The sequence below is a fragment of the Psychrobacter sp. T6-6 genome (genome assembly GCF_052258185.1).
Taxonomy (GTDB): domain Bacteria; phylum Pseudomonadota; class Gammaproteobacteria; order Pseudomonadales; family Moraxellaceae; genus Psychrobacter.
On record NZ_JBQQEX010000002.1, the window covers coordinates 115,343 to 173,013 of the forward strand.

Genomic DNA, 57,671 nt, shown 5'->3' on the forward strand with positions numbered 1-57,671 from the left:
GCCTTTGCAAATGGCTTCGTCACCATACTCGCCCATATATTTCGCTAGTGCGTTACCACCAAGTGACACGCCAGCCGCATAGATATTGGCATACTGTGCACGTAAGTTCTGTAGCGCGTGATGCACCTCATTGGTATCACCGGCATTATAAAAAACTCGTCCATTAGCTGGAATACCGCCACAACTACGAAAGTGCACCACTACAAAATGCCAGCCTTGCGCGTGCATCTGGTAAGCCAATGCGCGAGCATAGTGACTGTCACTGCTGCCCTCCATGCCGTGGAATAGGACAATCAACGGTGTTTGCTCAAGTGATCCATCAGTCGATGAATTTATAGGATGCGCATCATAAAAGTCGTAAGCAATATCGGTTTCACTTAAGGAATCTTGCATCACCACACGGCGATACGTTGGTGCTTTGGGCGCAAAAAATTTAGGCAAGATGCTCTGCAAATGAGGGTTGGTCAGCCAAAATGGTGGCTTAAAGGGAGCTGGAGAAAAAGGTGTGGTCGAGGTGGACATATAAGGATCTTATTTAAGGAGGGTTAAAAAGTAATGTTTTTTATCATAACGCCAGTGCCTACGAAAACCAATGATTTTCAGTGAACGCATGCTTACTGAAAAACAGCTACTGAAAGTAGTTGTTCCAAAGCATTTTCTAAAAGCAGCTATGGAATACAGAGACTGAAAGCAGCAGTTGAAAAAAGCGACTAACAATAAAGCTGTCTAAACTAACGGACGAGAGCAGTTAATCCGATCTTTTAATTTTTTGGCTGATTCAACACGCGACCATCCATTGCCAGACGCTCTTTTAAATTCTCAATATCTGCCTCAGCAAGGGTTGCGCTCAAAATAACTTGTTTGCTGTATGCGACATCATCAACACGCCCACCAAGACTCTCTATGATATAGCGGCATTGTGCCTCAGTCGCAAACGTCGCCAGCACCTGCACTTGTGCCATCGGTACATAGGGGCTCAATATCATCTCATCAACAGCTGCTTGTGCCGCGCCTGCATAAGCACGAGTAAGACCGCCAGCACCTAATTTGATACCACCAAAATAACGCACCACGATGATAATCACGTTGCCGATGGACTTGTGTTGCAGAACATTTAATATCGGCCTGCCAGCCGTACCGCTTGGTTCACTATCATCATCGAACCCTGCACTAGTGGTGTTGTCAGGGTCACCAACGATATATGCCCAGCAAAAATGACGGGCATCAGGGTACTGCTCGCGTAGTTGTTCCACGTGAAACATAGCTTGCTCGCGGGCGGTCACAGGATAGGCATAAGCAATAAACTCGGACTTTTTGATTTCTAGGCGCGCGGTAACCGCACGTTTTAGCGTTTGATAGCTCATATTTCATCAGGCTTAGGTTGGATATGTTAAACTGGTCTGACTGTCACTGGCTTTTATATTGGGCGCAGTGTTCATTCAATTTTTCATTATAGTACCATTTCTAACCATCGAAGATAACGAGGCGCTCACGGCTGAGAGCTGGCATCGTTAATTTCTGATTTAGGGCTGGTATCATAAAACCGATGGTAGTCATAGTATGCGTTTAGATAAATTTATTAGTAAAGCCACCGAGCTGTCGCGCAAAGAATCAAAAAAGATCATGCACGCCGGCGAAATCACTGTGAACGATCAAGTGGTCAAAGACCCTGGTCTACATGTCGATATCGTCAATGACGATGTGATGTGGGCAGGCGAGCCGCTGTCAGTGGCTACTGGCAATCGCTATATCTTGTTGTATAAGCCTGAGGGCTTTGAATGTACATTAAAAGCTAAAGAGTATCCAATCGTCACCGAGCTGATTGCGGTACCAGAACTGGGTAGCTTGCGTATTGCGGGACGTCTCGACGTCGATACCACCGGCGCACTGCTCATGAGTGATGATGGTGGCTGGCTACACCGCGTCACTAGCCCCAAGCACGAGCATGCCAAGGTGTACGAGCTGACCTTGGCAGATGCGATGGATAGCGATTCACAAGAGAAAGCTGTGAAAAAAGTCGCCGAAGGGATTCTATTAGAGGGAGATTTTGAGCCAACCAAGCCTGCTGTTCTAGAATTCATTGATGAGACTCATGCACGCCTGACACTAGAGCAGGGTAAGTATCATCAGGTCAAACGCATGATGGGCTATTTTGGCAATAGAGTCACTGAATTGCACCGCGCTAGTATCGGTCATATCAATTTAGACGGTTTGGAAAAAGGTGATAGCCGCTTCTTAACACCAGAAGAAGTTGCCAAGTTCTAGTTATAGACTGGATTTACTCTTCGCACTATCATTTTTAGACCATTGTTGTACAACTCATGAGCAGCCGCGACACCGTGTGCTGCTTTTTGCTGTCCGCTGTTTTTGTTTACCGTTTTCATCCACGGTGCTTGTGTTGCCTATCTCTTAAGATTAGGTAGCAGTTTTGCGATTTGGGCCATTTATCACTTTGCAAAACCAACCTATGTGCTACAGTTATTTTTATTTGTAGCATGACTTGTCTATTATCACTTGCCGAGTCGGATTTGCTCAGTATGCCTGAGTCGTAAAAGCAATCATTATCGAAAAAATATCATTATCGAAAAACTATCGCTATCAAAAAACGGTCATTATCAAAAACCAGATAGGAACCCTTCAGTGACATTATCTGTATTAAAACCTGCCAGCCTAATCGGCGTTATATTGCTAGCAACCACTGCTTGCGCTCAGCCAAGCTCCGCAGATGCTAGCAGTGCTCAGTTAAGCAACAATAGCCAAAGCGCAAAAACAGCCAAAGCGGTAAGTACGGCTATCGATCAGCGCTTGCGCCAAGTATTGACCCAAGCAGGTATCAAAACGCAAATTACCTCTATCGTGCCTTCCAACTTACCTAATATGTATCAAGTAAACTTGGCAGGGCAGTTGCCGTTGCACATCACTGAAGATGGTAGATATGTCATCCAAGGTGAGCTGCAAAAGAATCCAAGCAAGCGGGTAGTGACCAAAACACCAGCACGTAGCACGAGTGCGCAGGTAGGCAAACCTGTCAGTGCTAGCGTCAAATCTGACATGCTAGCAAATATGGCAGCGCTGAAAAACATGAGTGCTAAAACGCCATTCTTTTATACTGCCGTACCGGGCGTGATTTGGGGAGCAACGCTAGAAGGTGTGCCGTTTTTACTATCAGATGATGCACAGTACATTACTGATGGTGAAATATCAGTGATCGAAAACGGTCAATTTATCGGGCTCGATGAGAATTTTGAAAAGCGCAAAAATCAGTCTGTATTTGCGACATTGGATAACAGCCAGTTGATTACTTATCCAGCGACTAGCCCTGAGAAAGCCGTTATCTATGTGGCAGATGATGTGAACTGCCCTTACTGCCGCCGATTGCATCAGCAAGTACCATCGCTCAATGCAAAAGGCGTGACGGTCAATATCATCGGCTATCCAATATATGAAGCATCACCTGAGCAAATGCGGGGTATCTGGTGTCAAGCTGATGAAGACAGTCGTCGTCAAGCATTTGATAAGGCGATGCTACAAGGTCAGATGACACCTGCATCCTCAAGTTGTACCGTCGATCATGTCACGCCCAATCGTGAAAAAGCCGCGGGACTCGCGGTAATGGCAACGCCAGCCATTTACCGTGAAGATGGTGTGCTATATCAAGCGAGTTTTGAAAGCCCTGAGTTCTTAGAGTTTCTGGGCATAGAGTAACGACGTCAGCGTCATACAACATTCATAATTCATGTAGCCCCGCACTTCAAGCAAACAAAAAACCGCCTTATGACGCTACGCATAAGGCGGTTTTTTTGTTTTATATACTAGTAGTTCGAATACCATGGTTTAAGGGCTATAGTTTGAACGCTATAGTTTTAAGATCGTTGGCTGTCAAAAATAGTTATGGCAGCACCACATCCACAATTTTCCATCCAATCAAACCTTCACGCTGCATCTCGATAGTAAGTGGATAGCCTTTCACTTGACCACTAACATCGAAGCAATTGATACCGCAATAGCTCAATGTTGGTTTTTCGCTATCATTGCCTTGGGCGGCCTGCTGCTCAAGCTCAGCCGCTTGTTTTTTCATGACTTGCTGCATTTGGATTTTGACCACAGCATCTACGTCGCCGCGTTGAATAATTAAGCTTTGAATAAGGTTTTTTAGATCAACCTGATCACTAGCGATGGCCCATGCAGCAGCCAGCTCTTTGGTGGCTGTGTTGGCCTGGCCTTGGGTATTGATGAGTTTCTCGATGTTTTGCGGGGTGATGGCACCGTCGACGGCTTGCGTAATAAAGCCATTTGCCGCTTGGGTAAGTGGCTCACCACCCAGCTCAGCGATCAGCGGGTACTTGGTCAGGGTCGTTGCAAATTGACCAGTCAGCTGGTTTTGAATACTTGGTCGTACCTGCTCATAATCAATAGCCGCTGCGATAGTGGCCCCATCTTTATCATCATAAGCGTTTTTGAGCTGATAGGCGCTGTAGTAAGGGGAGCCTGCATAGACGACTACCGCAATGATGATCAATAAGAAAATCAGCTTTTTCATAAGACTTGGCACCTTGTTGCATGTTGTCGCAAACGTTGTCGCTATAGATATAAATGACGGTAGATATGGCGGTAAATATTAGCACGACTGGACATTACTTCGGTACGAAAAGCTGTGTAGCAACCTTAATAAATCGTGTATATCGCGATTTAACAGCGCTAACTATGAATTTGATGGCTTAAGCGCTTGATAAATCAGCAGACCATCTCCATAAATAGCGCAAACTTTTTATAATTGATTTGGCTAAGCGGCCCCACCAAACTTGCTCGTCGCATCCACTTGTTATTAGCCCGTGATATCGTTGTTTGTTATGTTTCATATGAAACCTGATGATGTAATCACGTATGAATAAAGAGCTAATGAGCAACGTTAATCAGTCAACGAGCTGGCGGTACTGCGAAGACGATAGGAGAAACCATGAGTAAACGCGATTTTTATGAAGTATTAGGTGTCAGCAAAACCGCTGATAGCAAGGAAATTAAGCGAGCCTACCGCAAGCTTGCTATGAAATACCATCCAGATCGCAACTCTGATGACCCTGACTCTGATGACAAATTCAAAGAAGCGTCGATGGCTTATGAAGTGCTAAGTGACGAAGAAAAGCGCTCAGCCTATGACCGCATGGGTCACGCTGCTTTTGAGAATGGTATGGGCGGCGGCGGTTTTGGTGGTGCAGGCGGTGGCAACTTCCAAGACATCTTTGGCGATATCTTTGGCAACTTTGGCGATATTTTTGGTCAATCACGTGGTGGCGGCGGTGGACGTTCACGTCGAGGCTCAGACTTACGCTATGTCATTGAGCTGACATTAGAAGAAGCGGTACGTGGCTGCAAAAAAGAAATCAGCTTCACCGCACCAGCGCCCTGTGATACCTGTGATGGTAAAGGCGCAAAAAACGCCTCTGATGTCGTGACCTGTCAAATGTGTCATGGTCAAGGTCAAGTGCGTATGCAGCAAGGCTTCTTTGCAGTGCAGCAGGCTTGCCCGCAGTGTGGTGGCTCTGGTAAACAGATCAAAAACCCATGTCCTGACTGTCATGGTAATGGCGTCAAAGACAAATCACGCACACTAGAAGTGTCTATCCCAGCAGGCGTCGATGATGGTGACCGCGTTCGCCTAGCAGGAGAAGGTGAGGCGGGCGGTGCAGGTGTACAGAACGGTGATCTGTATGTCGAAGTACGTGTCAAACAACACAATGTCTTTACCCGCCAAGGCGCTGACCTATACATGGACGTACCTGTTAGCATCACCGATGCAGCATTAGGTAAAGAAGTTGAAATCCCAACCTTAGATGGCAAAGTAAAGATCAAAGTCGCAGAAGGTACACAAAGTGGTAAATTGCTGCGTGTACGCGGCAAAGGCGTGACGCCAGTACGCACCACAATGAAAGGTGATTTGATCTGCCGCGTTGTCATCGAGACACCTGTCAACTTGACACGTGAGCAAAAAGATCTGTTACGTCAATTCCAAGATACTTTGGATGATGACAGCAAACATCAGCAGTCACCACACAAAAAATCATTCTTTAAAAAAATCGGCGATTTATTCGATTAAAAAATAGTCTGACTAAGTAGCTAGTACTAAACTAAGCCCAAAGGTTTCACATGAAACCTTTGGGCTTTTTCTTGTGCTGATAAAAAACCACTCAGGTAATGATATTTGCTAAACTTACGATAAATGATATTCACAATAATCCCAGTAAATATAAAGTATTTAAGGTAGAGAGATGAATCAACAAACAAATGAGCAAGCCATCAAAGTTGGTGTGATCGGTGCAGGTGGTCGTATGGGCCGCATGCTTATCGAAGCCGTACAGAACAATTCAAAAACTATGCTTAATGCCGCGATTGAGCGCCAAGGATCTAGTCTCGTCGGTGCTGATGCAGGAGAGGTTGCTGCTATCGGATGTTTAGAGGTACAGATTGTTGATAACCTAGAGACTGTGATTAACGACATCGATGTGCTGATTGATTTTAGTCTGCCTGATGCGACCGAGCAAAATATGCAAGTCTGTGCTGAGCACAAGGTGGCAATGGTTATCGGTACGACTGGGTTCAATGAAGCCCAAGAGCAAGTACTAGCAAAAGCAAGCGAAGCAATCGCCATCGTGTATGCTGGCAACTATTCGACGGGCGTAAATTTATCATTAAAACTACTTGGCATGGCCGCAAAGGCATTTGGTGCTGATGCTGATGTAGAAATCATCGAAGCACATCATAAGCATAAGATTGATGCGCCATCTGGGACAGCCTATATGATGGCAGAGGCTGTCGCCGACGCCCGCGGACAAAATCTAAAAGATGTTGCTGTCTATGGCCGCGAAGGACAAACGGGCGAGCGTGAAACAGGAACCATCGGTATACATGCCGTACGCGGCGGCGAGATCGTGGGTGACCATACCGTAATGTTTATCGCAGATGGTGAGGTGGTTGAGATCACCCATCGCGCACGAGAGCGCATGACGTTTGCCGCAGGTGCTGTACGTGCCGCGACGTGGGTAACCGAGCAAGCAGTTGGACAGTACAATATGCAAGACGTGCTGGGTCTAAATGAGTAGACGTGATCACTGAGGATTTAAAGAAACAATGGCTTAAACAGACAGTGGTTTAAATAGACAGGGATTTAAACAAACAGAGACATACAGGTTTTAAGACTGAAAGAGACGAGGCCGCAAACAACAAGGAGAATGCCTGTGAGTAATATCAAACGCTATACAACGTATAAGCTGGTTGGTGCGATTTCTATAGCCAATATTGCTCGCAGTGCATGCCTTCCTGTATTTGCACTCAGTCTAGCTGTCCTACCTATTGCAGTACAAGCCAATAGCACTCAAACCTATGTGATTGATACTTACGGTGGCGAGGCACTATTGACCCCTGTTAGACAACAATTGAATAGCACCGCTGATGGTGGTACGGCAAGTGTGTATCAGGACAAGCTGATACTGAGAACCACACCTCGCAATTATCAAATGATACAGCAGCTACTCAGCCAGATTGATCGTCAGCCGCAAGCGCTCACCGTTGCGGTACGTGTTGGGAATATTCAGGACAGTCAGAGTAGCACTCAGCAGGGTCAGGTCATCATTACCAATCGCGGTATCCAAGGGTCAGGGATTATCAACCAGCGTCGCAGCCAGCAGCAAAGCAATAATCTATACCAAGTACAAACGCTATCTGGCAGCGCGGCCAGTATCAGTACAGGCACGCTCTACTCACTCTACAATACTAATATTTATTCAAGCCATACCCGACCCTCAAGACAAATCATTATCCAGAATCAAGTATTGCTACCGACTAGCAGAGGCATCGCTGTTTTACCAAGGCTACTGTCAAACGGACAGGTTGAGGTCACACTATCTCAAGTTGAAGAAACATTAGCTAAAAACGGAGTTGCACAATCCCATTCGCCTTATCGTCAAAATAGTTATGACAATAATATGGTCGATGCTCAAAGATTGAACAGTACGCTCATTGTGCCACGTGGACAATGGGTGACGATTGGTCAAATCTCACAAACCTCAATCAGTAGCGGCAGTCGAACGTCTAGTAGCAATAATAACGCACCGATTGCTTTATTGGTTCAATAGCTTCTAAATCAAACAGCCAACCACAAAAAAAGCGCGGTGCTGTGATTGATCTATAATCAATAGCGCCGCGCTTTTTTATGGACAACAGGTTTGAAGGCTAGTCAATATAAACCACTTCGAGCGGCGGAAAACCGTTGAACTCTACTGATGAGTAAGAGTTGGTATAAGCACCAGTGGTGAGCCAGTAGATTTTGTCACCAATCTCAAGCTCTTGAGGCAGCTGATAACCAGCTTCTTCGTACATAATGTCGGTTGAGTCACAGGTTGGGCCTGCCAGTACGACGGTACCTTCGCTGGTTGAAGTTTCCATCTTAGGCGTATAGACAGGATACTTGATGGCTTCGCCTAGCGTCTCGATCAAACCTTGGAATAGACCGACATCCGTGTATACCCAGCGGGTCAAATCGGTATCTGATTTGCGCGAGATAAGCACGACATCACTGACCAGCACACCTGAGCCACCAACCAATGAACGACCTGGCTCCAAGATGATTTCAGGCATCTCTTCAGCGTTGTAGTCATCGGTTAAGTAACTGGTAATCTCTTCGGCATAAACCTTGATCGGGTTGACTTCACTGATATAGTTGGTTGGGAAACCGCCGCCCAGATTGATCATCTGTAGCTTGATGTCTTCTTCGTTTTTCATCCAATCAAACATATATTTGACCTTGGCCAATGCATCATCCCATGCAGCCACGTCTTTTTGTTGACTGCCTACATGGAATGAGATGCCATACGGTACCAAACCCAGCTCGCGTGCTTGAACCAACAAATCAATGGCCATATTAGGGTGACAGCCAAACTTGCGCGATAGTGGCCACTCTGCGGTCTCTGAACCCTGAACCAAAATACGAACAAACACTCTAGAGCCTGGGGCATGTTTGGCAATATTTTTGAGATCAGCTTCTGAGTCGGTAGCGTATAGATCGATACCCTTTTCAAAAGCGTATTTGACGTGTTCGGCTTTTTTGATGGTATTACCATAAGAGATGCGAGAAGGCTCAACACCGCAGTCTAGCACTCGATCAAGCTCATAGATTGACGCGCAGTCAAAGTTTGAACCAAGCTTTGCTAATAAGTTGATGACTTCTACCGCAGGGCTGGCCTTCATTGCATAGTGCAATTTGGCAGTCGGAAATAGACTGACCATTTCGTGGTACTTTGTTTCTATGCGACTAAGGTCTACCACCAGAAATGGGGTCTCACGACCTTCGGCAGCTTTGGTAAATTTCTGCCAGCTGGCAGGTTCAAAATATTGGTCGATTTTGATCATTGTCATAGTAATAAACCTTTAGTAAAAACAATACCCAACAAAAAACGTCGCCACACCGTGAATGTTATAGAGTCACAGTTACGTTAGGCGAGACGATATTAAGGATAAGAAATTTAAGAGTTGAGGGTTTGTGCTTGCTTGTCAGCCGCCTGAGCTTCTTGTTTTTCACGTATTTTGACGACTTTACGAACTTTATCACGCGCACGAGTTTGCTTTAGACGAGAGAGGTAATCGACGAATATCACACCATTTAGATGATCCATTTCATGCTGGATACAGACAGCAAGTAAGCCTTCTACTTCTTCATCAATGACGTTACCCTCACCATCCAAAGCCTCGATGCGTACCTTGGTAGGACGTTCTACTTTGTCATAGACGTCGGGCACAGATAGGCAGCCTTCTTCATAGGGTTTTTTGTCATCTACCAAGGGCGTGACTTTTGGATTGATGAATACTCTAGGAGCAGTTTTGTCTTCAGACAAGTCCATGACGATAAGCTGAATGTGACGATCGACTTGGCTAGCAGCAAGGCCAATACCTTGAGCATCATACATCGTCTCGATCATGTCAGCGATTAAGGTTTTGATTTCAGCTGTCACTTCCTTGACAGGTTTGGCAATCGTGCGCAAACGCGGGTCTGGGTAACTTAAGATAGGGAGTAGTGCCATAACGCTCACCTCAATGATAGGGACAAAATAGGGTTGATATTATAAGATAAATGGGGACAAAAGTAATGCTTATCAATACTTTCCCGTTCATATTAGGTTCTATGAGTCTATAGAATAGAGAGGTTGATGTTTGGTGATACAAAAAAACCTCGCTTGTTGCGAGGCTTCTTTGAGTGTTTCGTGTGACTGCTAACTATGTGCAGCAATTATGCACGGCGTTTGTTTACAATCATTTCATACAAGAATAGCAAGATAATGGCACCGATTACTGAGAAGATAAGACCAGTGAAGCCACCATCCGCATTAATACCAATCAAGCCTGCAATGAAGCCACCTAGCATAGCACCGACGATACCTAATACAATCGTCATGATCCAACCCATAGGGTCACTACCTGGCTTGATAGCACGTGCCAATAAACCTGCGACTAGACCTACGATAATCATCCAAATAAAGCTCATGTTATTCTCCTAAATTATTAATATTTATAATATGTCGTTAATTTGATGACTCCATTGTAAACAGTCCTCAGACACAAAAGTAAGCACGAAATGTTACCTGTGTAGGGGCTATGTGAGAAAAAAGTCTGATTTGCTATTACGTACGGGTAATAAGTAAACGAAAGGTTACAAAGGTAGCCGTGGTGCTAACAGAAAGAAATAATGGCAAGTTACGAGAGAGAAGTGTGTTCAAAAAAGCTTACTTAGAGGCAATTTGTTTAGAATAGCTCATTTAGAAAGGCTCATATAAGTGAACCGGGATAAGTGAACCGGAATAAAAAAACGCAGCTCGTCTACTAAACGGCTGCGCTTTTTATAATAAATACGGGGTCTAATCTTTGGGTAATCGTCTAGTCATTACGCAGTGCAGTGAGCAGACGCTGATGAATGCCCTCAAAACCACCATTGGACATGACGACAATGGCATCGCCTGCCTGTGCATGGGTAGTGATATGTTCGATGATGGTATCGATGCTAGACATCACTTGCTGGTTACCAATAGAGTCACTTTCAGTGCAGGACTGTTCGATGACTTCTTTTAGACCCCATTCTAGTCCCGTAGGCTCGTACCATAACGTATAGTCAGCGAGAGCAGCTGACTCAGCCAAGCTGTCTTGGTGAATACCCATTTTCATCGTATTACTACGCGGTTCGATAATCGCCCAAAGTCGTCTGTCAGCCAGTTTCTTTTTGGCGCCGTCCAAGGTCATTGTAATAGCGGTTGGGTGATGGGCGAAGTCATCAAAAACGAGAATATCGTTTACATCACCGATTAGCTCCATCCGGCGTTTGATACCAGCAAAGGCGGATAATGCAGCGCAAGCAGTAGAAACGCTCACGCCAACGTTGTAGGCTGCTGCAATAGCAACCAAGGCATTGTTGACATTATGAATACCGCTCATCGACCAATTTACGATAGCAGTTGCTTCTTTGTCAGCTGCAAAGCTTACTTGGAACTGACTGCCATCCTCGCGAATAAGCTCAGCTTGCCATTCGCTATTGTCTTTTAGGGTGTCGTCTGTGCTTGAAATAGACGTAGTAGAGTCGATAACCGCCGTACGCCAGATAGGCGTCCAGACCCCTTTTGCTAAGGTGTCCTCTAAACTGATAGTCGCGGCAGGCATGATGATTTTACCTGTGCTTGGAATCATGCGCACCATGTGGTGAAACTGGGTCTGAATAGCATCAAGGTCTGCAAAAATATCAGCATGATCAAACTCTAGGTTGTTCAAGATAGCGGTACGCGGGCGGTAATGGACGAACTTTGAACGTTTATCAAAAAACGCAGAGTCGTACTCGTCGGCTTCAATAACAAAATAACCAGAAGGAACGGTAGTGTCATCGTTTGTTGTTTCTGCGCCCAGATAGCTACTATGCGCAAACACCTTCTGCAAGTGCTCATCAGTCGTATCGACCAATGGCACACCGCCGATCAAAAACCCTGCATCGATACCAGCATAATGCAGTATCCAAGCGAGCATAGTGGTCGTGGTGGTTTTGCCATGAGTACCTGCGACGGCTATCACATGACGGGACTGTAACACTTGCTCGGACAAAAACTGTGGACCTGAGGTATAGCGCAGACCACTATCTAGCATGTACTCGATCACATCCATACCACGTTTCATTGCATTACCAACAACGACTAAGTCTGGCGCTGGTTGCAGATGCTCTACGAGATAACCTTCTTCGATAGTGACGCCAGCATTTTCAAGTTGGGTAGACATAGGAGGGTATACATTGGCATCTGAACCAGTAACAGTATGCCCAAGTTCACGCGCTAACAACGCTAGCGAGCCCATAAAAGTACCACAAATACCAAGGATATGAATATGCATAGACGTTCCGTACGAGCTTGAATAAAGGAGATAGACAGCTAATGAATAATAAGGTTTGGAGTGCTTAGCCGCTATCAGTAAGGATTAGTGCTTTGATCAGGCGTTGCCACTATAGCAGTGTGGCAGAGCAGCAATCATTGTAAAGTAAACGTTGTTCGATGACCAATAAAAAACGCCCAACAAGTAGGCGTTATGTGGCTGAAAAAATATGACTCGTTCAAAAAGATGTTGAATAGGGCTTACCTATTTAAAAAGATAGGTTGTTGATATTGAGTCTATTGATGACTGCTTACGTCGCTTTATTAGTGACTATTTGCGTTGATGATTATTTACGTGACAACGTATAGTCGTTATTGAGATTCTTTTGCTCATCTATCAAAATCAAATGGTTGTCTTGGATGTGATAGGACTCGATGTTCTTATCTTCGTATACGATGGTGATTTTGTCATTGTCTTGACGATAAACGCCAGATTCAAGCAGAGGGGGTCGCGGTCGTTCTGGATTGTGATAGGTACTGGCTTTCAGTACAGAACCGTCAGCAAATAAGTTCAATGTGACATCAATACTGTCGCAGTCTGCGCAAGGCACCATACCGCCATAATCGCCCATTAATGTTGCTTGCAGTGTACTGCTGTTCGATTTTGAATACAGTGTCGATGGTTTTATCTTTGCATCATTATTTGATTGGGCAGCGGCAATAAGCGATTGCCCTTCGGTAGACTCGCTCAAGTTACTATTGGCATCTGATAGGGAGGTGCCGTCACTCTCTTCTGGCTCGTTTTGCGGTTCAGTCGTATCCGATGTATTGACAGAGCCAATTTTGGTCATCATGTCTTGGTCAGCATTAGATGAGGCGCTATCACAACTGGCCAACAACGCACACAGCGGTATCGCCAACAAAGGTAGACGCCAGCGTTTGATAATAGTAAGTGTAGTAGAGCGAATGGGTGCAAGAGATATCATTGTCATACCAAAAACAGTTTTTAAATAGTGTTTCTAAAAAATCACCCTTACTATCGAAACCCCAAACCATTGACAATATAATGCCGTTATCGAAACTAATCGACATTGGGGAATACAAGTTTAACGATAAAATAAACTTAGGAACTTGAGAACGTCATCTGCTCATCGAGATGCAGATAGCCTGTCGTTCTAAAGCAATTGAGCTATAAGGGCTAACGACTAATGGAATAAGCTGTATAAAGATATCAAAGGGTTAGGAATATCTCTGTAGACTTTTTGTTGTGCTTATTATATGTGCTAGATAAAAGAATATAGTTTTGCATCTGTCGATCGCTCTAATAGAGCTAATAAGAGATATTTAACAATGACATAAGTTAAAACAGACATTGCATAACAAAGTATGAATGTCTGTTTAGAAAAAACATTAGCTATAAAGTAGTAGAGTGCTTTGATGAATTACTAAGCGATACGAGCGTTATGGGTAGGTCGTACGATACGCCATAGGATCAACCCGTGTACCACTAGGAGTACACTAAACAAAATCAAGGACTGCTCAGGAATACTCAACCCCATAAATGTCCAATCGACAGAGGCGCATTCACCAGAGCCTGCAAACACCTCTTTGAATACTTGCAAGATAGGCAGGGTATCAAGCCAATAGTCCAAACCCGGACCACATGAAGGAACTTGGTCGGCAGGCAAATGTTGTAACCATACATGGCGCGCGGCAACAGCAGTCGCCCAGCCAATACCTGCCAAGCTACCAAGCCATAACAGCAGCCTGACAACTTTAGACTTAGGATTGAACAACGCTGATAGTAAGGCAAAACCGCCCATGACCATCAGACCAATACGTTGAAAAATACAGAGTGGACAAGGGGATAGTCCAAGATGCCGCTGCAAGTAAAACAGCGCAAAACTCATGCCTGTTATGGCCATTATCACCAAAAATACTTGCAAGTTACGGTAAGTGGTCAGGTGTCGCATAGTGCGTTACTCTTATATAGTCATCTACAATAGATGTTGGATAGCAGTCAGAACCTAGTAATCAGAGCTCAGTAATCAGAACCTATCAATCAGAACTCAGTCATAAAGACTCAGTAATCAAAACTTAGCGATACTGCTGCAAAAATTCCATAAAGTCTTCTGTTTCAGACTTTTCAATATCAGCTTGTTGTAGAACAGATTTTTCTGCCAATACTTCATACTTTGCTTGGGTATTCGGACTGAGTGTTTGTTGCAACAGAGAGTCACGATGCTGCTGAGCCAAAGTAAAGCCAAGCTGCCATAGGCTACCCAAACGTTTGCTATCTGAGTTTACTTGCGCAGATATGGTCGACTCAGAGTGTCCTGCCTTGCCTTGCATCAATGCTACTGCTGCGCGGTAGTCATTACCACCGTAGTGAGCATCTAACAATGCGGCAAGGGGCTGCATACGCTCCAAATGCGTGAGCATCCAACGCTCTAGTGACTGCTCTTGACCATTATTGATAATGTGTAAATCATCGCGGCGACCTTCATTGACCACACGCTCAAGATTGATAGCGAGTGTCTCTTCTTCTTCAGGAAGCAAGTCTGGCGACTCACTGAATAGACAGTAGAGCGCCATCACTTCTAAGAAGCAAGCACTGGATAGACGGATACCGACATCGCTATAAGGATCAAGGTCAATCGCACGAAACTCAACATAAGCGATACCGCGACGTTCAAGCGCTTCGGTCGGTGTCTCACCACTCAACGCAATCTGTTTAGGACGAATAGGGCTGTAATATTCGTTTTCTATCTGGAGGATATGATTGTTGATTTGGACAGGATTACCATCAGCGTCTTCTAAACCAAGTTTAGAAAAGCTGTCATGCGGCGTTTGAATCGCACGGCGTAGCCCAGCGACATATTCTGGCAGATAGTTATAACGAATATCTAGCTGTTCTTGCACGCTATTGGTGTAGCCAAGCTTACCCATGCGCAGGCTCGTCGCAGCAGGCTTGTAGTAGGTCGAGTCATTGAGCAACTCGAGATCATGCTCACGCCCTGCTACAAAACAAGGACACACGCTTGGGCTAGCGCCCAGTAAATATAGCACAAGGCTGGTTAGGCGCTTGAAGTTACGAATCAGTCCTAAGTACTTCTCGTTTTTGAACTCTGTCAGTGTCTGGTCTTGTGCCGTTGGGGTTTGCGCTTGCCACGTTTCAAAGAGCGTATCACCAAAAGACAAGTTGTAATGTAGACCTGCGATGGTCTGCATGCGGCGACCATAACGAATACCCAAACCACTACGATATAAGGTTTTTAGCTTGCCTGTGTTAGAGCTGCCATAATCAGCCAATGGAATGTCTTCATCTTTCGATGACAACATACAGGGCATAGATAGAGGCCACATTAGCTCACCTTCAGGCATCCCCTGATATACCAACACGTGCAGCTGGCGCAACATGTTTAGGGTCTCTTTTGGCGAGGTTTTTGGTTCGGTGATGAGCTCGAGTAGGCTCTCTGAATAGTCAGTGGTAATAAAAGGATGGGTCAGTTTTGATCCCAATTTGGCTGGATGCGGTGTCTGGGCCAAAAAACCATCGGGCTTTACGCGCAGACCTTCTTTTTCGATACCACGAAGCATACCTGTTAGGTGCTGGCTATCGAACCAGTTGGGAATGTCAAAGTTAACAAAGCTACTCGTAAAATTACTCATAATAGTCATCTATTGTTATTTATTATGGCGGATCAAAACACGATGGGCGTTTGTCCATAAAATAGGTAAATGTTAGGTCAATAATCCCGTCAGTTTAGCTCAAAGCCGTATTGAAAACCACGGACAATTACAAATACGATAAGCTTTAGGAGAGATGATTTATCGAAGTTTTTCTCAGTATTTAGAGCCAAATTCGCTCATACTCATACTAGCCAGTTTTATCAGATAGACTTGGGAGTGATAAAAAAAGCATCTACCGTGTAGATAGATGCTTTGACCGTTATGCTCTAAATCACCCCATACTGTTTTAGCGCGCCCACTAAGGATCTTAGGCCATAGTGCTAAAACGACAGGCAGTTTAAATAGAGAATGACGAGCCGCAGCCGCAAGTAGTGGTTGCGTTTGGGTTGGTCACCACAAAACGAGCACCCTCTAATCCTTCGGTATAGTCAACAGTAGACCCTTGCAAGTACTGATAGCTTAGTGAGTCGACAACCAAGGTCACATCACCATTATCAAAATTGGCATCGTCTTCGTTTAGATCATTGGCAAAGTTGAACCCATAGGAAAAACCAGAGCAACCGCCACCAGTCACATAGACGCGTAGCATCAGATCGCTATCACCTTCTTCTTCGCGCAGACGGCGTACTTTTTGGGCAGCACTATCAGTTAGACTCAATACGGTTGGGTCTACTGGCTGACTTGAGCTTGGGCTAAATTGGTTGGCTGATTCGTTCATATCTACCTCAGTTGCTAGGATCAAATGCGGTCGTCCTGTTTGGGTTTGCAATAAAATGATTGCAAAAAAAGATACGCACGGCGTTTGATTTGATTGGGTGCTGTCGTTATGTCAAAACTAGTAATGCATTATAAGCTGCTTTAAAAGGGTATTTGCGCTGCCACAATGCGTTATAGATACTGGGCGCTTATATCCTGCACTGGTGCTATATACCTATATTAAGCGCTTATTTTTTAGCAGTATATCATAATGGGGGTACGGATTCGTTTGTCAAGAGTGACACGATTCACTGTGTGCTAATCACATCATTGGTCACCATAAATAATGGATTAATATACTGATATTGTCTGTGCTATTTTCCTTGTTGGGCTTCTATCTATCGTGTCTTCATCGTTGTTTTTAGAGTGAGGACATGCTCTAGTATAAAGCACTATTAGACAGTACTAGAATGTATAACGCTTACTAGGCAGTATTGATGCTCGCTGTCTGTGTATAGGCGCATTGTGTTCATAACCTTTATAATAGCAATCTTTATAATGCTACTCGGTATTTGAGCGATCAATAGTTGGTTATCGAACCTCAAGCTATTAGCATAATAAATGCTTAGTTTTGAAATAGTTATTTAATTGTTTGCCTATGGGGCAAGCGTTTGAAATAATAGCCGCCAGTTGGCATACCCTATGTGTGTTTATTATTGCCCTATATTTATATTATTGCTGAGATGAAGAAATTATATGATCGAATTTAAAGACGTTGGTGTTCGCCGTGATGGTCGTGAATTGTTTGCAGGTGCAAGCTTTCAGCTCCATCCAGGTCACAAAGTTGGCTTAACGGGCAACAACGGCACCGGCAAGTCGACCTTGTTTGCACTATTACTGACGCAGATGGGCAAAGGTGATACCGAAGTCACGCTGGATAGAGGCGAAGTCAGTATTCCTGATAGCTGGCAAGTGGCGCATATGGCGCAGGAAGTGGGCGCGACGACGCAGTCTGCGGTTGATTATGTACTCAGCGGTGATGAGCAGTGGTATGAAATCAATGCGGCACTTAATGACTTAAGCAGCGTCAGTGATGAGCAAATTGGCGTATTGCATCAGCAGTTTGATGAAATTGATGGCTATCGTACGCCGACCAAAGCCGCTCAAATTATGGCAGGTCTTGGCTTTAATACCAGCCAGCATGAGCTGCCTGTAGAAGGGTTTTCTGGTGGTTGGCGTATGCGCTTGAATCTCGCCAAAACCTTGATGAGCCGCGCTGATCTGATGTTACTCGATGAGCCAACCAACCATTTGGACTTAGACGCTATCTTGTGGCTTGAGACATGGATCAATGCTTACATGGGTCTGGTTATTGTCATCTCGCATGACCAAGCTTTCTTGGATGCGACAGTTGGTCATATCCTGCATGTCGAGCAGCAAAAAATCACCCTTTATACCGGTAATTATCAGCAGTTCATTCGTACCCGTCATGAGCGTATGGCGCAGCAGCAGCAAGCGTTTGAGAAGCAAGAAGCGACCAAGGCGCATTTAGATGATTTCATTCGTCGTTTCCGTGCCAAAGCCAGTAAAGCGAAGCAGGCACAGAGCCGTATCAAACAGCTAGAGCGTATGTCAGAGCTGTCACCAATGATGGCGGACAATCCATTCTCATTTCAGTTTTATGAGCCAGCAAATATGAGCTCACCACTGATTGAGCTGACTCATGCAGACATTGGCTATAGCGAGACGCCACTGCTACACAATGCCAGCATGCAAGTGACGCCAGACACGCGTATTGGCTTGCTGGGTATGAATGGCGCGGGCAAATCAACATTGATTAAGGCGTTAGTCGGTGAGCTTGGCGTATTGACAGGGACTTACCGCGTTTCAGATACTCTAAAGCTCGGCTATTTCAACCAGCATCAAATGGATATCTTGGACGCCAAAGCCACGCCTATAGAGATGCTGCGTCGCCTAGCAGGTAAAACCTCCGATGCATTGTTACGCTCATTTTTGGGCAGTTTTGATTTTCGCGGTGAGCGTATTGATACCCCAAGTGAGCTGTTCTCTGGTGGTGAGCGTGCGCGTCTGACATTGGCGTTGATCGTTTGGCAGCGTCCCAACGTTCTCGTACTTGATGAGCCAACCAACCATTTGGACTTACAGATGCGCCAAGCATTGACCATTGCACTGCAAGGGTTCCAAGGTGCCGTGGTACTGGTATCGCATGATCGTGAGCTGATTGCCAATGTCTGTGACGAGCTGTATCTGGTACATGATGGCAAAATCGATGAGTTCGATGGTGATATCAGCGACTATGGTAAATGGCTGGCTGAAAAGCGTAAGCAAGAAAGCACACAAGAGAAGAGTAACCATAAAAAGAAAAGCAAAAAAGAGAGTAAGAAGTTTGTTTCACGTGAAACAGATAATAGCCAAGTCAGTAATAAAGCAGCTGACAACTCCTCAAAAAGCAAAACGATAGCGCCCGCACTTAGTAAAGAAGAACAGCGTAAGCTCGCTGCTGAACAACGCAAATTGACAGCGCCTATTCGCCGTGAGATAGAGGACACAGAGAAGTTGCTAGCTAAAATTGACGGGCAGCTCGTGACGCTTGAGGAAAAGCTGGCTGATACGACTCTATATGAAGAGAGCCGTAAGTCTGACTTGCTGGTTTTGTTAAATGAGCAAACGGCGCTACAACAGCAGCATAGTGATAATGAAGAAAAACTGTTGCTATCGATGACGACATTAGAAGAAATGGAAAGTAGGTTTGCATAAACCGCTTTGAATACTTAACAGTGAACAATAAAAAAGGGAGGGCGTTAGCCCTCCCTTTTTTTTAGACTATGACATCATTCTTTACGGTATTTACCATCACCGTAAGACAGTACTTCCATTGTGGTCGTACAAAGTTTACAGTTTATTTGACCAGCAGCGGCTTTCGATAAATCAAGGATGCGTCCACGAATGAATGGACCTCTATCAGTGATTTTTACGACCACGCTCTGCTTTGTCTTTTGGTTAGTTACTTGAACCTTCGTACCGAACGGTAACGTGCGATGTGCAGCGGTTAAAGAGTTCATATTAAAGATACTACCACTCGCTGTACGCTTCCCATGAAACTTACTACCGTAGTAACTGGTATTACCAGCAAAAACCGTAGTGCTCAGCAATAGTGATAACGCGACAACCAAAGACTTGATTAAATAAGACATTTAATACCTATAAGCAATTAATAAAATAGACAGATGCTCTTGCCTACGCTATCTATACTCCCTATGAGTATGAATAATGAGGGGATTCTACAAGAGATAGCTTGTCATATTATTACTACTGTGTAAAAAACTCATCAGGTCAAATGATTGTTTTTTAAGGAGAAAAATACGTTTTTAGCAAGAAAAATTGATATGAAAAAGACTTAATATGACGCAATAGAGATTGGTTCTCATAAACAAGCTGACAAAATACTGGAGACTGGATAATACAATGCAAATAGGTAATATATAAATACAAGTACTATCGATATAGCATTATTAAAGTGGCTTATACCTATCAAAACACTGACCATTAATTGTAACTAAACCTTTCTATAATGTTTCTAGGCCACTAATATAAAAAATTAAATACTCTTCCGAACGCTTTATAAAAAATATTTATCAATTAAAAAGTATCGAGCCCAGAGTAAAAATACTTATTTATCTGCATCATAAAGTTTCAGCATCACTTTGCGCCATGACTGGTAATATTTATATAACGGTGTTTGTCTTTATTATTATTACCATAAAAGGTAAGTTAGAAAGAGACAATATACCAATATTAAGTGGTCATTTATGACCTATCGTTCAAAACTGGTAAACCGATATCACTAATATGCTTTTATTTTGAGGGAAATAACATGGCAGAGAAAAACTACTATGACATTTTAGGGGTCAAAAAAGATGCTTCAGATGCTGATATCAAAAAGAAATACCGTAAGCTCGTTCGTCAATATCATCCTGATGTCAGCGATCATCCCGATGCGGACAATAAAATTGCAGAAATAAACAACGCTTACGAGACCATCAGAGACAAAGACAAACGCGCTGAGTATGACGCGATGCTAAACAATCCATTTGCAAATCAAAGCCGCGCAAGTGGCTTTGGTGGACAGAGTAGTGGGGGGCAAGGCGGGTTTCGTTGGGAAGATATCAAAAGCCAGTTTGGTGATGGTGAGGCTTTTGGTGATGGTGGTTTTCGCTTTGATGATATTTTTTCAGCGTTCGGTCGCGGCGCGCGTGGATCAGCTGGTGGGCAAACGGGTAGTCGCTCTCAAAGCAGTGGATTTGATCAGTTTGGTGGTGATTTTGGTACGCAAGATAGCAAAGGCCAAGATCAACATGCCGAGATTACGGTTGATTTATCCTCAGTATATAGTGGTGACGACTACAGCATCAAGCTAAATGTCCCTGTGCGCCAAGCTAATGGCAACGTCGACTATGACAACAAAACCCTAAAAATAAAAATTCCAAAGGGTATCACGGATGGTAAGCAGATCAGGTTGGCTGGACAAGGCGCTGCTGGTAGCAGTCATGGTAAAAATGGCGACTTGTTTTTAAAGGTTAAAATTCGCCACGATGCCAATATCCGAATAGAAGGCGCGGATGTCTACCAGACCGTAAATATCGCACCGTGGGAAGCGGCACTGGGCGAAAAAATTAACGTCAGTACGCCAGCGGGTACGCTTGGGGTAACGGTGCCCAAAAATAGCAAATCAGGTAGTAATTTACGTCTAAAGGGTAAGGGTATTCCTGCCAAACAATCAGGCGATTTGTACTTAACTTTAAATATTGTCAATCCTGATATCAGTAGCGAAGAGGCCATCGATGCGTATGAACAGCTCAAGCAAGCCTTTGCTGATACCAGTATCAACCGTTAGACGACGCCCTTGATAAGAGTCATCTACCACGACAATGATAAGCTATCCGTAGAGATGACTAGGATAACGATGAAATAGAGCAAACGAGGATAATAGCTATGAAACACTCGACTGAATTTACTGACATTATCATGAGTTTAGATGAGCTAGTCACGGCCTGTGGTCAAGAGCGCCAATGGGTCATTGAATTAATCGAGGAAAATATCATTGAATATGATGTGCCAGAGCGCGAACAGTTCACTGGCTATCAGTTGACGACCGTACGCCGCGCCTCACGGTTGAGTCGTGATTTTGAAGCCAGTGTACCTGCTATTGGTTTAATTATTGAGTTATTAGATGAAGTTGAGCAGCTACGCCAACTCAAACGTCAAACAGAGCTGCAATCCCCAGTTATAGAGATTGATATAGACAGTATAAAGTAGTTATTTACTGGTAATACTCAATAAAAAAGGGCCCTTCAAAGGCCCTTTTTTATGTTTATAGAGATGCTGCGCCAAACATTAGCGCGAGTAAGTAGGATCAGCGGCAGCGGTAAATAGTACATCCGTTGAAGAGTTCAAGGCTGTCTCTGCTGAGTCCTGAATGACGCCGATAATAAAGCCGATGGCCACCACTTGCATGGCGATATCATTTGGAATACTAAATAAGCTTGCCGCCAATGGAATGAGCAATAACGAACCACCAGCCACACCAGAGGCACCGCACGCACTGACCGTCGCAACGAGGCTTAACAATAGTGCTGATGCAAATGTAACTTCGATACCTAGCGTATGAGCGGCCGCAAGCGTTAATACGTTAATTGTGATTGCAGCACCCGCCATGTTGATTGTGGCACCCAGTGGAATGGTTACTGAATACGTGTCCTCATGTAAACCCAGCTTGCGTGCCAGGTTCATATTGACTGGAATGTTGGCGGCTGAACTACGGGTAAAGAAGGCCGTAATACCTGACTCACGCAAGCAAGTAAACACAAGGGGATAAGGGTTTTTGCCAGTCTTCACAAGGACAATTAATGGATTAGCAACCAAAGCAATAAATAGCATACAGCTGATGAGTACCATCAAGATACGCGCATAACCTGCCAAAGAAGCAAAACCTGTCTCAGCGACAGTACTGGCGACCAGTCCCAAAATACCAAATGGTGCCAACGCAATAATCCACTTAACGACCTGTGAGATGGCATCAGCAAAATCACCAACGACATTGCGCGCACTATCACTGGCCTGACGCAAGGCAAAACCAATGATAATCGCCCATGCTAATATACCGATGTAGTTGGCTTCAGCGATGGCATTGATCGGGTTTGCGACCAGATTCATTAACAAGTTCGTTAATACTTCTTTTAAATCAGCAGGTGGTACTTGCGCGATATCGGCGTTTACCAAGACCAAATTCGTCGGGAATAAAAAGCTGGCACCGACTGCGGTTAGTGCGGCCAAAAAAGTGCCGAACATATACATGATCAGCACCGGCTTTACGTAGACCTCATTGCCGCTACGGTGCTGACTAATCGCTGCCATGACCAAAATAAATACCAAGATGGGAGCAACTGCCTTTAAAGCACCGACAAATAGTGTACCGAGTAAGCCTATGGCAGTACCCACACTTGGTGCAAGCCAACCGATCAGTACGCCTAACACCAAACCAATAATAATGAGCGGCACCAGTCCTATACGCTGATACATCGCAGTCAATGAACGCATGTGTATATCCTCGACGTCTGTCAAAAGTAAGTGAATTGTTTAGGGGGAAATTTATCGAGGGATGGTAGCATTTTTTGGCATATTCGCATACCGCTCATAGCAGCGAGTGCTGTATGCAAAGTGGAGCGTAGTAGGTCAGCATCGCGAATAGGATAAAATATGACGCTGAGATGGGTTAACTCTAGATAATGCTGAGCTAAGTCTAGACAATAAAAATGCCTCAATAATGAGGCATCGAAAACCGTGATATATAAGGTAACAGGTAGATTTTATGACAGTAAATTCGATAAAAAGCGACAAAGTGACAAAGTGACAAAGTGACAAGGCAAAGCTAAACCTTAAAGTGGGTCAACTCATAGCCTGATTGCTGATACGCTTTATACTTATCACGGCCCGCTTGAGTACTCGCCGTATCTGGTTTGATCAGCTCAAGGACTCGGGAGGGTTTGGCATTACTAGTAGCCGCCATGAAATCATTAACAGGATGTGAAGTGGTATTGAGCACAATACCGTTGAAGTCTGTCGGCATGTGATTACCAAGCAATACAGGTGTCACAGACTTACTAGCCGCCATATCGACATCAGTCTGATTATCTAAAAGACACTGATGCGGTATAAAGCTCGTGGCATCTTGCGCCCAAAGTGCCGTATCTAGGCCTGATAGCAATGCTTTATCTTCAACTAAAATAAGCAAAGACTGAGCGCTTTTGTTGAGCGCCGTCTGAGTCAACTGACAAATAAAGCCCAAGAAATCTTGGGCCTTACTCTCACTTAATACATAAAAGCTGATCTTCATAGAACGCTTATACTCTGTCTGCGCTGTTTTTTAGATATTGCATGAATAGTGGCACAGGACGACCAGTCGCTGCTTTGTCTTTACCTGAATTCCAAGCCGTACCAGCGATGTCTAAGTGCGCCCATGCTTGACCTTCTTCAACGAAGCGAGATAAGAAGCAGGCGGCAGTAACAGCACCAGCACCTTTGCCGCCAATGTTTTGCATATCAGCGATTGGGGAGTCGAGCTGAGCCTGATACTCGTCATCTAATGGCATATGCCAGACAAGATCGCCTGATAGGTTGCTTGCGTTTTCTAAGTCAAACAATACGTCTTCATCGTTACTAAATACCGCTGAGCGCACATGACCTAAAGCAACCACACAAGCACCAGTCAGGGTTGCTACATCGATAATGGCTTTTGGGTTGTAGCGCTGTACATAACATAAGGTATCCGCGAGCACTAAGCGACCTTCGGCATCCGTATTCAAGATTTCAACTGACTTACCATTCATCGCTTTTACGATATCGCCTGGACGTGTGGCATCACCTGATGGCATGTTTTCAGCGCAAGCGAGTGCGCCAACGACATTGATAGGTAGACGCGCTTCACACAAAGCTTTGATGGTACCAAGTACTGACGCTGAGCCGCCCATATCGAACTTCATCTCATCCATTGCTGCGCCCGGCTTGATTGAAATACCACCTGAATCAAAAGTGACACCTTTACCGACCAATACGATTGGGGCATCATCGCTAGCGTTGTCTGCTTTCTTAGCTGATTTTTTGGTTGGTAGCTTATCAGCCAGTGCTTTTAGACCAGATACTTTTGCATTGCTACTGGTTGACTCAGTGGTTCCTGCCTCTGTACCAAATGCTGATTTGCCGCGATACTCCATCAGTACCAGCTTGCCTTCTTTGGTAGAGCCTTGTGCAACGGCTAAGAAACAATGCATACCTAGCGCAGTCATTTCATCTTCGCCAAGTACCTTGACGGTCAACAAATCAGGATAAGTGGTTGCAAGCTCTTGAGCTTGTTCTGCCATATAAGCTGGGAAGCAAATATTACCTGGTTCATTGGCCACGTCACGAGTGAGGCTCTGACCGGCGAATACTGACTGAGCGAAGGCAAGTGCAGGCTGTAATGACTCATCAGCTACTAGGTAGACATCGGTCAATACAGGCGTCGCTTGCTCAGATTTGTATTTATCAAAACGATAGCTGGCAGCTAGTAGATTGAGCGCAAATTGACCGAAGTGATTCTCTTCTAGCGCGTCGCCCAATGCAACTGTAATAGAAGACACACGCTTTTGTGTGCTGCTATAGATGGTCTTAGCAATTTTTTGCAGTACAGTGTTATTGAACTTATCCATGTTGCCCACACCGACTAGCAGTAACTGTACAGGATTCTGTTTGGTTGTCTTTTTATCACCTGCCAACGCATAGTCAGCAACGGTCTCACAGGTAGTGCCTTTGAAATGTGACACGTCTATCAACTGCTCAATACGAGCGGTATATTCGCTCAGCACAGTTTCTGCAAGAATGTTTTTCTTATCATCGACCAATACAACCAGACAAGCGTCGTCTTTGCTTTTGGCTTCTTTTTTTAGCATTTTTTGCGTATGGGTCTTTGGTAGGTGCTGAGATAATTTGATATTCATATCGTTATCCTTATTAGAGTTATGAAAAATACAGCGTTCGTATGATTGCGTATGCCTGTTAAATTATTAGAGTATTTGGCCTATTGAGCAATCACAGTAGTGTAGCATATTGCGATGATAGTGCGCAGTTAGCAAGGCTTAGGTAATAAGTTCGTACAATTTTACTGCGCCAATTTACACGATCATTTTAAGACTTAGCCATTAACCAATTCTTCTGTTGTCATTAGGGCACTGAATCTATCTTGCAATGCTGCCATCGCCGTATCATGCATAACTTCAGCACTGATGGTTTCTTTTTTGGCACTAGGTAGGTCGCGAGTTGCACAAGCGTCATAACAGACAAAGCTATCAAAGCCCAAATCAAATGCGGCGCGAACGCTTGAGCTAACACACATATGACTCATAAAGCCTGCAAAAATAACTTGCTGCTTTGATGCAGATGAAATCATTGATTGTAGCTGAGTATCGTGAAACGCATTGGGATGTTTTTTGGCAATGACTGCTTCGCCATCCTGCGGCTGGAGCTGCTCAACAATCTCAACATTGGCTGATAAAGGGTCAAAGACATTACCGTTTTCTGGTCCGTGATGCGTAATATGAAAGACAGGGACAGCTTGTTGGCGGGCTTTATCAAGTAATCGCTGCGCGTTTCCAATCGCTTTGGTGCCAGCGTCCCCTAATGGCATCGCGCCATCGACATATTCATTCTGATAATCGATAAGCACGAGCGCGCAATTTGACCAGTCAAGTGCATCAAACGTGCCGCCAGCGAGTTCGAGTAGGGTAGAGGGGGTAGAAGTTGTGTTATTCATTAATCTTATTCTCCATTTGATGATATAAAAATAATTTTTGTTTTTACTTAGCTTTATTTAGCAATGTCACTCAGTCTAGCAATTAATATTAGCCATACGCACTCAGTGATACGAACGACAAACAAACCTTTCTAAAATAAATAAAGTAAAAATATGATGGAAGAGACGTGTTTCATTTAATCTCATCTAAGACTGGGTTACTGCTTCATTCAATATTTGCTATATTTCTCTCTTACTGTCAATAATGCGCTGTCAGCAAGGTGTAGGTAATGTTTTCAAACACATTTCACAGCCATTTTTAGGCAAAACATGCTAGCATTAGCGGTTATATTTGCCGCTTGCATTTATTTAGTGTGACTAATTAATTGTTCAGCAGTATTTACTGTAATCTGCGGGTCTGTTTGACTCTATATCTTGCCTATGCTGCATTATCGTCGCCCTCAAATCCGATGATGACTGCTCAATCAACCACGCGCCTATCAACTGTTTAAGAGTACCCATTGTGATATTACGCCGCTATATGACTCAACAAGTTGCCTCGACCACAGCTCTGGTGTTGGGGTTTTTAGTGGTAATGATGCTTGGTGGACGTTTGATACGTTATTTTGGCATTGCTGCCGAAGGGCGTTTGGACGTTAGCCTATTGTTCACGATCATTGGGTACAATCTGCCGTACTTTTTAGAATTGATATTGCCGTTAGCTTTTTTTATTGCCTTGATGTTGGTGTTCGGTCGCTTATACGTCGATCAAGAAATGGCAGTTATTAATGCTAGCGGCGTGTCTCGTGGTAGATTGGCGCGATTGATGACGCCATTGATACTAGCATTGTTTGTTGGTGAAGCGGCGTTATCTATTGTTGGTAAACCATGGGGCGTACGCTCATCTGAGGCGGTCTGGCAGCAGCAAGCACTGACCAGTGCGTTTGATTTGATTCGACCGAATGAGTTTATCAGTAGCGGTAACTATCACTTATATGTAGGCAGTCTCAGCGATGATAAGAAAAAACTGCAAGATGTGATATTGATCCAGTCTGAGCCTACGTCAAAAGGCAGTGATACTAAAGATGCTGCCGATATGAACAACACCATTGATAAAAAGACAGCAGATCAGGTCGGCATCTCTGATATGCCAAAAGACATTGTAAATAGTAGTGCACAAAATATCAGTAAGGATACGATTACGCTTGCCAAGCGTGCTGAGCAAGTAAACACGGGTAATAGCGGCGTGACACAATTGGACTTGTTCCAAGGTCGTCGTTACGAAGTGGGCGCAGGCAGCTTAAAATACAATCAAGTGGCTTTTGATCGTTATCGCATCACACTCACCGAATCCTCACAAGACATTATCACCGAGGACAATATAGAAACCCAAGCGATTGGACCTCTATGGCGCGCTGCAACGGGTGACGCACGGACCAGTACTAATAACGCGCTGCGTGCTGCCCAAGGTGAGCTGGGTTATCGTCTCGCATTACCATGGCTGATGATTATCGCACCGATGCTAGCAGTACCGCTTGCACAGGTACGTCCACGCCAAGGACGTTGGTTGCGTCTGTTTCCCTCTATCTTGTTATTTGTCAGCTGTGCGTTGGGTATTATCTCGCTCAAAAATGCGGTGAGTAAAGGCAGCGTCAGCGTGTGGGCATATGCATGGTTAGTGCTAGGATTTATGGCATTGGCGCTCTATTTGAATTGGGGTAGCCGTGTGCAGCATCGCCTGCGTTTTCGCAAACAAGAAAATAGACTGGCTGCAGCCACTGCACATAGTGATATCGATAATAACAACAACCGCTCATCAGGAGGGCAGTCTTAATGCGCTCTTTATTTGCTAAGTCTGTAAGCACTGACCAACTGGCCAAAAAACCAGGTAGCCTAAAAGTGCTGGGTCGCTACGTCAAACTTAATGCCTTGCTTGCTATTATCGCTGCTGTTATGGGTCTGTGGGCATTGCAGCTGGTATTTTCTTATTTGTCAGAGCTTGATTCTTTGGACGATAGCTATACGATGGGTGAGGCGCTCAAATATATCTTTTATCGTTCGCCGTACTTTTTAGAGCAGTTTATCCCCACGGGTGCTTTATTGGGCGCTGTTATCGGACTGGGTTTACTCGCTAATAAAAGCGAGCTGGTCGTCATGCGTGCAGCTGGAGTTAGCATCTATCGTATCGTTGGCTGGGTCTTACAGCCCGCTTTGATTTTTGTGCTACTGGCACTGGCGATCAATCAGTTCGTGCTACCGCATTCCAATCAATTGGCAAAGCAAATCAACGATGAGGACAATATTTCATTAGTCACTTCGGTGCGCGGCTATTGGACGATACAGCCACGATTTGATAGCGCAGAGGATGGTAGTGCCATACCTGATGGTAGCGATATTTTGTACATCGATTACGCGGATGTCGAAGGTAATATTGGCGAGGTCAAACGTTGGCATTTAGACAATAATGGCAATCTGCAAACGGCAGTTCATGCTGAAGGTGGCAACTATACAGGGCGTGAGCCGATTGATCTTAGCAGTGACAAGCCAAGCGAGCAGTATCGCTACGAGTGGCAACTGAATGATATGGTCAAGCTCAGCATCAATCAGGGTTTTGAGAGTAGTCAAGCAGTCTCGGCCTCAGATACCCTCAGTTTACCTTTTGCCCCAGAGTCGGTGTACTTGCTAACGCGCAAAGCAGAAGACTTGTCATTGACGCAGCTGTACGAGCATCGCACGTTTATGCGTCAACAGGGCAATCGCTCCTTAGAGCATGAAGTGGCGTTCTGGCAAAAACTATTGTCACCCTTGTCGATATTGTCATTGGTCATCGTTGCTTGCTCGTTTGTCTTTGGCTCGCTACGGACACACAGCTTAGGCTTGCGTATCGTCGTAGCCTTGCTGTTTGGATTGCTATTCAGCTATATACAAGACTTGGTTGGGTTTGTATCGCTTGCCACAGGATTCTCGCCCATGCTTATGGTGCTGTTACCGATTATCGGCAGTGCAGCGCTCGGTGGTTATTTGATAAAACGTCAAATGTAGCAGACAACCTATACCCTTGAATAAACCAATAAAAAGCACGTTACATCAGATGTAGCGTGCTTTTTTTATGACGATCTTTTGTGACTCAATGCTAAATATTATTCTTTGATCGCCATGGTAATCGTATAGGTTTTACCTTGTTTGATTTTATCGCTATTGCCAAACACTTCGGTAAACGAGCGCTTCACAAATTGACGTAGGCCATTGATGGTCACCACATAAAAACGTCCACCTTTACGCATGCGCGCATAAGCATCGAGGAAATACAGATAATGCTGTTCTTTACCTACTTTGGCGGGCAAGTTTGACATCACAAGGCTAAAGTCTTTGTCGGCTGCCACATGGTTGAAGCCATTTGATAAATGCACATCGACGTTTTTTAGACCGTTTTTCTCACAGTTAAGGCGCGCATACTCTACCGCCATAAAGTCTTTATCAATGAGCGTATGCTGACCATTCGGACACTCGCGTGCTGCCGTCATACCCAGCACACCATAGCCACAGCCCAAATCGATCGAATCATCATCGTCTTGAAAATCTACATAATCAAGCAGCATCAGGCTACCATCATCGAGCTTTTGCGGTGAAAAAATGCCCCACGTGGTCGCAAAATCAAACGGCTTGCCTAGCACGTCTTGGCGAAAATTAATGTCTTCGCGCCAGTGTTCAGCGTTTTTGAGTAGGTCAGCAGGTGGTCTATGGCTCATGGGATTCTCAATTGATAAGTATGGTGAGTATTGTAGCGACAACCGAATAAAATTTCAGCTTACTTTTTGGTTTGCTTCTCTGTTTTAAATGGACTAGAGAACTGCAATATCAAAAAACTAACAACAGATAAAATAATAGCGATCTCGTAGCGGCTGTAAGCGACTGAGATGCCAATAGCACCCGTATTCCATAAACTTGCTGCTGTCGCTGTACCCTGCCGCCACTTTTAAAAATAGCGCCACCACCGATAAAGCCCATACCAGTGATAATACCGTACATAATACGTGCTTCGGCATCACCATCTGAATAAATATCTCGACCCACCAACATAAAAGCACAGGAGGCAATCGTCACTAGCGGAAAGGTTCTGAGCCCAGCACCACTGTCTTTCATCTCCCGATTGAGAGCAATGGGCAACGACAATATAAAAGCAATGCACAACTGAAAAAAATGATAACCCATTAACTGTAAGTCGATATCAAACCCAAACACAGCGTACCCCGCTATTCACAAGCCAGTAGACAATAATTCATGATACAGGGTTATGGCTCATTTAAAAAACAGCGATGTTTTTTTACTGGTTTCTGCACTATCGTCATCGCTTCAGGGTATAGGTTTGTGTCATCAAGACTTTTTAATACTACTGTACCAGCCGCTTCTTCAATAAGTGATCAAACACAAACGGTCCAAAGGGTAGAAACGAGCCAAGCACACCAGCGGGTAGCGCCCATAGGGGCAGTTTTATTCTACCCGCTGTGATGATTAGCACCATGATATAGGCAACGAATAACACCCCATGCACTGGGCCGACATAGCTTACCGCTTCAGGCATGCCCAACATATATTTGAGGGGCATGGCGATACCAAGTAACAGCAAAAAAGACGTGCCTTCCAAATAACCCATAATAGTAAGATTTCGAAGAGCAGCATTTTGCTTTTTGGTTAGGGTAGATAAGGTAGACGGCTGAGCTTGCGACACTATGTATTCCTCTGACGATCATGAATCAATGTTGAATGATAATTTTGCTCACCACGCTACCCAAAAGTTACCCACGCGGATGATGCGTAGCATGTAACTGCTGCAATCTTGCGGTCGCCACATGGGTATAGATTTGCGTGGTGGATAAATCACTATGCCCAAGCAATAACTGCACGCTACGCAGATCAGCACCATGATTGAGTAGATGGGTAGCAAAGGCGTGACGCAGGGTATGCGGTGATAGTTCTTTATCGATACTGGCAACTTTGGCATACTTTTTAAGTAGATACCAAAAGTTCTGACGCGTCATATAACCACCTTGCGCAGTCAAAAACACTGCTTGGCAATTACCAGATTTCAAATGCGCAATCAAATCCCCGCGTCCATGAGACAGATAGTCTTCTAGCGCGTCACTGGCATATTCACCGAGTGGCACCAGCCTCGTTTTATTTCCTTTACCTGTGATTTGTAGCCAGCCAGCATTTAGGTTCACTTGTTCTAGTGCTAGGTTTATCAGCTCACTGACGCGCAGACCGCAGGCGTAGAGTACTTCTAGCATGGCTTTGTCGCGCAGTCCGAGAGCAGTGCTGGTATCAGGCGCGGCTAAGAGGTTATCAATATCAGCCTCGCTCAAGTCTTTTGGCAGTGGGCGACCAAGCTTTGGACTTTTGATACGTTCACAAGGATTGTCTTCACGTAGGTTGCTCGCGATCATCCACAGATAGAATTGACGTAGGCTTGAGAGCATACGCGCTTGGGTACGCGGGGTTTTGCCATCTTGAGTGAGTAGTGACAGACAGTGCAGCACATCATCAGGCTGCCAGCGAGTCAGGGCAATAGGATTGGTTAATTCACAAGCACGTAAATCGCGCACATACGCATTACGAGTACGCGTTGCCAGGCCACGTGCCAGCATAGCTTGACGAAATTCCGTCATATAAGCTGGCTCATCATCGACTGCCAGTGCTTTGGGTTGCCTTTGCTGTACGGCGCGCTCACGGCTCATAAGACAATCTCAGATAAGGGGTAGGTTAGCAGTGACAGGTAATTATTAGGAAAAAACCAGACCTATTACGCCTCTTTTTTCTTAACCACATAACGATACAGCGTCACGCTTGCAGGTGTAGTATCGTCACTATCGATGGTAATTTCGTCAGGGTCAGTGTCTAAGCTTACGTTTTCAGCCAGCGTTTCTTGACCAATTAGCTCATGACCCAAATGACGACAGAAATTTGGAATATCGCGAGTGGTAGCAGGGTCGGTTGCCAGTATTTCGATCATATCCCCACTGTCTGCTCTGCGGATGACTCGGTGTAGCATCATCACAGGCTCAGGGCAGATCAGCCCCTGCGTGTCTAGATGATGGTTGATCGGGGTATCTGGTATAGAAGTGGTCATAGTCATTATCGTAAAGCTAAATAGGTGGGTTGAATAACAGTTGGTTTGCGTGATTTATTGATGCGTGCTGTCTGAATCGTCTACCATATCTGTCTCTGGCGTTTCGTCGTTATCAGGTAAGTCAGCCACTTCTAAAAAGTTGAAAAAGCGCTTAAAACTTACTTTAAATAAAAAAGCCACACCGAGCCAACAGGACAATCCCAACCAGACAGTATCTGCAAATATTAACCCACCAACGAGTATGATAGTCGAGACACCAATGCTCATCGCGATCATCGAGGGCTGGTTCAAACGGTAGCGATACACCACCAGCGCATCATAAATAGTAATAGGAATGGTGAGAGCAACTAGAGCATAGGGTAGGTTATAAAACAATCGATAAAGAAGCTGGTTGTCATGGAACATCTTGATGCTAGCGATGGTGCCAAAGACCACAAATGCGAGAATAGCCGCATAAATAAGATAAATCGCTACTTGGTTTGCACGCTGCGCACCTCTAATACGGGCAATAGCAAGTGGTGCAAAACCATGTTGCGACTTAGTATGCAAATCTTGGTCTGAAGCGGTGGTCATAGTAATCAGTCATTTATCTGTGGAAAGAGACGATATAGCGAAGTCGCCTCATAAGGCAACTATGTATTTTAGGTATTTTTTTAACTAGTCGGCTTTGATCGCGTCAATAGCCATACTGCTGCTTGGATCCGAAAAGTAAGTCGACATCAGGATACAGGCAGAGATATCATCAATCGGGTCGCGCTCGTTTTTTATCCAACCATTATCCCATGCGATTTCTCTTGCTTCGATTGAGGTTAGGCGCTCATCACATAGTGACACGGTTACGGGCAGATGTTGCTCCATAACCCTATGTGCTAGACGTCGCGCGAATTTATGTGCCCGCTTTGAGAGCATAGAGCTGCTGCCATCCATATTAAGTGGTAGACCGACGATAACTTGTGCCACGCCCCAGACCTTGATAATACCGATTAGATTGTCCCAGTCAGGCTGACCATTGTTCATCGCCAAAATGTCAAATGCACGGGCGGTCTGAGTCATGGTATTACCAAGCGCCATACCCATTTTTTTGACACCATAATCTAGTGCCAAAATAAGATGCGGCTTTACCGTTGGTTCAGCACTCTCAGTAATGCCGGTCTCAGCAGTACTGTCATTGTTACTATCAATGGTACTAAGGTCGCTGGTATTCAGGTCATTATGACTGACACCAGGGGCATTGAGACTATCAATGGCACTATTTATAGCGTCTTTGCTAGTGGCTGTAAAAGGGCTATCTACCATAGTCACGACTATCCTTTGGTTCTCTATCTGTATTTATAAGACGCAATGCATAAAACATATGATATCAAGCGTGACCAATGTCACTGCTGAGATAATCAAAATTGACACCGATTTTGTCCGCAGCGATTTGCCAACGTTCTTCAAATGGCGTATCAAACAGTAAATTAAGGTCGGCAGGGCACACCAGCCAATCACCATTACTCAGTTCTTGGTCTAACTGTTTTTTGCCCCAACTGGCATGACCCAGACACAGCTGATAATGACCGACACCTTGTCCTGCAGCGATACGCTTTAGGATATCTTGACTGGTTGTGATACAGACGTTTTCCGAAATCGCAAAAGAGGACGCCCACTCTGGTTGACCAGTATGCAGCACAAAACCAACCTCAGGATACATGGGACCACCTTCTAGTGCCACATCTTCCATGACTTGTGGATTGGTCACTTCGATATCTAAATCTTCTAATAACTTACCGACTCGAGATTGCTCAAGTGGACGATTAACCATCAGACCTAGCGCACCATGCTTGTCATGACGGCAGATGTAGATGAGCGCCTGCTCAAACCTGGGGTCTGACAGCTCCGGTGCTGCAATCAAGAAGTGATGGGTCAAATTGGTTTTAGACATAGAAACAAACGCAACCGAATAAAAAGGGTGAGAGACCACTATATGGTGATAACGGATAGAAAAGCAAGATTCACGCCACATGCTACTGACGGTTATAATTGTCTAGTAAACACTGTTATCTAGTAAACACTGTTTTGCTGACAAACAATAAAAGATTTGGCGATAGTGGGCGTGCTATTTGATAGTAGGCTATTTGACATCAGACAATAAGCTGCGAGCATGATCACGAGTGACCTCTGTAATAGTCACCCCGCCAGACATACGTGCCAGCTCATCTACTTGTGCACTATTAGTCAATATGAGTAGCTCGCTTTCAGTTTGCTCTTGATGATGCTTTTGTACCAATATATGCTGATGCGCCTGCGCTGCGACTTGGGCTTGGTGAGTAATGGCAAGCAATTGCTGCGTTTGCCCTAGTGTGCGTAGCAGCTCACCAACGACTTGTGCCGTACCGCCACTGATACCGACATCGACTTCATCAAATACGAGCATGGGCTTGGCAGCATTATTATCAGCATTGGTCGCTTGTAGTACTTGCATGACCAGCGCCATGCGCGATAGCTCACCACCTGAGGCGATTTTGTGTAGTGGCTGCATCGGCATACCGACATTGGCACTGAACAGTAAGTCGACATCGAAGCACCCCTGCGCGTTATAGTGACTCGGCTCTGCCTTTTCGGTAAATACAAACTCGCAGCGAGCATTGGGTAGTGCAAGCGGCTGTAACTGCTCAATAAGCTGTTTACTGATTGAGGGCGCCGCTTTTGTACGCGCTTTATTTAGCTGAGCTGCCAATGCTAAATAGTCTTGCCAAGCTTGCTCGATTTGCGCGGCCATCACATCACTGCTCGGCTCATTTTCTAATTGCTCTAATTGCTCTTGCCATCCTTTTGCTTCATCGATCAAATCACTCGCTGGCAAGTTGTGCTTGCGAGATAGGCGATGACCCAAACTGATGAGATTGTCTAATGATTGCAAACGCTCAGGGTCAGGCAGTTGCTGCTCAGCATAGTCCGACAGTAGGGTCGTGGCTTCAGTGATTTGTTGCTGTGCCAAATGCAGCTGTTCAGAGGCTTGCTCAAATGTTTGGCTGACACTTACTTGATGATCACAGAGTTTTATAGCCTGACCAAGCAACGTCATAACGTCTGGTTCGTCGGTATCATTATCGAGCAGATGCAAGCCATGACTGGCTTCTTGCATGAGCGCTTCGATATTGGATAACTCTTCATGCTCAGATTCAACGTCTGTATAATCGACAGCCAATAAAGGGGTGACATCCGCCAGTTGGCTTTGTAATAATTGAATACGGTCTTGACGCTGTGCTTCACGGCTAGCGAGGTCATCAGCGCGGCGCTTTAGCTGCTGATACTCCTGATAGCTACTGGCAGTTTGTTCAGCTAGTGGCGTGATTTGTGCCATCTCATCTAACCATTGCACCACAAACTGTGGTTTCAGCAAGGCTTGCTGAGCATGTTGACTGTGTATATTGACCAGTAACGTACCCAAGCTTTTTAGCTCAGCCAAGCTGACGGGCGAACCATTTAACCACGCTTTTGAGCGTCCTGTATCACTGAGCTGGCGACGAATAAGCACTTCAGGCTCTTCTAGCGCTCGATCATTTTTGGTAAACCACTCAGTGATAACAGGGTTATTCGCTATATCGAACTGAGCATAGACATCTGCATGTGCTGCGCCGTGTCTGACCATCGCACTGTCTGCACGCGCGCCGACACATAAAGACAGTGCATCGAGTAATAACGACTTGCCAGCCCCTGTCTCACCAGTGATGACATTGAAACCTTCAGCCACACTCAGCTCATGCTTAGCGATCAATGCAAACTGATGTAAAGTTAATGATACTAGCATCAACGCCTCTCGTGACAGACAATGGACTTCATATAAAACTCAAGGAGCCATCTATGAAATGGGATGAATAATGAGATGATTTTATCTATTTAACCGTATTAAGTAGATAGATATTGTAGGCAAATAGTATGGTGCTAAATAGGCTTAAATACAAACTTTAAGACGATGTATAATAGACTTTCTTCTAGGAAGAGTATCATATAACTATCGAAAATAGACCGCAAGTCATTACTATAATGTCTACAATATCAACTATTAGGATAGTTTGATGTCTCAAAACCAAGTAGGTATATAAACAGCCAATATATAAAATAACTCAGGCAGTGCTCATGACAGCCTATCCCTTATACTGATTAAATAGTCATACGAAAAAACACTAATTAAGTCGATGGATAATCAGTACTAAGCAGTATTTTCCCAGTCGCTTTAACAAACTTTATGGATATAATGTGGTAGCATAATCTCACACAATGATAAAATGTAATACATGACAACAAGTCATGATTTTGTAAAATTATAGGCGTATAGTGGGAAGCACAATGTCCCGATCAGTTGTTGTTCCAAAGCGTTTTCATAGAAGCTGCGATTACTTGTAGTGCGCAGACATCTAGTATAAAAGGATACAGTACGTCGAGCAGAAGTGTCTGGTCATGACGCTATGCTGGGACGACTGTAACCCGTTACTTATTTTTTAGTTTTACCATAATTATTTGATAAGGAAGCCACGATGACAGCGGCGCAATTTACTAACGTAACAGTCAATGCACAAGCGACAATATCTTATGACGGTCGATGCTCGAGCCATACCATCATGTTTGAAGATGGTCGCCATAAGACATTGGGTGTTATCCTACCCTGTGATAATCTGGTAGAGCACTATCACTTTAGCACCAATACCTCCGAGCGTATCGAAATTACCAGTGGCGAATGTGAAGTGAAAATCAACGGCGATGAGGAATTTAGCTACTACCGTGCAGGTCAATCATTTGTCGTCGAAGGCAACAGTGGTTTCAATCTTCGTACCGAAGAGATCGTTCAGTATGTCTGCCACCTAGAGGGCTGATCATATTAGAAGGCTGATAGTGTTAGCAGTACGATAAAAATACCGTTACGCTAATATCATTAATGATTGGCTAATAATGTCAACAACCAAAAAATAAACAATATCAGATTGGTATTGTTTATTTCTGTTTTTAAGTCTTGTTCAATTGGCAATGAATAGTCATAGCTACATCTATTATCAGTGCTAACGACATCCTTTTTTACTCCATCGCTTATCGCGATACCCACCTAATATTTAATAGGCCTACTATGGCAAAACCCATTTATTTTTATGGCATCCATGCAATTGATGCGCTACTTGAACATCGTCCTCTTGATGGTCTTAGCTTATTTGTGCAGCAAGGGCGCGAGACTGACAGTCATGTACAAGCCATCATAGCCCAAGCTGAGGCTAATGGTATTAGTATTCAGCCAACCCAAAAAGACAAGCTAACGCAGTTATGCGGTAGTCCGCAGCATCAGGGCGTGGTCCTCAATGCTCGTCCACTAGGTTTCGCCGATGAGGGCTTACTCGATACCATTATTGGTCGTGAGCAGTGCTTGTTATTGGTACTGGACCAAATCACAGACGCGCATAACTTTGGTGCATGCTTGCGTACGGCAGTTGCCATGGGTGTAGATGCGGTCGTTTGTCCCAAGCACCATGCAGCAAGCCTAACGCCCACAGTAGCCAAAGTATCGGTTGGTGCAGCAGAGATGATGCCGATTATCAGTGTCACCAATTTGGCACGCACGTTGTCACAAATTAAAAGTGCTGGTGTATTTGTATTTGGTACGGCGCTTAATGCCGATGCCAAACCAATACATGCTGCTGATCTGACTGGGAAAACTGCTATTATTATGGGTTCAGAAGGAGAGGGAATGCGTCGCCTAACAATGGAAAGCTGTGATGAGCTTGTATATATCCCAATGTCAGGAAACGAGCATGGCAATTTACAGAGTCTAAATGTGAGTGTTGCAACTGGTATGGCATTGTATGAAGTTAATCGACAGCGAACTTTAGCTGCTGGGCAAGCATAAGATACTCTTGATGTAAGGGTTCTAGCTGTAGGTATAAGGATGCCAGATCACTTTCATTGAGTATGACGTTGTCCGCATGACGATTACGCTCTTCACGACTGAGCTGATTGGTCATAATGGCTTTGATTTTTTGTATACTTTGATCATCACGCTGACTGGCACGTGCAAGCTGCGTGTCCTCAGTGGCGTCCATGACTAGAATACGTTGACATAAATTAGCAAGTCCTGCTTCCGCAGCCTCAATCAGTAGCGGTGCGGACAATATCACATAGGGGGAGGTGCTAGCCTCTAGCTGTGCTTTTGCCGTCTCACGTATCGCTGGGTGAGTGATAGCTTCAAGCTCAATAAGGGCTTCGGGGTTTGTAAACACATGAGTGCGCACAGCAGCTCTATTCATTGACCCATCACCGTTCAACACCCAATCACCAAACTTTTTCTGGATTTTGCGTAACGTGTCGCTGCCTTTGGCAACAGTTTCATGTGCAATCACATCTGCATCGATGATATCGATACCTTGTTCAGCAAACCAAGCGCTAGCAGCGGATTTACCACTACCAATACCACCTGTCAAACCGATTACAAGTGTTTTATTGCTCGTTTGGGGACTTTGTGATTGGTGCGAATAAGGGTGAGGCGTGTTTTTTAACATAGTAGTAGCTTGTCTAGTATATATAATAAGGAATGCAGCGATAAACCAACCATTAGATTTCAAAAAATCTTGTTTATTCGTTTATGGTGTCTGCTGAAAAGTTATGAGAATCATTTAGTAAGTATACATGCCAAGATACCAACTGACGATATCTGAACCATACAACAACGCCACGATACCTGCGATAGCAATGTAAGGACCAAAGGCAAAAGGCTTGCTCTCACCTTGTTTTTTCATCAAGATTAACCCGACAATCGACCCAAGTAGAGATGATAATAGAATGATTAAGGGTAACATCATGGGCCCAAGCCAAGCGCCCAGTACTGCCAATAATTTAAAATCGCCTTGTCCCATTCCATGTTTTTTGGTGATCAAGTAAAACACCTTCACGACGATCCATAGCGATAAAAACCCGAGCAGTAATCCCCAAATCGACTGTGTTGGTGACACAAACCAACTTTGTGAATTCACCGCCAGTCCTAAACCTGCCAATGGAAACGTCAAACGGTCAGGTAGTAGCTGCGTATCAAAATCAATCCCTGTCAAAGCCACTAATGTCCATACCAAAACCAGAGCAGACAGCCCCGTAGCATTTACACCGAATTTATAGATCACTAACACTGATAGTAGGGCAGTTATCAGCTCGACTAAAGGATAACGTATGCCGATCGAGGCTTTACAATTAGAGCAACGTCCGCGCAGCACTAGCCAACTTATTAACGGTATATTTTCATACCACCTGATTTTATGGGCACAGTGAGGGCAACGTGACGCTGGACGACTCAAAGTGATTGGCTGGTCTTTCGCTACAATGTTTGCTATCGGTAGCGTGTGCTCGCGCGGCATGTCTGCTTGTTCAGTCATGAATTGACTGCATTCTTGTCGCCATCCATGCAGCATCATGAGCGGAGTACGATGAATAACCACATTCAAAAAACTACCAATACAAAGACCCAATAGACCGAATATAACCAAAGCTAAGGCAGTATGTTCTTGTAGTAACTGTATAAATTGCATCGATTTATTATCCTACCACAGCGCCCATCTGGAAGATTGGCAAATACATTGCAATGACTAATCCACCGACCAACACCCCTAACACTGCCATAATCATTGGTTCCATCAAACTGGTCAAACCGTCGACAGCATTGTCGACCTCATTCTCGTAATAGACGGCGACTTTATCTAGCATTTCTTCCAAGCTACCAGACTCTTCACCGATACCAACCATCTGAATGACCAGACTTGGAAACAAGTTGGTAGATCGTATGGAGAATTGCAGTTGCTGACCAGTAGATACGTCATTCTTGACCTGCTGCGTAGCATTGTAAAAAACAACATTGTTGGTTGCGCCAGCAGTAGAATCTAAAGCATCGATAAGTGGCACACCAGCAGCAAAAGTTGTAGATAACGTACGAGCGAAACGAGCGATAATTGCCTGATAGGCAATATTGCCAAAAATTGGTGCTTTTAAGACAGCACGGTCTAAAAAATCACGGAATTTTTTAGACCGTTTTTTTGCTTCTGAAAAACCAACAATTGCAGAACCAATGATAAGTATTAAAATGAACCACCATGATTGCATCCACTCGGACATACTAACAACCATTTGAGTAAACGCAGGTAGTTCTGCACCAAAGGAACTAAAAAGATCAGAGAATACGGGGACTACCTTTATTAAGAGAATCATAGTAACGATAATGGCAACTACGATAACGGCAATAGGATATTTCATTGCTTTTTTGATTTTTGCTTTTAATAGCTCACTTTTTTCTTTATAGGTAGCTACGCGCTCGAGCATGGTCTCGAGTGCACCGGATTGCTCACCTGATTCAACAAGCGAACAGAATAAGTCATCAAAGTAGCGAGGATGTTTGCGTAGAGCAGAAGCAAAGGTGCCACCCGCTTCAACATCCGTTTTAATTTGTAGTACTAGGTCTTTCATGCTTGGATTATCAAGTGAGTCAGCGACAATCTCGAAAGACTGAGTGAGTGGAACGCCTGCTTTCATCATCGTTGCTAGCTGACGAGCAAAGATAGCAATATCAATGGCTTTAATCGGTTTTTTGAAGGTATACAAGGGTTTTGGTTTTTTCTTGATACCTTTAACCGTGATACCCTGTTTGCGTAGGGTCGCTTTGGCTAATTCTAAGCTGCGACTGGTCGTTTCGCCCTTTACTTTCTGCCCGCGTCTGTTCGTACCCTCATAGGTAAAGTCCAACAACATATCGGTCTTAGCTTTTGCCATGTTACTACCCTCAAAATGATCCAGTATAGATATTACAAATGTATAGGAGGATGCCGAACGCGTAATATTGGCTAGGCATACTTTATTTTAGCGTAAAAAACCAGTGTTTATCTGTTTTATTTTTAATTACTAGCTACAAACTTATGAGAGACCGATATCAACACTTAAGTGTCTATTCAGAAGTAACCCGCATCATTTCTTGTATACTAGTGACACCTTGTAGGACTTTTAAAATACCCGAACGGCGTAGATCGCGGAAACCATTTTTGAGAGCAGCATCTTTAATATCTATGGCATTACCGTCTTCCATAATAATACGTGAGATATCAGGGCTTACCTTCATCACTTCGTAAATACCGACACGACCTTTATAACCTTCACGGCATTCATTGCAGCCTACTGGCTCATAAATAACATTATCTTGATTGTCTAAGTCGGCATCGGTAAAACCAATCTCTAACAGGCTTTGCCGCGGAATACTGATCGATTTTTTACAGTTTTTACATAGTCGCCGTGCCAAGCGCTGTGCAATGACTAGGTTGACCGAAGTCGCAATGTTAAAAGAAGCGACGCCCATATTACGTAAACGCGTCAATGTCTCAGGTGCAGAGTTAGTATGCAAAGTTGAAAGTACCATATGTCCAGTCTGAGCTGCTTTTATAGCAATCTCGGCAGTCTCTAAGTCACGAATCTCACCAACCATGACAATATCAGGATCTTGGCGTAAGAAAGACTTGAGCGCATTGGCGAAGGTTAAACCGACTTTAGGGTTGACGTTAACCTGGTTAATCCCTTCAAGGTTAATCTCGACAGGGTCTTCGGCAGTTGAAATATTGGTGGCGCCCGTATTTAAGATATTGATACCAGTGTAAAGTGATACCGTCTTACCAGAACCAGTAGGACCAGTGATGAGGAGCATGCCCTGGGGCTTGTGTAGTGCTTCTAAGAACATTTCTTGTTGATCAGGCTCATAGCCTAATGCGTCAATACCAAGCATTGCTGATGAAGGATCCAAGATACGCAAAACGATTTTTTCACCAAATAAGGTTGGTAAAGAGTTTACCCGGAAGTCGATCGCTTTATTTTTAGAGAGTTTGAGTTTAATGCGTCCATCTTGCGGTACTCTGCGTTCAGAGATATCCATCTGTGACATAACTTTCAAACGGGCTGCAATTTTATTGGCAAGTTGCACAGGTGGGTTTGCCATTTTTTGCATGACTCCGTCGACGCGAAAACGTACTCGAAAAGATTTCTCATAGGGTTCAAAATGTAAATCAGAAGCTCCCATACGTATAGCATCAACCAGCATTTTATTGACGAACTTTACGACAGGTGCTTCATCAACGCCATCGCTAAGCTTGGTTTCCCCATCATCCTTATCTTCATCGCCATCTTCAAAGCCAACGTTCAGATCACTATCAGAAAAGCTATCAAAGCTCTGCATCGTATCAGCGTAAACATCCTCAATTCGTTTCTTGAGTTTGTTTTCTTCAACAACGATGGTCTCAATCGACAAGCGAGAGTTAAAAGCGATGGCATCAATGGCATCAACACGAGTTGGGTCACTGAGTGCCACAAACAGGCGTTGACCTCGTTTGAATAGTGGCAGAGCATTAAACTTACGAACGATCTTTTCATCTACCAGATCTTTTGGAATAACATCAGTGCTTAGTGCATCTAGATCAAATAATGGGTCACCAAAAGCTTGCGATAGCATTTGGGCGAGGTGATAAGCATCAGCCAGTTTATTGTCTACAAGGTAAGGTACCAAACCTATTTGCTGTTGTTGCGATTCCATTTGCGCTGTTTTCATATTTGCTTCGCTAACAACACCATCACTGATGAGTTGCTGGGCTAGACCAGCATACTTACTGGTTGCAATAGACATTATGACCTCTCCTTAATACCAAATATTTTGCATACGTCTTCGGTACGTACGTACTAATTATTTACAATTTAAAATATTTGCGGTGATTGATACATTGTTTTCTCAGTAAATTTCTTTAACACTTTATGATCTTGCTTAATCTGTCATTCTTGGCATATTTACGTAAAGAGAAGCCAATAACGGCATTTAATATTGTTATGCTTAATAATATACGACTTTACTTTAGTTTGAAGGCTTTATATTAACAATCAAATCGTCATAGTATAAAAGTATGGCTGACAACCTTGACGCTTGCATGCAGTGATCAAAACGCTCAGCGCTTCTTGATAGAACCCTACTATAGCACTTGCGAATTATTTGTTATACTGGCGCGCATATTAGCCGAATTGGCATCAATACATGAGACAAGGTAAATGAGTATGCAAGCTTGGGTGATCGGTAATTGGAAGCAAAATCCAGCAACTAGCAATGATGTTAATGTGTTGTTAGATGAGTTGCTGTCTAAAATGGGCACCCAAAAACAAACCGGAACGACAACTTCTAATAGCCAATGTAAGTTAATGGTAGCACCAAGCTGTATTCATTTATCCGCGGTCAGCGAACGCTTAGCAAGCAGCACAATACTCAGTGCCGCTCAAGATATTAGCACCTATAGCGCGAATGTTGGCGCGTATACTGGTGACTGTTCAGCACAGCAAGTCGCCGATGCGGGTGCTACTTGGACAATACTTGGTCATTCGGAGCGTCGCCAATACCATAAAGAATCTCACGACTGCCTGTTGAACAAGTTATCTCATGCATTTTCGGAGAACTTAGGTGTGGTGTTTTGTATTGGGGAAACACAAGAGCAGTATGATGACCATCAAACACTGGATGTTATTGATAAACAGCTCTCAGTAATAAAAGACTTACTTATCCAGCAGCCAAATCTTATCTCGCTGCTCTCTGAGAAACTGATTATTGCTTACGAACCTGTATGGGCTATCGGTACGGGTAAAGTGCCGACGGTAGAGGAAGTCAGTAAGACGCATCAGTATATCAAGCAAGCTATTGCAGGCTTTGCTAGCACCATAGACAATATCACCGTGCTCTATGGTGGTAGTGTCAATGCCAGTAATGCTGAAAGCTTTGCTGCAGATCCTATGATTGATGGTGCTTTGGTTGGTGGTGCTTCATTAAAGGCAGAGAGCTTTTTAGCAATTGCGAATGCTTTTAATCAAGCTAATGCTCAATTAGATAAATAATTCCCATATATCAAGATTATAGCCTATAGAGACTATTAGGTGCTGTGGCTTTATCAGTGGGTAAAAGTAGGTTTAACAGTGCCCTTGCAATCGTGTACAATGCGCCTTATTTATAGAATCGACCCAGCATCATTAGATGCTACTCCCATTAACCCTAAGTTTTATTTTTCGTTATCAGTCGTCATTACGCGGCAAAAGAGGCCACCATGTTTACGTTTATATTAGCCCTGCATATTATTGTGGCCATTGCCATGATCGGCTTGATTTTGATACAGCATGGTAAAGGGGCAGATGCTGGGGCTTCTTTTGGTGCTGGCTCGTCAGGTACGGTGTTTGGCGCAGCAGGTACGGCCAATTTCTTGACGCGCGCGACAGCGGCACTAACCGTGGTGTTTTTTATTACGAGTATGACGCTTGCGGTTCATGCTCGTAAGCAGGCTGAAGATCAGTTCCGTTTGGACGCGCCAGTGTCAGTACCGCAAACACCGCGTCCGTTAACAGAAAACCCTGAATAAGTGTCTTTTGAGCAGGCAACGCTTGCTATTTTGGCACGTTAGATTTACAATGCTTTCCTGTTTTCGCAATGCCTATTTCTACCGATGCCTACCTTAAGCATTATTTACCGTAGATTAGATGCTAGAGAACAGCGTAGTAAAATGCGATTGTGGTGGAATTGGTAGACACGCCATCTTGAGGGGGTGGTGGCGCAAGCTGTGGGGGTTCAAGTCCCCCCAATCGCACCAAGTTTTATAGACGTAGCATATCGTCAGGTTAGATATTTTAGTAGAAAATACTTAATTTATAATTTATTTAAAATAAGTATTGACACTTCCATAAAGTATCCCTATAATATGCGTTCTAGATTGATGCGGGGTGGAGCAGTCTGGTAGCTCGTCGGGCTCATAACCCGAAGGTCGTTGGTTCAAATCCAGCCCCCGCTACCACTTTTTATACTGATGTTTTGTACACTAAATTTGTCAGTACCGATTAGCCCACCATTATGCTTGTGGGTTTTTTTGTATCTGAAGGTCGGTGTTATCGCGGTATCTATCCTACTTGTGCTAAGCTCTAGGTCAATAGAGTATGATGTTACTCGTCACTGGTCATCATCGGCCGCTACTGGCACGATGCTCCTTAAGCAACACTATCTTTTATTCCCCACGCTTTTATCGATAGTAGTGCTTTATGAATAATAAAAGCATTGTTTGGCTGAGCTTGACGTTTTTTATGCTCATCCCTATATAAAGGCACAACACATCTCATATGTTTGTGATTTATAATTATATAATGACCGTGACTCTTCTTACTAAACTAAAAAATTTATATAGACAGAAGAGCAAGACTTCAATACGGTTTACTAAGTACGACAGATAAGTGAATAGGAAAAGACAAAGAGATTATGAAGCTTTCGACTAAAGTTGCAGAACTGACTAATATTATCGCCCCTGCTGTGGCTGCTTGTGATGTGTCACTATGGGGTATCGAGTTTGCGCCCCAAGGTCGCCGCTCTTTACTGCGCATTTATATTGAGGCATTGCCAGAAGAGCAAGCCCAAGATAAGCATGTGACAATCGAAGACTGTGCAGCGGTGAATCATCAGGTTAGTGGTATTTTAGAGGTACATGACCCTATCGCTGGCGAATATATTTTAGAAGTGTCTTCACCAGGTTTTGATCGTGCGTTTTTCTCAGATGAGCAGATGCATGCGTATGTCGGTCAAACTGTGAGCTTGCGTCTGATTCAAGCCATTGGGACTGGTGATCAAAAACGTCGTAAAGCTACAGGTACTTTAGATAGTATTGATGAAAACTCTTTAAAACTGACATCAAGTGATGGTGAACAGTTTGAGATTGCACTAAGTAATATTGATAAAGCCAATTTAGTTTATGAAGATGCCTAAATTCATACTATAACGTAACTGCTAAGAACCATAAAGTGACCTATAAGAGAGTAGTGGTGTCATCTTTCAATAGTTTACGCGGCTTATAGTAACGATATAATAGCAACACCCAAATTATAAAATTTAAGTCAATTAAAAAATGATAGGACAGGTATAGCATGAGTCGTGAAATCTTAACGGTAGTAGAAACTGTCAGTAATGAAAAGGGCTTAAATCCTGAAGATATCTTTGAAGCAATAGAAGATGCTTTGGTGGTATCGACTAAGAAAAAAGTATATACCGAACAGCCAGAAGTAGAAGTACGCGTATCAATCGACCGTGCCACTGGCGACTACGATACTTATCGTTACTGGACCGTGGTTGCAGATGAAGACCATGAAATGCCAGCTTGTCAGCTTGCGATCACAGATCTAGACCAAGAAGAATGGTCAATTGGTGATATCAAAGAAGAGCAGATCGAATCGATCGAATTTGGCCGTATTGCGGCTACTCAAGCAAAACAGGTCATCATCCAAAAAATCCGTGAAGCTGAGCGCGCGCTTGTTGCTGATGCTTTTGAGCCACGTGTCGGTGAAATGATGTATGGCGAAGTCAAAAAACAGACACGTGATGGCTATATTATTGACTTGGGCGATAACGCCGAAGGCTATTTGTCACGCGATCAGATGTTGCCACGTGAGCAACTACGTGCCAAATCTCGTATCAACGCTATCTTATACCATGTGAACCGTGAAAACCGCGGTGCACAGCTATTATTATCTCGCACGCACCCAGAAATGCTATCAGCATTGATGCAAAAAGAAGTGCCTGAGATTGCAGAACAAATTATCGAAATTCGCAACGTTGCTCGTCTGCCGGGTACCCGTGCTAAAATAGCGGTTAAGACTAACGATCATCGTATTGATCCAGTGGGTGCTTGTATCGGTATGCGTGGTACACGTATTCAAGCGGTACAACAAGAATTGGATGGCGAGCGTATCGATGTTGTGGTCTGGTCAGATGATCCAGCCCAATTTATCATCAGCTCTTTAGAGCCTGCTGACGTTAGCAGTATTATTCTAGATGAAGATGCACAGACAGCAGACATTATCTTTAGTACCAATGATCAGCTAGCGCGCGCAATTGGCTCACAAGGTCAAAATGTACGTTTGGCTTCTGAATTGACTGGTTATAAGCTGAATATGATGCTCGAAGAAGAGTATAAACAGCGTCAAGAAAATGAATCAAAAGCGTTCATCGAGTTGTTTTATGAGCGCCTAGAAGTTGATCAAGACTTAGCACAGGCATTGGTCGATATCGGTTTTACCAGTATTGAAGAAGTGGCTTACGTACCTGTTGAGACCTTCTATGACATTGAAGGCTTAGATGATGAAGCCATTGATATGATTCAAGAACGTGCCAAAGAAGTTGTCATCGCAGACGAATTGGTCAAGCAACAGAACATGAAAGAGCCAAGTCAAGAGCTTCAAGAGCTTGAAGGTATGACAGTCAGCTGGGCTTATAAAATGGCACAAAAAGACATCATTACCGTTGATGACTTGGCAGAACAAGCCGTCTTCGACTTAGAAGACATCGAAGGATTAGACTCTGAAACTGCAGGAAAACTCATCATGAAAGCTCGGGAATCTTGGTTCGATGAATAAGCGGTAACTGCATATCGCTGTCTTTTGGTGATATGCTATTGAGAATAAAGTGCTAATACTTACATGTTGTAGGTACTGGCCTTAACCCAATCATTTGTAGCCAACAACTGAATTGAACATATAGCAAATAATAGACAGTAGGTGATAATAAATGGCAGATAAGACCGTCAAAGAACTGGCAGAAATGGTAGGCAAAACTACAAATGCTGTACAGCAGCAACTAGTAGATGCTGGCCTACCTGCTCGCGCAGAGGATGACCTAGTCACCGAGCTTGAGCAAGAGAAGCTAGTGACGTATTTAAAGCAAAGTCATGGTCAACAAGAAAAGCGCCGTATCAGTCTTAAATCTAAGACGACCAGTACCGCGCGTGTGACCGGCTCTTCAGGTAAGTCTAAGAGCGTCAATGTTGAAGTACGTAAAAAGAAAGTATTCGAGAAGCCTGACCCAGAGAAAATGGCTGAAGAATTGGCAGCCCGTGAACAGGCCTTAGCTGAGTCTCAAGAGCGCGCCGCTAAAGAGGCTGAAGAACGTGCAGCCACTAAGAAAAAAGCTGAAGAACGCCAAGCAGCCACATTAGCTGCAATGCGTGCAAGTCTAGGTTCTAGCAAAAAATCAGATGACAAGAACGATGATGTTTCTACATCAGTTGTTGTAAAAAAAGGTGGTAAAGCCACTGCTGAAGTTAAGCCGAAAGAGCAGCCGAAGAAAAAAGTGGCTGCAACCAAGCCTAAAGTAGAAACAGCTGCTGAGCGTAAAGCTCGCGAAACGCGTGAGAAAGAAGAAGCGCGTTTACGTGAAATCGAATTAGAAACCCGCCGTACTCAAGCTGAAGAAGCGCAAAAGCGTACGCTTGAGCAAATGCGTAAAATGGCCGGTAAATATACAGATCGCGAGCCAGTTACTGAAGTGCGTAAAGATGAACCATTGGCCGAAGGTTTGGTTGGTGATGCCCTAGAAGAATCATTTGAAAAAGAGCGTCGCGAAATCAAACGCGGTTCAAACAGTACTGGCACACGTGGCCGTCGTCGCAAAAATCAAGATGAGCGTGAAATTAAGAACCGTAAAAACGGTTTGCGTTCAACTCAGGCGTCACAGCACAAGTTTGAAAAACCAGTTGAAAAGATCGTCTACGATGTTGAGATTAGTGAGCAGATTTCAGTTGCTGATCTTGCGCAGCGTATGGCAGTTAAAGCTCGCGAAGTTACTAAATTGCTCATGAAAATGGGTGAAATGGCTCGTGAGTCAGACACGATTGACCAAGCTACAGCAAGTTTACTTGTTGAAGAGATGGGTCATAACCCCGTGCCAGTCAGCGATACAAAAGTTGAAGATGATCTACAGTACGCTGTTGATGAGCGCAGTAGTAACATTCAAACGCGTCCACCAGTAGTAACTATCATGGGTCACGTTGATCATGGTAAAACGTCATTGCTCGACAAAATTCGTGAAACGAAAGTTGCGAATGGTGAAGCGGGCGGTATCACTCAGCACATTGGTGCTTATCATGTAAATACCGATCGCGGCGTTATTACTTTCCTAGATACGCCGGGTCACGCCGCCTTTAGTGCTATGCGTTCACGTGGTGCTCAAGCGACTGATATCGTGGTACTTGTTGTTGCAGCTGATGATGGTATGATGCCGCAAACAGCAGAAGCTATTGATCATGCACGTGCTGCTGGTACGCCAATCATTGTTGCTATTAACAAAATGGATAAACCAGGTGCTGATCCTGACCGTGTTCTTAACGAGTTGACTACCAAAGAAGTTATCTCAGAAGAATGGGGTGGCGATACGCCGATGGCTCGTATCTCAGCCAAAACTGGCGAAGGTATAGAGGACTTATTAGAATTCATTAGCTTGCAAGCTGAGCTAATGGAACTAGAAGCGCCTCTAGACGGTGCTGCGCAGGGCGTTGTTATCGAATCAAGACTTGAAAAAGGTCGTGGTCCTGTTGTTAGCGTATTGGTCAAAAAGGGTACATTGAAGCAAGGCGATTTGGTCTTGGCTGGTGAGCACTATGGCAAGGTTCGTGCACTAACTGACGAGCATGGTCAGCGTATCAAATCAGCTGGTCCTTCTATTCCTGTAGAAATCCTAGGTCTACCTGAGACGCCTGCTGCTGGTAGCGAGTTCTTGGTGGTTACGGATGAGAAGAAAGCCCGCGAAGTTGCAGATTTCAGAACCAATCGTGAGCGTGAGCGTCAACTCGAACGTCAGAATGCTATGCGTTTAGAGAGTATGTTCGATCAGATGGGTCAAGGCGATGTGTCATTCTTGAACATTGTGCTAAAAACAGATGTACGTGGTTCACTTGAAGCATTATTAGCTGCCCTAAATGAGTTGTCTACTGAAGAAGTGAAAGTCAGAGTCATCAGCTCAGGTGTTGGTCCGATTTCTGAATCTGACGTAACGCTTGCAGAATCAAGCGAGGCGGTACTGTTAGGCTTCAACGTTCGTGCAGATGCGACAGCACGACGCAAAGCAGATACTGCTAATATGGATATTCGCTACTACAGCGTAATCTATGGTTTGATTGACGATGTAAAATCAGCAATGAGCGGTATGCTTGCTCCTGAACATCGTGAGAAAATCCTTGGTGTGGCAGACGTTCGTGAAGTATTCCGCTCTAGTAAATTCGGTGCGGCTGCTGGTTGTATGGTCGTTGAAGGTACAATCTACCGTAACAAACCTATCCGTGTACTACGTGACGACCAAGTTATCTTTACTGGTCAATTGCAGTCATTGCGTCGCTATAAAGAAGACGTCAATGAAGTACGTACTGGCATAGAATGTGGTCTAGCGGTTCGTGGCTATGATGTCGAAGCTGGTGACAAAATCGAAGTCTTTGAAATCCAAGAGTTCGCACGTACTATCTAAAGCCACTGTTCGATAGCAGAGTATTCAGCAATGCAATAGGCGACATTCGCTAAGCATGTCGAATACTCCGTAAATATCTAGCGGTACATAGGCCTAACAGGTACACCCTGCTAGGCCTTTTTTGACAAGTATTCGTACTAAATTGATTGATAAGTCTATTAATAAAAATAAGTATCATTAAAGTAAGGTAATAACATGAACCAACGTCTACAACGCTTGTCCGATCAGATTCAGCGTGAGCTTGCTGTTCTTATCCGTGATGAAGTCAATGATCCTCGTCTAACAGGTTTTGTCACAATCTCTAGTGTCAAAGTCAGCCCAGATCTAGGCTATGCTGATGTCTATGTCACCATCATGGAGCCTGAGCTCAACGATGCCATGACTAAGACCAATCATGAAGATAGTATCAAAGTGCTCAACAAAGCAGCAGGGTTTTTGCGTACTGAGCTGAGCCATAGCCTCAAGACACGTACTACCCCGCGTCTACGTTTTCATTATGATGAAGTGACAGCTCGTGGTAATTACATGATGGACTTGATCAGTAAAGCCGTCACTCAAACTGAGCAAAACGAGAATGATGAGTAAATTATAATTATGTCTATAGCGTCCAAACAAGTGGATAAAAAAACGAATAAAACGCCTGATAAAATAAAAGTGTCGGGTGTTATTTTGGTGGACAAACCTCATGGCATGACTTCACAGCAAGTCGTCTCTAAAGTGAAGTATTTGTTTAAGTCACCTATGCATGACAGCAAAAAAGCAGGTCATACAGGGACGCTTGATCCAATGGCAACAGGCTTATTACCCATTTGCTTGGGTGAAGCCACCAAGTTCAGTCATTATCAATTGGATGCCGATAAATCTTACCAAGCAACTATTCTGCTTGGTAGCCAAACGGATACTGGTGATACTGATGGACAAATCATCGAACAAGCCTCTATTCCAGAGTTTGACGAAGACTTATTAGCGAGTATCGCACAGCAATTTTTGGGTGCGCAGCAGCAAATACCACCAATGTATTCAGCACTGAAAAAAGATGGCAAAAAACTTTACGAATACGCCCGTGCTGGTATTGAGGTTGATAGGCCACCGAGAGATATTACCATTAAAGCGATCGATCTGAATGTGATTGATGATCAGCAGATCCGCTTAACAGTAACGTGTACTAAAGGTACGTATGTGCGTGTACTCGCGGAAGATATTGCAAAGGGTCTAGGTACGCTTGGGCATCTGACTGCTCTGCGCCGTACAAAGGTAGGTAAGTTTATTATTGATGAATCTATCGCCTTATCATCGTTAGAAGAGTGTCGTTTAGAAGAACGTCAGTCTTGGTTACTACCTATCGATGCCTGTATCAATATCGATGCTGAGCTAACGCTCACAGAAGAGCAGTGTGCTCGTGTACATATGGGCCAACGTTTGAATGTATTTGATGAGCTAAACGGAGAACTCAGGGACTACATTTCTAATAAGGTTTCTTATCAAATAACTAATGATAATGCTATTAGCACTAATGACGCTGATCTAGAAATCGATAAAGAAGGCGACGCTGACCTCGAGTCTTATCAGCCCTTAGCACATGAGATACCTGTTGATATACGTCTACTCAATGAACAAGGAGAGTTTCTTGGGTTGGGAGCTGTCAGTCTTAATGGGCGCTTACAACCAAAAAAACTTATCCAGCGCTAATACTGATATCACTTTGTATACAAACCATTAGCCAGAACTCATTCGCTTTACTAATAGTTTACACTAATCACATACCGTCACATTTTATTGCAGGTTTCACCTATGGTGAAACCTGTTTTTTTTGTACATTATATACACCAGCTAGGGAAAGCTGAGCAGAAAAATAAAACGAAAAAACCATAATAATAGAAAATAATAACTAAAATAAACAGCATTATAAAAACACGAACCAAAAGATTTTATAACAATAGACAATAAGAACGAACAATAACACAGCGCAATAATCAGCTGGATCATAAAATCAAAATAATTATAGAAAACAAATAACTATAGATAGTAAGGACTATTATGAAAACGATTGCTTTTCTACTACATAACAATTTTGAGCAAGCAGAGTACGAAGAAGTTAATAATAAACTAAAAGACAAAGGCTATAAGACGCTTCTTATCACTACCAACAAAGACAAAGAAGTTCAAGCCATGCAGCAGGACGTAGATAAAGGCGATACCTTTACGGCTGATATCTTTGCGAGAGAAGCGAACGTTGAAGATTACGACGCATTGGTATTACCAGGCGGTACAGTGAACGCAGACACAATACGTGGCAACGAAGAAGCTCATCGTATCATTAATGCTATCAATGATGCAGGTAAGCCATTGGCAGCAATATGTCATGCTCCTTGGGTACTTATTAATACAGGCATTGCAAAAGGCAAAACGCTTACTTCTTACCAATCATTGCAAACTGATTTAGAAAACGCAGGTGCTAATTACGTAGACAAAACAGTACAAATCGATGGCAATTTGATCAGTTCACGTAATCCGGATGATATTGGCAACTTTGCGGATGCGATCGATAAAGCATTGTCTTAATTTGGTCAAGGATCAATCTATTTCAACTATTTATAACTACAATTAAGGAAATACTATGTCAAACTCTAACCCAAACGATACCAAACTTGAGCAACAGCGTTCTGACTCAGCGAATGCTGCTCTTAAAAGCCAAACTGAAAATAATCATACTGAAGATAGCGATGCTGCAGCAGACCGTATTGCAGATAATCTAGAGAACGCTAAAGAACATAAGTAGTATATTTAATGCGTCATTCATATCTGAATGGCGCTGTTTTTTTGATACTCATTTAGTTATCAAACAAGTAGACATTAGCAATCACGAAATTTAAAAACAATAATTTAGGAGTTAATATGAGTAATTCAGTAGATAACATGGACGAGCAAGAAAAAGAAATTGCAAAGCTCTCAGAAGATATCAATCCTAGAGAAGATAAGACGCCTGATAGTTTGGCTGAGGCAACTACGGCACCACTCGAAGATGACGAGTTGGGCGGTAACGCTAAGGAAAACGACGTTAAGTAGCAAATGAATGGTAACTTTGCTAGATAGACGATTAGACTTACAAGTATTATTAAAAACTGCTGCTAGTTCAGCGGTTTTTTGTTATAATCATCCTCACATTTAAATTAGGTTCTAGACAGTACATTGTATCTTGCCCAGCACTAAAACTAGGTAGGAAGTCAATATGCAGGAGTTTAGGCTTATTAAATGATTGTTATCTGTAACTGAGCTTGTCGTACACTAGGTCAACTCTAGTAATGCAGGGTTGTCCTGAATGGCGTACAAGTTATTTTATTTATTATTCTATTGCTTTAAAGCCGACTTAAATTGTAGTCCGTTCTAAAGCTCTTAGCATTGCCGGAGATATTTATGCTAACTAATACCGATCGTGAACAAATCATCGCTCAATACCAACGTGGCGAAAATGACACTGGTTCTCCAGAAGTTCAAGTAGCTTTGTTGAGTGCTCGTATCAATGATTTGCAGAACCATTTCAAAGCACACAAAGCTGATCACCATAGCCGTCGTGGTCTTATCCGTATGGTTAACACACGTCGCAAATTGCTTGATTACCTAAAAGGTAAAGATCTTGGTCGTTACACGACTCTTATCAGCCAGTTGGGTCTACGTCGTTAACCTGACAGGTACATCACGAGGGGCCACCAAAACTAAAGACACCATTATATGGCACAATCTTGAAGTTTTCGTTAGACCATTCGGGACTTGTTTGTTGTTATCGATAATATAGATTTTTATAAAACGGTGTGGAATAGTTTCACGCCGTTTTTTTATGCTTATTCATTTTATAAGACAGGTTCAGATAATCTCGTAAATCATTAGGTAAGACGCGCAGTGTAGACAGCAGCTTTAGTAAAAACAGCACGAAATGTATATACGATCGAATTTTTTCTATTGATAGTCGCTGTGTTTTGCAATTAATTGGTCAATGGCTCCAAATCACTGTAAAATAATGCTTTGTGACTTTTACAACATATCTACTTCATACATGGCGATTATCTAAAAGTAGTAGTCTCTTAACTTATAAGTTGATTAACTGAGCAAATACCTGACAATTGATATCCGATAACTGTGAGTGCAAGAGTAACCTGTATGATTTTTAGCACCAAAGTCTTTTGACTTGACGCCTTTTTGATAGTATTTATAGTAAAGTCAAAATTGCACGACCGAATATATATGATAGTACGATGTCTAACACAGACAGATATAAGAGATAACCAATTAACGTTATTGGCAGTGATTGAGATGAGTTTTTAGAAAAAGAGTGTCAATCAGTAGTAGCCATATACATAGAATTTTAATGACAGATATCAGCTTATTAGGTTGCTGATATCACTTTTGTCGGTCAACATTAGGAAGATTATATGACAATGTTTAACACCATTAAGCGTGAATTTCAGTACGGTAACCAGCAAGTTGTTATCGAGACAGGCCGTATGGCTCGTCAAGCAAACTCTATTTTAGTACACATGGGTGGCGTAACAGTATTAGTTGCAGCAGTCGTAAAGTCAGAGGCTAAAGAGGGTCAAAACTTTTTTCCGCTCACCGTAAACTATCAAGAAAAAATGTATGCAGCGGGTAAAATTCCAGGTGCTTACGGCAAACGTGAAGGCCGTGCAAGCGAATTTGAAACTTTAACCTCGCGCTTGATTGACCGTCCGATTCGTCCGCTATTCCCAGAAGGCTACGTAAACGAAATCCAAATCACAGCGACTGTTGTATCATCAGATAAAACTCAGTCTGCAGATATCGCTGCACTAATCGGTGCTTCAGCGGCATTAGCTATCTCTGATGCGCCATTCAATGGTCCTGTTGCTGCTGCTCGTGTTGGCTTTATCAATGGTGAATACGTTCTAAACCCAACGTCTGAGCAGCTTGAGAGTAGTGATCTAGACTTGGTTGTCGCTGGTACGAAATCTGCGGTATTGATGGTTGAGTCTGAAGCAGCAGAGCTATCAGAAGACCAGATGCTAGGTGCGGTACTATATGGCCATCAGCAACAACAAATCGTTATTGATAATATCGCGTCAATGGCTGAAGAAATTGGTACTACTAAGCAGCAGTATTCTGCACCTGAGCGTGACCAGGCGCTTACTAGCAGCATGAAAGAGCAGTTCGGCGAGCAAGTTGCTGACGCTTATACCATTACTGATAAGCAAGCGCGTTACACTAAGCTTGACGAAATTAAGCAATCAATTATTGATGCACTTGCTGGTGATGCTGAGTCAGAAGGCTATGCTGATACCGTATCTGAGCTAAAAGAAATCTATAATGACCTTAAATATCGTACCGTTCGTGACAATATCTTGTCAGGTAAACCGCGTATCGATGGTCGTGATCCTGAGACAGTTCGGGCGCTTGACGTACAAGTTGGTGTGTTGCCATACACGCATGGTTCAGCACTGTTTACTCGCGGTGAGACGCAGGCATTGGTTACGACTACGCTCGGCAACAGCCGTGATGTCAATATGATTGACTCATTAGGTGGCACGATTCGTGACCATTTCATGCTGCATTACAACTTCCCGCATTTCTCAGTTGGTGAAACGGGCCGTGAAGGTATTCCAAAACGTCGTGAAATCGGTCATGGCCGCCTTGCACGTCGCGGTGTACAAGCAATGCTACCAGATAGCGAACGCTTCCCATATGTGATCCGTGTAGTATCAGAGATTACTGAATCTAATGGTTCATCTTCTATGGCGTCTGTTTGCGGCGCAAGCTTGGCATTGATGGACGCAGGCGTACCATTAAAAGCACCAGTTGCTGGTATCGCGATGGGTCTGGTTAAAGAAGGCGAGCGTTTTGCTGTCTTATCAGATATCTTGGGTGATGAAGATCATCTAGGCGATATGGACTTTAAAGTAGCTGGTTCTAAAGACGGTATCACAGCGTTACAGATGGATATCAAAATCGAAGGTATCACTCCTGACATCATGGAGCAGGCGCTTAAGCAAGCACATGCTGGTCGTATCCACATCTTGGACGCAATGAATCAAGTACTGCCTGAGAGCCGTACTGAAATCAACGCTCATGCACCGAACTACGCGGTTATCGAAATCAATCCAGATAAGATTCGTGATGTTATCGGTAAAGGCGGCGCAACTATCCGTCAGTTGACTGAAGAGACTGGCGCAGTTATCGACATTGATGATGCCGGTACTATTCGTATCTTTGGTGAAAACAAAGCAGCTACCAAAGCCGCTATTGGTAAAATTGAAGCATTAACTGCTGAAGTTGAAGTTGGTAAAACTTATGAAGGTACGGTTGCTCGTATCGTAGACTTTGGTGCATTTGTTAACGTATTACCAAACACCGATGGTCTAGTGCATATCTCACAAATCGCAGAAGAGCGCGTAGAAAATGTATCAGACTATCTAAAAGAAGGCCAAGTCGTTAAAGTACTCGTACAAGACGTTGACAACCGTGGTCGTATCAAACTTACTATGAAAGGTGTTGAGCAAAACTAAGGCTCAGTATTTGATGTAGTTTGACCCAAAAAAACCGCCTTGAGTACTCATAAAGAGTATTTCAAGGCGG

The 57,671-nt window shown here is 43.8% G+C and carries 52 protein-coding genes, 2 tRNA genes and 1 pseudogene (1 of these 55 cut by a window edge); 26 read left to right on the forward strand and 29 right to left on the reverse strand.

The window, feature by feature from the left end; genetic code table 11:
• Both ACTXGL_RS03675 and ACTXGL_RS03680 read right to left on the reverse strand, forming a co-directional pair.
• Positions 1-522 carry the 5' end (the start) of a YheT family hydrolase gene (locus ACTXGL_RS03675; RefSeq protein WP_443524966.1) on the reverse strand. 576 nt of this gene lie to the left of the window's left edge, so the window shows 522 of its 1,098 coding nt (coding positions 1-522); its start codon is at positions 520-522; its stop codon lies beyond the left edge, outside the window.
• A 239-nt stretch (positions 523-761) separates the two neighbouring features.
• Positions 762-1,364 carry an IMPACT family protein gene (locus ACTXGL_RS03680; RefSeq protein WP_443524967.1) on the reverse strand — a complete coding sequence of 201 codons (603 nt, stop codon included), beginning with the start codon at positions 1,362-1,364 and terminating at the stop codon, positions 762-764.
• Positions 1,365-1,560: 196 nt separating this feature from the next.
• Here ACTXGL_RS03680 and ACTXGL_RS03685 point away from each other — a divergent pair, with 196 nt between their 5' ends.
• Together ACTXGL_RS03685 and ACTXGL_RS03690 are read left to right on the forward strand one after the other, a co-directional pair.
• Entirely contained in the window at positions 1,561-2,265 is a 705-nt protein-coding gene (locus tag ACTXGL_RS03685; RefSeq protein ID WP_443524968.1) for a pseudouridine synthase, read from the forward strand.
• 375 nt (positions 2,266-2,640) lie between these two features.
• Complete coding sequence (locus ACTXGL_RS03690) at positions 2,641-3,705, forward strand: disulfide isomerase DsbC N-terminal domain-containing protein (protein WP_443524969.1); 1,065 nt, start codon at positions 2,641-2,643, stop codon at positions 3,703-3,705.
• A 184-nt stretch (positions 3,706-3,889) separates the two neighbouring features.
• Here the strand turns inward: ACTXGL_RS03690 and ACTXGL_RS03695 are convergent, their stop codons facing one another.
• Complete coding sequence (locus ACTXGL_RS03695) at positions 3,890-4,540, reverse strand: DUF2939 domain-containing protein (RefSeq protein WP_443524970.1); 651 nt, start codon at positions 4,538-4,540, stop codon at positions 3,890-3,892.
• Positions 4,541-4,957: 417 nt separating this feature from the next.
• Here ACTXGL_RS03695 and dnaJ point away from each other — a divergent pair, with 417 nt between their 5' ends.
• The 3 genes from dnaJ to ACTXGL_RS03710 all read left to right on the forward strand — a co-directional run bounded on the left by dnaJ (position 4,958) and on the right by ACTXGL_RS03710 (position 8,129).
• Positions 4,958-6,094: a molecular chaperone DnaJ gene (dnaJ, locus tag ACTXGL_RS03700; RefSeq protein WP_319050784.1), complete on the forward strand. Its 1,137-nt coding sequence runs from the start codon at positions 4,958-4,960 to the stop codon at positions 6,092-6,094.
• Between the two features lie 172 nt (positions 6,095-6,266).
• Complete coding sequence (dapB, locus tag ACTXGL_RS03705) at positions 6,267-7,097, forward strand: 4-hydroxy-tetrahydrodipicolinate reductase (RefSeq protein ID WP_443524971.1); 831 nt, start codon at positions 6,267-6,269, stop codon at positions 7,095-7,097.
• Between the two features lie 135 nt (positions 7,098-7,232).
• Positions 7,233-8,129: a hypothetical protein gene (locus ACTXGL_RS03710; protein ID WP_443524972.1), complete on the forward strand. Its 897-nt coding sequence runs from the start codon at positions 7,233-7,235 to the stop codon at positions 8,127-8,129.
• Between the two features lie 97 nt (positions 8,130-8,226).
• Here ACTXGL_RS03710 and ACTXGL_RS03715 read toward each other — a convergent pair whose 3' ends face one another.
• The 8 genes from ACTXGL_RS03715 to erpA all read right to left on the reverse strand — a co-directional run bounded on the left by ACTXGL_RS03715 (position 8,227) and on the right by erpA (position 16,797).
• Positions 8,227-9,402 (reverse strand): type III PLP-dependent enzyme, encoded by a 1,176-nt coding sequence (locus tag ACTXGL_RS03715; protein WP_319050873.1) that lies wholly within the window; start codon positions 9,400-9,402, stop codon positions 8,227-8,229.
• 113 nt (positions 9,403-9,515) lie between these two features.
• The gene (def, locus tag ACTXGL_RS03720) at positions 9,516-10,070 is read right to left on the reverse strand and encodes a peptide deformylase (RefSeq protein ID WP_319050781.1); all 555 of its coding nucleotides are present in this window, start codon (positions 10,068-10,070) and stop codon (positions 9,516-9,518) included.
• Positions 10,071-10,276: 206 nt separating this feature from the next.
• Positions 10,277-10,531, reverse strand: coding sequence for a GlsB/YeaQ/YmgE family stress response membrane protein (locus tag ACTXGL_RS03725; RefSeq protein WP_319050780.1), 255 nt, complete (start codon positions 10,529-10,531; stop codon positions 10,277-10,279).
• A gap of 389 nt (positions 10,532-10,920) precedes the next feature.
• The gene (gene mpl / locus ACTXGL_RS03730; protein ID WP_443524975.1) at positions 10,921-12,408 is read right to left on the reverse strand and encodes a UDP-N-acetylmuramate:L-alanyl-gamma-D-glutamyl-meso-diaminopimelate ligase; all 1,488 of its coding nucleotides are present in this window, start codon (positions 12,406-12,408) and stop codon (positions 10,921-10,923) included.
• 325 nt (positions 12,409-12,733) lie between these two features.
• Positions 12,734-13,378, reverse strand: a complete 645-nt coding sequence (locus ACTXGL_RS03735; RefSeq protein ID WP_443524976.1) for a copper resistance protein NlpE N-terminal domain-containing protein — start codon at positions 13,376-13,378, stop codon at positions 12,734-12,736.
• Between the two features lie 453 nt (positions 13,379-13,831).
• Positions 13,832-14,359, reverse strand: coding sequence for a disulfide bond formation protein B (locus ACTXGL_RS03740; RefSeq protein ID WP_443524977.1), 528 nt, complete (start codon positions 14,357-14,359; stop codon positions 13,832-13,834).
• Between the two features lie 124 nt (positions 14,360-14,483).
• A complete protein-coding gene (gshA, locus tag ACTXGL_RS03745; RefSeq protein WP_443524979.1) occupies positions 14,484-16,058 on the reverse strand; it encodes a glutamate--cysteine ligase in 1,575 nt (524 codons plus the stop codon).
• Between the two features lie 358 nt (positions 16,059-16,416).
• Positions 16,417-16,797 carry an iron-sulfur cluster insertion protein ErpA gene (gene erpA, locus ACTXGL_RS03750; RefSeq protein ID WP_057757666.1) on the reverse strand — a complete coding sequence of 127 codons (381 nt, stop codon included), beginning with the start codon at positions 16,795-16,797 and terminating at the stop codon, positions 16,417-16,419.
• A 734-nt stretch (positions 16,798-17,531) separates the two neighbouring features.
• Between erpA and ACTXGL_RS03755 the strand changes: the two genes are divergently transcribed.
• Positions 17,532-19,553 (forward strand): ATP-binding cassette domain-containing protein, encoded by a 2,022-nt coding sequence (locus ACTXGL_RS03755; RefSeq protein ID WP_443524980.1) that lies wholly within the window; start codon positions 17,532-17,534, stop codon positions 19,551-19,553.
• A 74-nt stretch (positions 19,554-19,627) separates the two neighbouring features.
• Here the strand turns inward: ACTXGL_RS03755 and ACTXGL_RS03760 are convergent, their stop codons facing one another.
• Entirely contained in the window at positions 19,628-19,990 is a 363-nt protein-coding gene (locus ACTXGL_RS03760; RefSeq protein ID WP_319050774.1) for a septal ring lytic transglycosylase RlpA family protein, read from the reverse strand.
• A gap of 680 nt (positions 19,991-20,670) precedes the next feature.
• Between ACTXGL_RS03760 and ACTXGL_RS03765 the strand changes: the two genes are divergently transcribed.
• Entirely contained in the window at positions 20,671-21,690 is a 1,020-nt protein-coding gene (locus ACTXGL_RS03765) for a DnaJ C-terminal domain-containing protein (protein ID WP_443524982.1), read from the forward strand.
• Positions 21,691-21,788: 98 nt separating this feature from the next.
• A complete protein-coding gene (locus ACTXGL_RS03770) occupies positions 21,789-22,112 on the forward strand; it encodes a chaperone modulator CbpM (RefSeq protein ID WP_319050772.1) in 324 nt (107 codons plus the stop codon).
• A 78-nt stretch (positions 22,113-22,190) separates the two neighbouring features.
• Here ACTXGL_RS03770 and sstT read toward each other — a convergent pair whose 3' ends face one another.
• From sstT to ACTXGL_RS03790, 4 genes are all read right to left on the reverse strand, one after another.
• Positions 22,191-23,393, reverse strand: a complete 1,203-nt coding sequence (gene sstT, locus ACTXGL_RS03775; protein WP_443524985.1) for a serine/threonine transporter SstT — start codon at positions 23,391-23,393, stop codon at positions 22,191-22,193.
• A 331-nt stretch (positions 23,394-23,724) separates the two neighbouring features.
• Positions 23,725-24,189 (reverse strand): DNA polymerase III subunit chi, encoded by a 465-nt coding sequence (locus ACTXGL_RS03780; protein WP_443524987.1) that lies wholly within the window; start codon positions 24,187-24,189, stop codon positions 23,725-23,727.
• Between the two features lie 7 nt (positions 24,190-24,196).
• Complete coding sequence (locus tag ACTXGL_RS03785) at positions 24,197-25,828, reverse strand: leucyl aminopeptidase (protein WP_443524989.1); 1,632 nt, start codon at positions 25,826-25,828, stop codon at positions 24,197-24,199.
• Between the two features lie 194 nt (positions 25,829-26,022).
• Positions 26,023-26,640 (reverse strand): cysteine hydrolase family protein, encoded by a 618-nt coding sequence (locus tag ACTXGL_RS03790; RefSeq protein WP_443524990.1) that lies wholly within the window; start codon positions 26,638-26,640, stop codon positions 26,023-26,025.
• Between the two features lie 520 nt (positions 26,641-27,160).
• Between ACTXGL_RS03790 and ACTXGL_RS03795 the strand changes: the two genes are divergently transcribed.
• Complete coding sequence (locus tag ACTXGL_RS03795; RefSeq protein WP_443524991.1) at positions 27,161-28,453, forward strand: LPS export ABC transporter permease LptF; 1,293 nt, start codon at positions 27,161-27,163, stop codon at positions 28,451-28,453.
• Positions 28,453-29,661, forward strand: coding sequence for an LPS export ABC transporter permease LptG (gene lptG / locus ACTXGL_RS03800; protein ID WP_443524993.1), 1,209 nt, complete (start codon positions 28,453-28,455; stop codon positions 29,659-29,661). The genes ACTXGL_RS03795 and lptG overlap by 1 nt, the downstream gene beginning before the upstream one ends.
• 98 nt (positions 29,662-29,759) lie before the next feature.
• On the opposite strand, the gene ACTXGL_RS03805 is transcribed toward lptG, so the two are convergent.
• The 9 genes and pseudogenes from ACTXGL_RS03805 to recN form a co-directional block, all read right to left on the reverse strand.
• Positions 29,760-30,368 (reverse strand): class I SAM-dependent methyltransferase, encoded by a 609-nt coding sequence (locus ACTXGL_RS03805; protein WP_443524994.1) that lies wholly within the window; start codon positions 30,366-30,368, stop codon positions 29,760-29,762.
• Between the two features lie 59 nt (positions 30,369-30,427).
• A pseudogene (locus ACTXGL_RS03810) lies at positions 30,428-30,831 on the reverse strand (MgtC/SapB family protein).
• A 178-nt stretch (positions 30,832-31,009) separates the two neighbouring features.
• Positions 31,010-31,348, reverse strand: coding sequence for a DUF3817 domain-containing protein (locus ACTXGL_RS03815; protein ID WP_443524995.1), 339 nt, complete (start codon positions 31,346-31,348; stop codon positions 31,010-31,012).
• Between the two features lie 67 nt (positions 31,349-31,415).
• Positions 31,416-32,354: a site-specific tyrosine recombinase XerD gene (gene xerD / locus ACTXGL_RS03820; protein ID WP_443524997.1), complete on the reverse strand. Its 939-nt coding sequence runs from the start codon at positions 32,352-32,354 to the stop codon at positions 31,416-31,418.
• Positions 32,355-32,419: 65 nt separating this feature from the next.
• Positions 32,420-32,746 carry a sulfurtransferase TusA gene (gene tusA / locus ACTXGL_RS03825; RefSeq protein ID WP_443524998.1) on the reverse strand — a complete coding sequence of 109 codons (327 nt, stop codon included), beginning with the start codon at positions 32,744-32,746 and terminating at the stop codon, positions 32,420-32,422.
• Positions 32,747-32,800: 54 nt separating this feature from the next.
• Positions 32,801-33,319, reverse strand: coding sequence for a hypothetical protein (locus tag ACTXGL_RS03830; RefSeq protein ID WP_443524999.1), 519 nt, complete (start codon positions 33,317-33,319; stop codon positions 32,801-32,803).
• An 84-nt stretch (positions 33,320-33,403) separates the two neighbouring features.
• The gene (ruvX, locus tag ACTXGL_RS03835) at positions 33,404-33,892 is read right to left on the reverse strand and encodes a Holliday junction resolvase RuvX (protein WP_443525533.1); all 489 of its coding nucleotides are present in this window, start codon (positions 33,890-33,892) and stop codon (positions 33,404-33,406) included.
• Positions 33,893-34,106: 214 nt separating this feature from the next.
• The gene (locus tag ACTXGL_RS03840; protein ID WP_101204671.1) at positions 34,107-34,670 is read right to left on the reverse strand and encodes a YqgE/AlgH family protein; all 564 of its coding nucleotides are present in this window, start codon (positions 34,668-34,670) and stop codon (positions 34,107-34,109) included.
• A gap of 189 nt (positions 34,671-34,859) precedes the next feature.
• Positions 34,860-36,539: a DNA repair protein RecN gene (gene recN, locus ACTXGL_RS03845; RefSeq protein ID WP_443525001.1), complete on the reverse strand. Its 1,680-nt coding sequence runs from the start codon at positions 36,537-36,539 to the stop codon at positions 34,860-34,862.
• Between the two features lie 727 nt (positions 36,540-37,266).
• Here recN and ppnP point away from each other — a divergent pair.
• Together ppnP and rlmB are read left to right on the forward strand one after the other, a co-directional pair.
• Positions 37,267-37,602 (forward strand): pyrimidine/purine nucleoside phosphorylase, encoded by a 336-nt coding sequence (gene ppnP, locus ACTXGL_RS03850; RefSeq protein ID WP_319050756.1) that lies wholly within the window; start codon positions 37,267-37,269, stop codon positions 37,600-37,602.
• A gap of 248 nt (positions 37,603-37,850) precedes the next feature.
• Positions 37,851-38,621 carry a 23S rRNA (guanosine(2251)-2'-O)-methyltransferase RlmB gene (rlmB, locus tag ACTXGL_RS03855; RefSeq protein WP_319050755.1) on the forward strand — a complete coding sequence of 257 codons (771 nt, stop codon included), beginning with the start codon at positions 37,851-37,853 and terminating at the stop codon, positions 38,619-38,621.
• Here the strand turns inward: rlmB and coaE are convergent.
• From coaE to pilB, 4 genes are all read right to left on the reverse strand, one after another.
• Positions 38,584-39,270 (reverse strand): dephospho-CoA kinase, encoded by a 687-nt coding sequence (gene coaE, locus ACTXGL_RS03860; RefSeq protein WP_443525002.1) that lies wholly within the window; start codon positions 39,268-39,270, stop codon positions 38,584-38,586. The genes rlmB and coaE overlap by 38 nt on opposite strands.
• Before the next feature lie 114 nt (positions 39,271-39,384).
• Positions 39,385-40,287, reverse strand: coding sequence for a prepilin peptidase (locus ACTXGL_RS03865; protein WP_443525003.1), 903 nt, complete (start codon positions 40,285-40,287; stop codon positions 39,385-39,387).
• 7 nt (positions 40,288-40,294) lie between these two features.
• Positions 40,295-41,518 carry a type II secretion system F family protein gene (locus ACTXGL_RS03870; RefSeq protein ID WP_443525004.1) on the reverse strand — a complete coding sequence of 408 codons (1,224 nt, stop codon included), beginning with the start codon at positions 41,516-41,518 and terminating at the stop codon, positions 40,295-40,297.
• A gap of 172 nt (positions 41,519-41,690) precedes the next feature.
• A complete protein-coding gene (pilB, locus tag ACTXGL_RS03875) occupies positions 41,691-43,406 on the reverse strand; it encodes a type IV-A pilus assembly ATPase PilB (protein WP_443525006.1) in 1,716 nt (571 codons plus the stop codon).
• A 419-nt stretch (positions 43,407-43,825) separates the two neighbouring features.
• Here pilB and tpiA point away from each other — a divergent pair, with 419 nt between their 5' ends.
• From tpiA to pnp, 14 genes are all read left to right on the forward strand, one after another.
• Complete coding sequence (gene tpiA / locus ACTXGL_RS03880) at positions 43,826-44,650, forward strand: triose-phosphate isomerase (RefSeq protein ID WP_443525007.1); 825 nt, start codon at positions 43,826-43,828, stop codon at positions 44,648-44,650.
• Between the two features lie 206 nt (positions 44,651-44,856).
• Positions 44,857-45,165, forward strand: coding sequence for a preprotein translocase subunit SecG (gene secG / locus ACTXGL_RS03885; RefSeq protein ID WP_319050749.1), 309 nt, complete (start codon positions 44,857-44,859; stop codon positions 45,163-45,165).
• A gap of 143 nt (positions 45,166-45,308) precedes the next feature.
• A tRNA-Leu gene (locus tag ACTXGL_RS03890) sits at positions 45,309-45,393 on the forward strand.
• Positions 45,394-45,517: 124 nt separating this feature from the next.
• Positions 45,518-45,594: transfer RNA gene (locus ACTXGL_RS03895), tRNA-Met, on the forward strand.
• A 455-nt stretch (positions 45,595-46,049) separates the two neighbouring features.
• Positions 46,050-46,550, forward strand: a complete 501-nt coding sequence (rimP, locus tag ACTXGL_RS03900) for a ribosome maturation factor RimP (protein ID WP_443525010.1) — start codon at positions 46,050-46,052, stop codon at positions 46,548-46,550.
• Between the two features lie 158 nt (positions 46,551-46,708).
• A complete protein-coding gene (gene nusA / locus ACTXGL_RS03905; protein ID WP_319050747.1) occupies positions 46,709-48,193 on the forward strand; it encodes a transcription termination factor NusA in 1,485 nt (494 codons plus the stop codon).
• A 151-nt stretch (positions 48,194-48,344) separates the two neighbouring features.
• The gene (infB, locus tag ACTXGL_RS03910; RefSeq protein ID WP_319050746.1) at positions 48,345-51,071 is read left to right on the forward strand and encodes a translation initiation factor IF-2; all 2,727 of its coding nucleotides are present in this window, start codon (positions 48,345-48,347) and stop codon (positions 51,069-51,071) included.
• A 195-nt stretch (positions 51,072-51,266) separates the two neighbouring features.
• Positions 51,267-51,656 carry a ribosome-binding factor A gene (locus tag ACTXGL_RS03915; protein ID WP_319050745.1) on the forward strand — a complete coding sequence of 130 codons (390 nt, stop codon included), beginning with the start codon at positions 51,267-51,269 and terminating at the stop codon, positions 51,654-51,656.
• A gap of 9 nt (positions 51,657-51,665) precedes the next feature.
• Entirely contained in the window at positions 51,666-52,760 is a 1,095-nt protein-coding gene (gene truB, locus ACTXGL_RS03920; protein ID WP_443525013.1) for a tRNA pseudouridine(55) synthase TruB, read from the forward strand.
• 348 nt (positions 52,761-53,108) lie between these two features.
• Positions 53,109-53,633 (forward strand): type 1 glutamine amidotransferase domain-containing protein, encoded by a 525-nt coding sequence (locus tag ACTXGL_RS03925; RefSeq protein ID WP_443525015.1) that lies wholly within the window; start codon positions 53,109-53,111, stop codon positions 53,631-53,633.
• 55 nt (positions 53,634-53,688) lie between these two features.
• The gene (locus tag ACTXGL_RS03930; RefSeq protein ID WP_443525017.1) at positions 53,689-53,850 is read left to right on the forward strand and encodes a hypothetical protein; all 162 of its coding nucleotides are present in this window, start codon (positions 53,689-53,691) and stop codon (positions 53,848-53,850) included.
• Positions 53,851-53,966: 116 nt separating this feature from the next.
• Complete coding sequence (locus ACTXGL_RS03935; RefSeq protein WP_443525019.1) at positions 53,967-54,137, forward strand: hypothetical protein; 171 nt, start codon at positions 53,967-53,969, stop codon at positions 54,135-54,137.
• Between the two features lie 348 nt (positions 54,138-54,485).
• Complete coding sequence (gene rpsO / locus ACTXGL_RS03940; protein ID WP_045443035.1) at positions 54,486-54,752, forward strand: 30S ribosomal protein S15; 267 nt, start codon at positions 54,486-54,488, stop codon at positions 54,750-54,752.
• A gap of 746 nt (positions 54,753-55,498) precedes the next feature.
• Entirely contained in the window at positions 55,499-57,601 is a 2,103-nt protein-coding gene (gene pnp / locus ACTXGL_RS03945) for a polyribonucleotide nucleotidyltransferase (protein WP_443525021.1), read from the forward strand.
• The last annotated feature ends 70 nt before the right edge of the window (positions 57,602-57,671 follow it).

What these genes read in the sequence shown, in the direction of transcription:
- ACTXGL_RS03790 (WP_443524990.1), bottom strand. Translation starts at nt 26,640, where the DNA reads ATGAATAACACAACTTCTACCCCCTCTACCCTACTCGAACTCGCTGGC.
- rpsO (WP_045443035.1), top strand. Translation starts at nt 54,486, where the DNA reads ATGCTAACTAATACCGATCGTGAACAAATCATCGCTCAATACCAACGT.
- rlmB (WP_319050755.1), top strand. Translation starts at nt 37,851, where the DNA reads ATGGCAAAACCCATTTATTTTTATGGCATCCATGCAATTGATGCGCTA.
- ACTXGL_RS03685 (WP_443524968.1), top strand. Translation starts at nt 1,561, where the DNA reads ATGCGTTTAGATAAATTTATTAGTAAAGCCACCGAGCTGTCGCGCAAA.
- ACTXGL_RS03770 (WP_319050772.1), top strand. Translation starts at nt 21,789, where the DNA reads ATGAAACACTCGACTGAATTTACTGACATTATCATGAGTTTAGATGAG.
- mpl (WP_443524975.1), bottom strand. Translation starts at nt 12,408, where the DNA reads ATGCATATTCATATCCTTGGTATTTGTGGTACTTTTATGGGCTCGCTA.
- ACTXGL_RS03930 (WP_443525017.1), top strand. Translation starts at nt 53,689, where the DNA reads ATGTCAAACTCTAACCCAAACGATACCAAACTTGAGCAACAGCGTTCT.
- tusA (WP_443524998.1), bottom strand. Translation starts at nt 32,746, where the DNA reads ATGACCACTTCTATACCAGATACCCCGATCAACCATCATCTAGACACG.
- ACTXGL_RS03915 (WP_319050745.1), top strand. Translation starts at nt 51,267, where the DNA reads ATGAACCAACGTCTACAACGCTTGTCCGATCAGATTCAGCGTGAGCTT.
- pnp (WP_443525021.1), top strand. Translation starts at nt 55,499, where the DNA reads ATGACAATGTTTAACACCATTAAGCGTGAATTTCAGTACGGTAACCAG.
- pilB (WP_443525006.1), bottom strand. Translation starts at nt 43,406, where the DNA reads ATGTCTATTGCAACCAGTAAGTATGCTGGTCTAGCCCAGCAACTCATC.
- ACTXGL_RS03925 (WP_443525015.1), top strand. Translation starts at nt 53,109, where the DNA reads ATGAAAACGATTGCTTTTCTACTACATAACAATTTTGAGCAAGCAGAG.
- lptG (WP_443524993.1), top strand. Translation starts at nt 28,453, where the DNA reads ATGCGCTCTTTATTTGCTAAGTCTGTAAGCACTGACCAACTGGCCAAA.
- nusA (WP_319050747.1), top strand. Translation starts at nt 46,709, where the DNA reads ATGAGTCGTGAAATCTTAACGGTAGTAGAAACTGTCAGTAATGAAAAG.
- ACTXGL_RS03785 (WP_443524989.1), bottom strand. Translation starts at nt 25,828, where the DNA reads ATGAATATCAAATTATCTCAGCACCTACCAAAGACCCATACGCAAAAA.
- truB (WP_443525013.1), top strand. Translation starts at nt 51,666, where the DNA reads ATGTCTATAGCGTCCAAACAAGTGGATAAAAAAACGAATAAAACGCCT.
- infB (WP_319050746.1), top strand. Translation starts at nt 48,345, where the DNA reads ATGGCAGATAAGACCGTCAAAGAACTGGCAGAAATGGTAGGCAAAACT.
- secG (WP_319050749.1), top strand. Translation starts at nt 44,857, where the DNA reads ATGTTTACGTTTATATTAGCCCTGCATATTATTGTGGCCATTGCCATG.
- rimP (WP_443525010.1), top strand. Translation starts at nt 46,050, where the DNA reads ATGAAGCTTTCGACTAAAGTTGCAGAACTGACTAATATTATCGCCCCT.
- recN (WP_443525001.1), bottom strand. Translation starts at nt 36,539, where the DNA reads ATGCTAGTATCATTAACTTTACATCAGTTTGCATTGATCGCTAAGCAT.
- ACTXGL_RS03865 (WP_443525003.1), bottom strand. Translation starts at nt 40,287, where the DNA reads ATGCAATTTATACAGTTACTACAAGAACATACTGCCTTAGCTTTGGTT.
- ACTXGL_RS03780 (WP_443524987.1), bottom strand. Translation starts at nt 24,189, where the DNA reads ATGAAGATCAGCTTTTATGTATTAAGTGAGAGTAAGGCCCAAGATTTC.
- ACTXGL_RS03830 (WP_443524999.1), bottom strand. Translation starts at nt 33,319, where the DNA reads ATGACCACCGCTTCAGACCAAGATTTGCATACTAAGTCGCAACATGGT.
- ppnP (WP_319050756.1), top strand. Translation starts at nt 37,267, where the DNA reads ATGACAGCGGCGCAATTTACTAACGTAACAGTCAATGCACAAGCGACA.
- ACTXGL_RS03765 (WP_443524982.1), top strand. Translation starts at nt 20,671, where the DNA reads ATGGCAGAGAAAAACTACTATGACATTTTAGGGGTCAAAAAAGATGCT.
- ACTXGL_RS03935 (WP_443525019.1), top strand. Translation starts at nt 53,967, where the DNA reads ATGAGTAATTCAGTAGATAACATGGACGAGCAAGAAAAAGAAATTGCA.
- dapB (WP_443524971.1), top strand. Translation starts at nt 6,267, where the DNA reads ATGAATCAACAAACAAATGAGCAAGCCATCAAAGTTGGTGTGATCGGT.
- ACTXGL_RS03715 (WP_319050873.1), bottom strand. Translation starts at nt 9,402, where the DNA reads ATGATCAAAATCGACCAATATTTTGAACCTGCCAGCTGGCAGAAATTT.
- ACTXGL_RS03695 (WP_443524970.1), bottom strand. Translation starts at nt 4,540, where the DNA reads ATGAAAAAGCTGATTTTCTTATTGATCATCATTGCGGTAGTCGTCTAT.
- ACTXGL_RS03760 (WP_319050774.1), bottom strand. Translation starts at nt 19,990, where the DNA reads ATGTCTTATTTAATCAAGTCTTTGGTTGTCGCGTTATCACTATTGCTG.
- ACTXGL_RS03840 (WP_101204671.1), bottom strand. Translation starts at nt 34,670, where the DNA reads ATGTCTAAAACCAATTTGACCCATCACTTCTTGATTGCAGCACCGGAG.
- coaE (WP_443525002.1), bottom strand. Translation starts at nt 39,270, where the DNA reads ATGTTAAAAAACACGCCTCACCCTTATTCGCACCAATCACAAAGTCCC.
- ACTXGL_RS03870 (WP_443525004.1), bottom strand. Translation starts at nt 41,518, where the DNA reads ATGGCAAAAGCTAAGACCGATATGTTGTTGGACTTTACCTATGAGGGT.
- ACTXGL_RS03795 (WP_443524991.1), top strand. Translation starts at nt 27,161, where the DNA reads ATGACTCAACAAGTTGCCTCGACCACAGCTCTGGTGTTGGGGTTTTTA.
- def (WP_319050781.1), bottom strand. Translation starts at nt 10,070, where the DNA reads ATGGCACTACTCCCTATCTTAAGTTACCCAGACCCGCGTTTGCGCACG.
- tpiA (WP_443525007.1), top strand. Translation starts at nt 43,826, where the DNA reads ATGCAAGCTTGGGTGATCGGTAATTGGAAGCAAAATCCAGCAACTAGC.
- ACTXGL_RS03740 (WP_443524977.1), bottom strand. Translation starts at nt 14,359, where the DNA reads ATGCGACACCTGACCACTTACCGTAACTTGCAAGTATTTTTGGTGATA.
- erpA (WP_057757666.1), bottom strand. Translation starts at nt 16,797, where the DNA reads ATGAACGAATCAGCCAACCAATTTAGCCCAAGCTCAAGTCAGCCAGTA.
- dnaJ (WP_319050784.1), top strand. Translation starts at nt 4,958, where the DNA reads ATGAGTAAACGCGATTTTTATGAAGTATTAGGTGTCAGCAAAACCGCT.
- ACTXGL_RS03725 (WP_319050780.1), bottom strand. Translation starts at nt 10,531, where the DNA reads ATGAGCTTTATTTGGATGATTATCGTAGGTCTAGTCGCAGGTTTATTG.
- gshA (WP_443524979.1), bottom strand. Translation starts at nt 16,058, where the DNA reads ATGAGTAATTTTACGAGTAGCTTTGTTAACTTTGACATTCCCAACTGG.
- sstT (WP_443524985.1), bottom strand. Translation starts at nt 23,393, where the DNA reads ATGCGTTCATTGACTGCGATGTATCAGCGTATAGGACTGGTGCCGCTC.
- ACTXGL_RS03680 (WP_443524967.1), bottom strand. Translation starts at nt 1,364, where the DNA reads ATGAGCTATCAAACGCTAAAACGTGCGGTTACCGCGCGCCTAGAAATC.
- ACTXGL_RS03755 (WP_443524980.1), top strand. Translation starts at nt 17,532, where the DNA reads ATGATCGAATTTAAAGACGTTGGTGTTCGCCGTGATGGTCGTGAATTG.
- ACTXGL_RS03805 (WP_443524994.1), bottom strand. Translation starts at nt 30,368, where the DNA reads ATGAGCCATAGACCACCTGCTGACCTACTCAAAAACGCTGAACACTGG.
- xerD (WP_443524997.1), bottom strand. Translation starts at nt 32,354, where the DNA reads ATGAGCCGTGAGCGCGCCGTACAGCAAAGGCAACCCAAAGCACTGGCA.
- ACTXGL_RS03735 (WP_443524976.1), bottom strand. Translation starts at nt 13,378, where the DNA reads ATGACAATGATATCTCTTGCACCCATTCGCTCTACTACACTTACTATT.